The organism is Delftia acidovorans NBRC 14950 (genome assembly GCF_001598795.1).
Lineage (GTDB): Bacteria > Pseudomonadota > Gammaproteobacteria > Burkholderiales > Burkholderiaceae_C > Comamonas > Comamonas acidovorans.
Map to the genome: position 1 here is coordinate 1 of NZ_BCZP01000026.1, position 54,016 is coordinate 54,016.

Sequence of the window (54,016 nt, forward strand, 5' to 3'; positions counted from 1 at the left end):
GGTGTCGGGTTGACAGGTGTCGGGTTGACAGGCGTCGGACCCACAGGTGTCGGATTGACGGGTGCCGGATCTACAGGTGTCGGGCTGATAGGTCGCGGAGTGACAGGCTGCGGATCAGACTCTGCGCAGCTCAGATGAGCATTACATGTTCCTCCGCTCGGTATCAACATATTGGATTTACAGGCTCCAGGATCCGCACCCTCTACAACAATTTCAGTAATACGCACGGACTTGCCACTCGTGTTGCGAACCTCAACAAATGGCAGCGGTGTAGTGACATCAATCGGAGGCACAGAAATACTCAACACACCACCAGAATCGGAGGAAAGCTCTAACGCGCTGGACTTCGCCTGTACTGCCAGACCTCCCAGTCCCAGAGAGCCGAGAAGACAAAATGCCAGTAGCCCATAGAGCCCCCCTACCTGCTGCCGGCGCCAATAATACGTCCCTGCAATAGCCATCAGAACGACCAGTACACCGATACCGGTAGCGGACAAGGAGGGAATTGAGGAAACGTCTGCAGGCACTCCTAACGTAGCAGCCATCTGATACGTTATCGTGTTTTCGCACACGTCGTACCTTGATGCGGGCTCCGCCAACGCGGTTAGCGGAAGGACAACAAGTGTCAAGAGTCCCCTTTTTTTGGAAGGAGTAATGTTAATTTTCCGAAGAGACATAAAACGAATCCAATCCTATGAAGATAAGTTCACTGAAACCAACAAATTCATCGTGAAGCTCCTCACTAAAACAGTGAGGTCCTTCCCTCTGTTGTATTCATGCGGATGGACTCGTTGCACGCATATGAGAAGACATTCTCATCATGAAGCAAAACTATCGAAAATGACAAATCCAAGAAAATTTAACAATGTTGTCTCCAGGCCGCGTGGGTCTCATCGCCAAATCAGCGGGATAGCGTCCAGCTTGATGGCCACGCACCGTGAATCAATCGAACATCATCTGCGTGCCCTGCAGCCGTCGCTGCCATGTCTCCATACGCTGCGCGGCAGTCGTCGTATACGGCGTTGACGGCAGTGGCGTACTCAAGGACGGCAGCGGGGGGAGCGTCGGCAAGTCGGCGGGCTGCATCTGCGGATTGCTCGCGCAGGCCGTCAGAGACAGCGCGCAGCTGGTCAAGATCACGGCGCAGCAGCACCTCGCGGGTTCGGGCAGCATTCAGCGCCTCCTGGTATTTGGTGTTGATGGCCTTCTCGGCCTGGCGCACGCGGGCGTCGGCCGCGCGCTGGGCTGTGCTGACAGCCAGCTTTTCGCCCACAGCTGCAGCGCGGGCCTCGGCCAGGTCGGCGCCCAGGCGCGCGCCCTGGTAGCTCCAGGCCAAGAACGCGGCCAGGCCGGCGGCGGCCAGATGGGTGATGGCGCGCACGCTCATTGCTGCACACTCATGCACGCCGCGTGCCGCGCCTGCTGGCGGGTCCAGACACCACGGCAAACCTTGTTGCCCGGCGCCGAGCAGTCGAAGCGCCACCGGGTGGGCTGACCGCCCACGCCCCACTGGTAGGCAGCGTAGCCCTGCAGGGGCTGAGTGCTGGTCATGAAGCGATAGGCCAGGTAGGCCTGGCAGGCGCCGGCATAGTCGCCGGCTCGCGTGCGCGACAGCATCGAGGAGCCGCGCCAGGCGCCGCAGCCGTACTGGCCCGCGAAGTCCACGGCCTGGGCGAACTCGGCCGGGTGCACCAGCGTGTCGCCCAGCGAGGCCCTCACGCAGGCGCCGTACTCCTGGTCCAGCAGGTTGGCAGCCAGGTCGCGCGCCCGTTCGCGTGTGATGGGCGGATCTGCCATGGTCACGCGCGTGCCGTCTTCATAGCGCGTGGCGCCATGGCCGATTGTTGGCACGTCGCCGCGCACCGGGATGATGGGGCCGGAACTGAAGCCCTCGGCAAGCATCCAGCCGGCCAGGATGGCCGCACCCACGCGCAGGCCTGCAGCAGGCACACGGCCGGTCATTGCTCGTCTCCTTCGCGGCCACCCGCCATACGTACGATGCGCGCGCGGTCCGTCTGGTGCTCCTGGTCCATGCGGTAGTCGCGGCGCCACTTCCAGGCAAGATGCGCCACCTGTAGGGCGATGAGGATCAGCGTGGCCACGATCACCCAAGCATTGCCCGTGAGTCCCAACAACGTGGCCTCCGTCTGCTGGGTGGCGACGGCGCCCGCGCTGGCGCCCACGGCAGGCGCGGACTTCACGCCGGCCAGAATCAGGTCGTTCTTGTGCTCGGCGGTCAGGCCGTTGGCCAGGCCGAGCACTTCCTTGAGGGTGTCGATATTCATTGTTCGGCGGCCGGCTGGCTGTCGGTGGTTGGGGAAGGAAAGCGGTTCAGTTGGGCGCCCACGGCGTCGAGCCGTTCGCGGCTGGCGGCCTGGATCTGGGCCACGCGCTCGCGCGAATCGGCCTCGATGTGGGCCACCTGCAGACGCACGTCCTGGTCGCCTTTGATCTGCAGCGTCTTGTTGGCCAAGTCGGCCTGAGCCTTGGCCAGCTTGCGGCGCGTCTCCTCTAGCTCCAGGTCTGCGTCGCGGCGCACCGTGGCTGCCACGCCTTCCATTTGCTGGGCCAGTGCCTGGTTGCCGCCGGCGGCGCGCAGCTGCTCGGCCTCGGCTTCCAGCTTCTCGGCGCGGGCATTGATCTCCCGGACCTTGGCCTGCTGCTCGGCCAGCGCCTGGCGCGCGCTCTCCTGCTGCATCTGCAGGGCCTCGGCCTGGGCCTGCATTTGCTGCTGCATCTGCTGCTGTTCCTCGGGCGTGAGCGGCTTGTTGGGATCGCGCTCACCGGTCAGCTTGCGCATCTCGTCCGCCATCTGCTCATGGTTCGGCAGGTCGGAGTAGTCCATGGCCAGGGTCATCAGGCGCATGGCCGTGCTGGGCTCCATGCGGCCCGCCAGCTGCGTCATGGCATCGAACATCACCTGCCGCAGCGTGCCGGCATAGTCCTGCTCGGACACGATGAAGTCGGCCATGCTGGACGTGATGTCGTTCAGGTAGCGCACGCTGCCGTCTGGCTGGACCTCGGGCTGGTTGACCTTCACCCAGTCCAGTTGCCCCTTGTGGCCCGTCAGGCGGATCACCTTCTCGTCCGTGTACCACTGCTCGACCAGGCTCAGTTGCTTCTCGCCCTGGATCTGGACGGACAGGCGCAGGTTGTCGAAGGGCTGCGTGGTCACGACCGAGCCCTGCAGCTGGCGGGCCTCGATGGCCTTGCCGCTGGTGGCATTGGTTCGCCGGCCCAGGTTCTCGTCGCTGATGCCCGCGGACTTCTGGATGGCCTGGCCGTCCAGCGTCATCATCTGCACTTGGCCAGCGGCCATCTCGCTATCTCGGTGGACCTCGAACTTCTTGCCGGCCCTGTAGATCACCACGCCGTCCGGCTGATTGACCTCATCGCGCGCTTCGTTGATGTCATCGAAGGCGCCCTTCTCCGCGAAGATCTGGTTCGTGGACAGCAGGAACAGCGCCTTGCTGGCCCGCTTGTTCAGGTCCATCTGCAGATCGCGCACGCGGCGCACCACGCCATAGGGCATGCGGTCGCGGCCGCGGCGGTAGCACCAGATCGGTGTCAGGCTGAAACTGTTGTGCCGCATGGGCATGGGCCCCAGGGCCAGCAGGTGGCCCTCGGTGAAGACCGCGACGTGCATGCGCATGGCCACGCGGTCCACGATGGAGCCGCCAGCACGGCCAATGGCGTCCAGCAGCACCTGGTCCCAAGCCTCCACGAAGGCGCCCTTGAACGGCCCATCCGTCACGACCTTGACGGACACGGGCATGCGGAACTGACACTCGATCAGGCGCACGCGGCTGCGGGCCTCGCTGTCGATGTTGCCCCGGCCGCCCGTGATGTAGCTGCCGCTGGTGCCGCTGGTGTGGCGCTCGCTGGTGTAGCCCTGGTGATAGAACTCGTCCTCGGCCCACTGCTGTGCGCTGAACTCCTGCTCACGCAGCACCGCGCGCTCCAGCACGTCGCGCCGGCCCGGGTACATAGTGATGGCCACGTCCTCGTCCACCCAGCGCGTGCGGAAGATGTAGCGCGCGTCGCTCAGGTCGTTTTCCATGGCCATCGAGTCCCAGAGCACGCTGCGCCAGTCCTCGTATTTGGAATAGATCACGTCCTTGGTGGGGTCGTTGCACACGCCGTCGTCCAGCCAGCCCACGCCCACCTTGATGGCGTCCTCGAAAGCGCGCGAGCGGTTGAAGGTGGTCCGGTTCACGTCGCTGACGTACTTGAGCACCTTGGTCTTCACGTCGGCCAGTTGCACATCGTCCTCGGTGCGTGGCAGCACGCTCCAGTCCACGCGCGCGCGCCGTTCGGTGCCGATCAGCCAGTCGCACATCACGGCCACCTCGTTGAACACCAGAGGCACCTGACCGCGCCCCTCCAGCGTGGCCGCGTCGGCCGGGTCCCACTGGTCGCCGTCGTAGTAGTCGGCGTCGATGGACATCTGCAGGCGGTTCTCGGCCTGGATCTCGCGCTCGCGGTAGTACCAGCTCAGGAGCTTGCGCAGGGTCTTGCGGGCCTCGGGCTGGTCCAGCGGGTGCGGCGGCGTCTCCTCGTCGGCGTCGAACTCCAGCGGCACGTCGTTCAGGATGCGCTCGCCCACGCCCGCGCGACGGTTGAAGCGGGCCTCAAGCTGGGACATATTCGGCCCCCGCGTCCGGGATGGTCAGGGCCTCGGCCGCGATCTCCCGGCCTTCGGACTTGACCACCAGGCTGCCGAACTCGCGGCCCGGGCGCTGCCACGCGGGCTCGCTGGGCATGCTCACCAGGTCGGGCAGGCCCTCGTTGACGATGGTGGCCACGCGCACCCAGTTGGGCCGGTTGGGCTCGATGCCCAGCACCTCGCAGGCCTTGACGCAGGCCTTGGCCAGGTAGGCCGGGTCATCGTAGAGATAGGCGGCGCTCTCCATCACCACGTACCAGGGTGATTTCGGGCGGTAGGCCGGGATCAGGACCAGCGCGCGTTCGGCGTTGATCCAGGTGTAGACGGCCAGCAAGTCCCCATGCTGGCGGTGAAGGTGCGCTTTGCGCAGGTCGATACATGCAGGCATGCCCGCGAAAGTGGCAGGCTTGGTACGGGATCAACGCGCCATGCCGCCTCCGCGCGGCTTCCTGGGCTTCGCACCTTGGGTGTCGTTGTCCATCAGCGGCAGGGCCATGTTGATGTAGCGCCACACGTCGGCGCCGTGGCTGGCCTCGTCGTGCAGCGGTGCCCCGGGCTCGTTCGTGCGCGGGTCGATCTGACGCCGGTACCGGCTCAGGCACTCCAGCAGCGCGGCGCAGCGCTTCCCATCGATATAAGCGGTGGCGAAGATGCCGCGCGCCAGGCGGATGCCCGACTCCAGGCCCGCGCGCTCCAGCACCTCCACCTCGCGGCCCATGTCCTCCAGGATCTGCTGGGCCGTCTGCCCGGTCTTGAAGTCGCCGTGGGCACCGTCGTGCGGCAGGAAGTCCGTGCCCCAGCGGTACGGCAGCTTCTCCATCTGCTCCACGTACCACTCCAGCGTCTTCTGGTTGTCCTGCATGAAGTTGATGACGCGGAAATCCATGGCTGTGCGCTGCACGAATGCGATGGCCATGTTGTCGGCCCAGCCCAGGTCCCAGACCGTGTGCACGGGAAGCTTTGGGTTGTAGGGCACCAGGCACACGCGGTCGTCGTTGTACAGGCGCTCCACCTCCTTCGCGTAGATCGCGCCGGCCAGCGTGCGCTTGGGGCGGCCCTCCCAGACGTTCCAGTAGGTATCCGGGTCGCGCTTGAAGTGCCGGCGGCGCTCTTTCTCCAGCACCTCGGGGAACCAGGGGTTGTCCCGCCAGTTGATTTCGCACAACCAGGTGTCGCTGTCGGCGGCCTCGATGAACCGCGCATAGGTGGCGTCGGTGGCCAGGTCCGGATTGAGCGTGAGCCAGATTTCCGAGCCGGGCCGGCGGATGGTCGGCACCAACACCTCCCAGCTGCGCGCGCTGACGCTCTGGGCCTCTTCCACCCATACGATGTCAATGGCCTCATAGGACTTGATCGAGTCCACCGTGTGGCTCTGCAGGCCCGCGAACAGGATCAGCGTGCCGTTGGCCCCGCGAATCTCCGTGTCCAGCACCTCGTAGAAGCCACCCAGGCCCAGGGCCGCGATCTGGTCGGACAGCAGGCGGTGCACCGAGTCCCGCATGGACTTCTGGATCTCGCGCGCGCACAGGATGCGCAATGGCCGGTTGCTGCCCATCACCAGCAGGGCCATGGCCACAGACCAGGACTTGGCGCCGCCGCGCCCGCCGTACATGACCTTGAAGCGCTTCGGCTGGAACAGGCCGCGCAGCTTCGAGGGGAACTCGACCCGGACGCGCGAGCGGTCTACCTCGTAGTCCTCGGCAAAGTCCGGCTCCTCATCGGCAAGGCGCGCGGCCTGCAGGCTGGCGGACAGCAGGTTCATGCGCCCTCCCCGTCCCGTGGATCGTGCTCACGCGCGGGCGCGTCCACGAAGTGCAGCTCGAAGTGGCCCACGTTGCCGCCACCGTTCGGCCCCTTGCCTGCGTCCTTGTCGTTCATGCCGAAGGCCTGGCGCTCCATGTCCACCACGATGCGCAGGCTCTCGGCCAGCACCTTCATGGTCTTGGAGCGCTCCGGCAGGCTGATGACCTTCTGGTAGAGGTCGTTCAGCTTGTCCATGCCGTTGTCGTCGGGCGAGCGCAGCATCTCACCCAGCTCCTGCAGGTAGGCCACCGTGTCCGCGTCAGCCATTTGCTCCAGCTCGTCCAGCAGCGCGTTGGTGATCTTGCGTGCCCGCTGGATGTCCCGCCTGTGCGCCAGCCTGATGGTGGCCACAGCCTGCGCATTCGCGTCCACTACCTCACGTTCGGACGCAGTACGCTCCGCGCGTACCTCGCTGCGTACCGCCTCCTTGCGTACCAGCTGCTCAGCCTTCTCCTGGATGCGCTCCGACAGGTCTCGGCTCCAGTCGTCACGCTTCGCGCGCTTGCGGATCGCTCCCTCGCTGATGCCCTGCTCTGCTGCGATCTGCCGAAGGCTCTTGATGCCCGCCCTGTAGTCCAGCTCGATGCGCTCCCACTGCGGGCTCTGCTTCTGTTCCTTGCTCATGCTGCCGAAGCTGGCAGGCTTGGAACGATGCAAACGAGAAGAAAAGGCTTATGTTCAGAGCAAACGAATGAGCATCAAAAGCATTGAGAGCGCCGCGCAAGACTCATTCCCGGTCTTCTACAGTTCGTAGAACGGGCGGTTGGCCTCAATGCGCGCCTGCTCGCTGACTGGGTAGCGGCGCTCGGCCAGCAACTGCTGCAGCGCGGCGCGGCCCAGGTCGCGCAGCGGGGTGTAGAAGGCGCTGACGGCCAGTTCGTCCAGCGCGCGCCAGTCATAGACCTGGGAATCGATGAACAGGATGTCTTCGGCCGGACGCGGCAGTGCGGCGGCCTGGCGTGCGAAGAGGCAGGCCAGGGCGAACTCGGAGCGTTCGCGGTGGTAGCGCGCCAGTTCGCACAAAGGCTCGGCCCGTTGCGGGCGCGCCGCATAGGCCGTGAGATAGGCCTCGCGCACGGCAGCGGGTTCGGCGCCGGATCGCTCCAGCAGCACGCCAATCTGGAACAGCGCAAACCACTGCTCCTCGGCCCAGCCGCCCATGGCGGCGCGCTGCCGGTACCAGTGCAGGCTGGGCTCGATCTGGCCCGCATCGCGGTGGCTTTGCGCCAGATAGAACACGTTGCGCGTGTTGCCGGGCTGCTCGCGCACGGCCTTTTCGAGCACGGCGATGTCGCGCAGATAGGTCTGCGGGTCCCGGGCCCGAGCGCCGTCGTGCGAGACATCGATGAAGGGGCCCTCCAGCATCTGCCAAGGCTGGTGCGCCGGAGCTGTCAGGTATTCGTGCAGCACGCCTTCCCAGCGCCAGTCCACGTGCGTGGCGATCAGGGCGTTGCGCTGGTATTCGGTGCCCGCCATGTGGCAGGACAGCATGCAGCCGTCCGCCTCCAGTGCAGGCCAGGCAAAGCCATCGGGCACGCGCAGTTGCTCATCGGCATCGATGAACAGCAGGTAGTCGCCGTGCGGGCGTGCCAGCTGCAGCGCCTCGTTGCGGTTGTGGGCGAAGTCCAACCAGAGCCGCTCATGCAGGCTGCCGGGCACGCCCTCCATGCACTCGCGCACCAGGGCCTGCGTGCCGTCGCTGGAGCCCGTGTCCACGATGACCCAGTGGTCCACCCAGGGCTTGACCGAGGCCAGGCAGCGTGCGATCACCGGGGCCTCGTTCTTGACAATCATGTTCAGGCAGATGCGAGGCCGAACGTTCAACATGACCATAGCGCAGACACGAGACTCATTGGCAGGAGCACGACACCATCACCGCGATGCCAGACCAGCTAACTCGAGCATCACTATTGACACATAGCCGACGCTTCGACTGCCAAGTCCTGGAATACCGAGTATTGGCAAGTCCACTTATCCGAAGCAGACCAATACCCTCCCTCGAAGTAGCTTCCCCCTCGTCCCGCCGTGACGCGGCATCCTCCGCTGACAACCGTCTTGCCGGCTGAGCAGGTTGCAGTCACTTCGACAGCGGCGTTCGGGAAGGCCGACAACGTCCAAGATCCGGTGTTGGTCACTTTGGTCAACGTCACCGTACCGGTCCCAGATGGACCTTGCACACCTTGGGGTCCATCGGCGCCGGTCGGTCCTGTCGCCCCGGTTGCCCCGGTGTTACCTGCCGGACCCTGCGGTCCCTGCAGACCCGTGGAGCCCGCCGTACCGGCCGTGCCCGTCGCCCCTGTTGCTCCCGTCGGGCCTGTGGCGCCAGTAGAACCCGTCGCGCCAATGCCAGTGGCTCCCGTGGCCCCGGTCATGCCCGTAGAACCTGTAGCACCTGTGGGCCCTGTCACACCCGTGGCGCCCTGGACGCCAATTGCGCCTTGAACCCCTGTCGCACCCGTCGCACCCGTTGCGCCCGTCGGTCCTGTAGGACCCGTTGCACCTGTTGCACCCGTGCCATTGGCTCCCGTCACACCGGTAACCCCCGTAGCCCCCGTGGCGCCAGTCGCACCTGCGGGCCCGGTGGCACCCGTAGCGCCCGTGGCTCCGGCGCCCACACCCGCCGCACAGTGGACCAGTTGACCAGTAGCACCGGCTACACACAGCAACTGGGAGCCTGTGGCTGTATCGGCCGGAAGTGCCGGCACCAATACCTCACCAGTGCGCTGAACCCGCAGGCGCTCAGCGCCCACAGAGTTCTTGATCACGAAATCGCCGTTCGCAGGCAGCGTGATGGAGACATCAGCCGCAAAGGCGGTAGGCGCATGCAGTCCGGCGCACGCGAGCACGGCCAGCAGCAGAGCGGGAGCGGGGCGATGATTTTGATTCATAGGTTTGTTCAGGAGCGGGTCGAATTGCGCTGACGATGCAGGGCCATGCCGCCGAGCAGTAGGCTCATCAACATCAGGCCATAGGTGTTGAGCGTGGGAATGCTGGCGGGCGATGTCACTACGGGAGCACCGATCTGCACGTTGCCGGGAACGGCACTGCCGCTGGGGTTGGATACCGTGGCTCCGGGGCCCAGAGTGACTACGGCCGTGCCGGGGCCCGACGAGGTCAGCACCACCGGCTTGCCGGGGGCGCCCAGCGTCAGCGTGCCCAGCACCGTGAGATTGGTGCCGGCGGGAAGCACGATGGTCGGGGGCGTCGGGCCGGTGCTGATCAGCGTCAGGTCCTTGACGACGATGTTGCCGCTGAGCGTCAGGGTCGTACCGGGTGCGCAGGTGTCTGAAAGCACCACGCTGCTGGTGCTCAGGTTCAGTGCCGATGCGCTGGTCAGGTCGCCGCCGACGTTGAGCACGCCGCCCGTGCCCGTCACCGAGGAGCCCGCATCGAAGCTCAAGGAGCCCGAGTCGAATGAGCCCGTACCCAGGGCCAGTTCCCCTCCCATCGAGACGGGGACGCAAAACGAAGTGAACGAGCCGCCGGCCAGATCGATGCTGGAGCCTGGAGGAAAAACGATCTGCCCCCACGCCGAGCCGCACAGCGCGGTGCCCAGGGCCAACGACGCAGCCCAACGTTTTCCAAAACCTGCCATGTGTATCCGCCCCTAAGTACAGGCGTTGCACGCCCAATGTAATTTGTGATTCCAGGCACACCCAAGCGGACAAGCTCGGCTTGCCGAAGCCGGCCAAATGATGAGTTAGAAAGTAATTCTCATGTAATAAAAATTAACAATTGATTAAGAAGTCTCACATCAAAAAAACTATCAATCATTGAAATTTCATGAACCTCTCAATCGCACAACCGCCCAAAGAAGGCGCGAACCAGAGAAAGCAACTCACGAGCGCCTTTGCTCGTGATGCTGGCTGCTTTCCTTGACGTCATTGAACCTGTAACGCAGTATCGGCTTGCGCTCCGGCAGCTCGGTGAGCCGGCTTTCCACCTGGCCCTCGCGCACGAGGTACTGCAGCGCCCAATCGAGCTCCCCCTTGCTGCGGCCCAAGGTCAGGATCAGTTCGGAATGGAAGAACCAGCGCCCAGGGGCCTGGCGTAGAAACTGCAGCAGCACGTCAGTGCCACTGCCCGGGCGGATGACTCCCGCAGGGCCGGTATGTGCGGTACCGCACAGCGCCGCTGGGCACGGCCCGTAAGATGAAATGGCGTCATTCCTATTGTCTTCACACTCTCTTGAAGAGGCGGGATGACTGCCCTGGGGTTTCCTTTATGTCCACTACCGCCGCATCCACGGGCAATTATTTGCTCGCCTCCTTGTCGCCTGGGCCATGGCAGCGGTGGGAGCCTGCGCTGGAGCCCGTGGAGCTCGCGCTAGGCCAAGTGCTTTATGAAGCAGACCGGGTCATGAGCCACGTGTACTTTCCCACGACCGCGATCGTCTCACTACTGTACGTGATGGAGAACGGTGCGTCGGCAGAGATCGCGGTGGTGGGCAACGAAGGGATTGTGGGCGTTTCCCTCTTCATAGGCGGAGGGTCCACTACCAGCAGGGCGGTCGTGCAAAGTGCCGGCAGGGCCTACCGGTTGAACGTGGGCGCCATGCATGCAGAGTTCGAGCGCGGCAGTCCCGTGCTTCACCCGCTGCTGCGCTACACGCAGGCGTTGATCACCCAGATGGCCCAGACTGCCGTCTGCAACTGCCACCATTCACTTGACCAGCAACTCTGCCGCTGGCTGCTGCTGAGCCTGGATAGGCTTCAGGGCGCGGACCTGGTTATGACGCAGGAGCTCATATCCAACATGCTGGGCGTGCGCCCCGATGGCGTGACCGAGGCCGCGCTGAAGCTTCAGCGCGCCGAGATCATCCACTATTCGCGTGGCCGCATCAGTGTGCTGGACCGTACGGGCCTGGAGCAGCGCTCCTGCGAGTGCTATGCGGTGGTGAGAAAAGAGTACGACCGCTTGCTGCCGGAAATCACGGCTTGCTAGGACGTGTCATCGCGATTTCCTCTATCGGGATTACAAAGCGGTTGTGTGCTGACAGTCTTAGACAGTGCAGTCGCCGCGTTACTGAGTTGGCAAATCACTAGGGATATTCTGGAATCCGGGGGCTATCTCACCATCACCGTTGTCTTGAAATTCCTGGAGTCTCCTGCATCATGTAGCGCAGCACCGGCTTACGCGCCGGCAGCTCCGTGAGCCGGCTCTGCACCAGGCCCTCGCGCACCAGATAGCCCAGCGCCCAATCGATTTCCCCCTTGCTGCGCCCCAGGGCAAGAATCAGCTCGGCGTGAAAGAACCACCGTCCCGGGGCCTGGCGTAGAAACCGCAACAGTACGTCAGTGCCACTCCCCGGGCGTATGACGCCTTGAGGACGCGGGTTGTTGCGGCGCGTGCCCTCCTCCTCCTGCCGGCCCTCCAGTTGACCAGCCATCCAGTCCATACAGTTCAATCGGGGCCACCTTCTTGTTTTCGTTCGTCGTCGCGGTTCATCTTCGCGGCCTTGGTTTCCAAGATGGTCCTCTTTCAAAAATCCAGAATCGGCGTGGCGTTCAGCAGGCCCAGCGCCCACAGCACAGCGGCGCGGTCGCGGGCATCGGTGTTGGGAGCGCCGGCCAGCGCACGCCATTCCAGGACCTGGCGCAGGTGCGCGGCCATGAACGCGGCTTCCTTGCGCGCGGCCGGCGCAGGCCCCTGGTCCAGCCAGGTATGGCACGCGGCGCAGCCCCAGGCGCTGTAGTGGTCGTCGGCCTTCCTGCGCTCCCCCTTCCCGTGGATGGACAAATTGCTGTGGCAGCAGACGACCGTGGTGCTGTCGTTTGTGCAGATCCCGGGGACCAGCAACAGGCACTGCTGACCCTTGGCCAGCGCACGCAGGCGCGGGTTGCGCCGGGGCACGGTCTTCGGCGCGGGCACGACCTGGTGCTGGTCGATGAGGGCCACTGTGGCGGCGCGCGGCCGGGCTTCCGCCATGGCGCGGGCGGCGCGGGCCTCCAGGCGCTGCTCGCGCGCCAGCTCGTGGGCGCCCTGGGACGCAGGAGCGGCCCGCCGGCGAAACCCTGCCCCGCCGGACTTGATGGCAGTGCGGCGCATCAGGACTGCAGCTCCATGAACAGGCCCAGCTGGTGGCCGCCCTGCTCCACCAGCCCACGGCGGGCCAGCGCACCGGCACGCCAGCGGGCGCGCATGGCCTCGGCCTGGAGTCCGGTGATTTCGGTCCTGCGGTCGCCGCTGTCGTGGCCTGGGCAGTAGTCGATGCTCTCTGCCCAAGAGCCATGGCCGCGCATCCGGAAGAACATCGTCCCAGCGCTGTGGACACAGGCCTGGCACAACGGCGCATCGCAGGTATGGACTGCGCGGTACCGGATGGGGATCGCGTGCGACGGCGCCGCCAAAAGGTGCGGCGCCTTCTTCTCCAGCTCGCCCCGCTTGCGCTCCCAGCCCAGCCAGGTATCGCACAGCAATTCGGCCTTGCCGCCACAGAACAGGCATTTGCGCGCGGTCATGGGCACACCCCGCCAATCACCTCGCCCGTGTCCGGGTGGGTCTGCTCGCGCTCCCACTCCTCAAACGTGGCCGGGAACTCGACCTTCAAGTCATCGATGGCGTGCGCCATCACGCGGTCGATCAGGTCGCCGTACTCGCGCACGCACAGGCTCTCCGTGCTGATGCGCTCCTGCGTGGTGGTCGTGGCGCCGCTGATCGGGTCATGGTGCGTCACCGCGCGGCTGCCAAGGTACTCGGCGCGGAAGTGTTCCTTCCAAGTGGCCTTTGAATGCCGGCGGCCGTCGATGACCACCTGGCGCGCGATCTCTGCCAGCACGAAGTCGTGATAGAAGGTCCGCTGCCGGTCGGTCTTGGCGTCCTCGTGCAGACGCACGAACACCTCCAGCCGGCGGCCAGCCTCCCACTGCTGCATGCACCAGGGCGCCACGCGCTGCAGGAAGTTGGCCCGGGCCTGCTCAGGGCCATCCCAGCGGGCGTGCAGGGCAATTTCAGCCATGGCGGCCTCCTCGAAGATCCGCAGCGCGACGGAATGGCCAGGCCACCATGGCCGCATCGCGGCTGTGCTCGTTGCTCGGGCCCGTCCAGCCCGTGATCGCGGCGAAGCGCTTCGCATCCAGCTTGCTGCCCTTCCCTGCCGGGCTGATGCCGTGGGCGGGGATGCCAAGGTCTGCACAGTGCGCCGTGATGTCCGCACAGCGCGCGTCCACCTGCCCCACGTTGCGCGCCATCTTGGCGCTGGCGGCGCCGGTCTTGCCGCGCGTCCAGGTGTGCGACTGCAGCCTGCTGTCCTCGAAGACCACGCGCGACGGCATGTGCGCGGCCAGCGTGCGCTCGATGTGGTGCGGGGGGATCGTCAGTAGCTCAACCAGCTGGCCATCCACGTAGACGGCCACGCCCGTGTTTGCGCCAGGGTCCATGCCCAGCACCACAGTGCCTTGTTGCTCTGTTGCCATGGAACCCTCAGACGACGATGAAATCATGGGTGTCGCGGCCGTAGCCGTTCACCAGCAACTCGCGCAGGCGGCGCTCGGTCGCCCGATGCGCGCGGATGTAGGTTCGGGCCGGGGTCTGCTGCAGCATCTGCGCATAGGCCTCGCCGAACTCCTGCAGGTGCTCCAGCTGCTCGGGGCGCAGCTGCATGCGCTCATCGCTGCCGTGCTGGCGGCCCAGCGTCACCACAGCGGCCACGCCGTCGCGGAACAGGTTGCCCGGGTCATCGAACACACGCATGTCCAGCAGCGTTTCAGCCAGGTTCGCCGCGTCGGCCAGCACGCGCCAGTGCTCCACGTCGGCGGCACCAGCGGCCACGGCCTGCACAGCAGCTGCGCACGCGGCGGTGATGGGTGCCAGCTTGCGCTGGTGCAGCGGGCGCACCTCGCTGGCGGAAAGCTCCTCGGCCACGCTGTAGCCGTAGCTCATCTGCAGGTAGGCGCGGGTAGCGGTGGGTTGCAAATTCGGTTGCATGGTCATTTCGTGGAAAGGGCCAGGTGGTACACGCCGAAGCGGTCAGGCTCGGGGCTTTGAGGGCGGACGTGGCCAGCGCGGAATGCGGCTTCGGCCTCGACCTGGTTTACGGAGATCTCCCGGCCGCGCTGGACCGCATAGAAGCGGAACCCGGGCCGGTAGCGCAGCACGGCGCCTGTCTTGAGCAGCTGCAGCAAAGTCATCGCGGCCAGCCCTCCATGCCCAGGGCCTGCATAGCGGCGCGGATGGCGGTGCGCGTCAGCGTCTGGTCACCGGCCTGCACGCGCGCCACGATGCGGCGGGACCAGTCCTTGCCATCGCCCTGCGGCTCGATCTGGACATGCACAGGCGCTGCGTTGGGTGCAGGCAGGGCCAGCCAACCATGCTCCTCGGCGTGCGTCTTGCGGGGCGTGGCGGCCCTGCACATGGCCTCGAACTGCGGCAGATGTGGCGGGTAGTCCGGGTGCTCTGCCGTGAGGCGCGCCACAGCGGACTCGATCACGTCGGGCGTGTACTTGGCCAGCGTCGTGCGCCAGACGCGCATCGCAGCGCGCACGCCCAGGTCGCGGCCTTGGTCGTCCAACACGCCCGTGGCGAACTTGCTCAGGAACAACGACCCGTAGCAGCCCTGCATCACGAGGAACAGGTTCTTCACGGCCGGGTTCGCGGCGGCCTGGTCCGCAGGCTCTCGCGCACCATCGCGCAGCGCTGCCGGTGCCAGCGCAGAAATTTTTTGCATTGCTCAGTCCCCCACGATGGCCGCATAGGCGGCGCTGTGCTTGTTGTTGCCCCGGGTGGCGCGCTCGCCCTTCTCCCGCATGCAAGTCGCCTTCAGGTATTCCACGGGGTCCACCGGCCGCGCCACGACCGCAGCACGCACGGCATCGACCACGATCTGGTCGCCGTAGTCCTTGACCAGCTTTCCCACGAACGAGCCGCACTGAGCCGGCGGCAGGCCTGCCTGAGCCAGCAGCGACTTGCCCGCACGCCACAGCTCGTCCTTCGTCATCTCGCCCGGCGGCTTGGCGGCGACGCCGCCCGTAGCGTTAGCTACGGAATAAAGAGTTCCCTCTCCCTCTCCTTCTCCCTCTCTGTTCCCTCTAAGAGCGTTTTCCGCTGGAACTTGGCCGGAAGTCGCACCGTTTTCCGGGCGATTTCCGGCGGAAATCGCTTGGGGCTCCGGTGGAATTCCGTGGGGGTAGGCGCCGGAATTCCACTGCTCCGGCGTTGGAATTCCGAACAGGGGCTTGCCGGATTTCTCCCGCGCCTTGTTCTCTTTCCGCAGGCGGTCCAGGAACTTTCCGTAGGCGTGCCGCCGCTTCGCCGCGCCCGCAGCCACGGCCTTCTCCGCGATCACGGGGTGGTACAGACGGCCATCGCTGCACTTCACGAAGCCAGACAGTGCTTCGGCTCGCACCTTCTTCCATTCGCGCACGCTGATCGGCATGCGGCCGTAGCCGGCCAGGTTGGCCAGCTCCACGTCGTCATCGGGCAGCGAGGCAGCGGGAATCTGGTGCCAGGCCGCGCACCACAGCAGCACCCCAGCGCGGAACGCATCACCGTTGGGCGTCGATGCAAAACGCGAGTCGCGCAGGCGCCGAACATCCAGCTCCATGTACGGGAAGTCGCTCAAGTCGCAGTCCGCGGGCACAAGTGGGTCAGGAAGCTGTTGCTCGGGCATTCCCCACCTCTTCCTCGGCCGCAGGCAGACCAAAGGTCTCCGGCGGGGCTCCAAGCGCTTCCACCAGCAGCGGATTGCCCCGCAGTTGGCGCACGATCAGACTTGCCTCATGCAACGCTTCTTTCGCATGCTCTTCCAGCAGCGCTTCGATATAGGTCGGGCGCTCCATGCCCTTGGCCCGGGCCAGCGCGTCGAGAACGCGCAGGGTGTTGGCGTCGCACTGTTGACGCAGCTCCATGGTGTCGGAGCAGCTGGTGCGACCGGCGCCGCGGGCGAAAGCAACTATCCGTTGCGATGCACGGCGAAGCACTGACTGCGGTGAGCTGGAACGGACTTCAAGCATTGAGTCCTGCTCCTTCCACAGCGTTGCGCAAGGCCGGCCGATCAGCAAGCAGCCGCCCTTCGGTAGCCAACTGAATTTGGTACTGGCGACCGTCAGGTATGTGGCCTTGCTCGACCCATCCCGAGATCGAGGATTGCGCACATCCCAGAGCACGGGCGGCAAGCGCCTGGGTCTTGAAGTAGGTGATGAGTTCGGAGGGTGTCATGCCACCGATTATTCGGTATTCCGATAAATCGGTCAACGAAAAAACATCGATTTTCCGAATTTTTAAGGATGGATGATTGTTCTTATGACGCCCCCTCCAGACTTCGCTACCTTCGGCGACCGCCTACAGTGGTGGATGGCACATCGTGGCTACAAACAGAAGGAACTCGCGGAGTTGGCTGGGATGGGCCAGCCCGCCCTAAACGAATTGTTGAAAGGGAAAACCAAGGAGCCGCGCGCGTCGCACTTCCTTGGTTTGTGTCATGCCCTTGCACTTCGTCCTGAGTACCTACTAGACGGCGAGGGCCCTCCAGAAGTCACTAACTTTGCGCAGCTCACCGGCTTGGAAGCCCAGCTTGTGATGCTCTTTCGCGGCCTCCCTGACGATGCAAAGCGCGACGCAATGCTCATCGACCTGAATCATGAGTTCAACAGTTATCAGGCCGCCAAATCTCCTCCCGCACCATCTGTTCGGCTCACAGCAGCAGCTGGACCGCGCTCGCCAGCGGTGAAGAAGCCAGCCAAAAAGCTCGTAGACCAGGGCCTTTGATCAGCGGAAACGGCACTTGGCTTGCGGATGCGCTTGGCTTCGATCTTCCGCACCATCAGAGCCCTGATGCCGCTTTTCGCAAAACTATCGCCGAACAGCAGCTCGTGAGCACAGACACAAAATAGCTCCGACAGCTCTGCAAGTTGGATTGCGGAAGGCGAAGCTATCCCTCTTTCCCAAGCCGACACCGCTTGCCTCGTCCCACCGAGGGAACTGGCCACATAGTCCTGGCTCATCCCTAGCGCCACGCGCGCACTCTTGATCCGGGCACCCAACCCCTGCATCCGCTCCGACTTCATTCAGTTTTCCGTACTGTGTTTTTTAACAGTATGGCAGACAGTTACATCCCTGTCACCCGCAATCGTGGTTTGCGCAATCCTAGATTGCGGAGCGCAACGCACAGTTGCGCAACCCAGGGTTGCGTCTCTTCGGAGCACCGAACATTTCCCCAGGATGGCCATCCATGATCGCGGAAGAATTCTAAAAATAATTCGGAATTCCGATTGACAAGCAAATTCGGTGTTCCGATAATTCATCCCGTCAGCAGCAATCTCGCTGCCGGCGGGCTCCACGGCATTGGCCGGGCTTGCCCCGGTCTTTCAAAAATTGCAGCCGACGTTTGCCTCACCTGCGAGGCATTCCGGCACACGCACCAGTGGGCATGGGCCACTGCTCTGCTCTGGCAGTCCTGCCAGGCCCAGTCGGCCAAGCGCCGTAGACGGGCAATGAGGTGAGGCAAACAGGGTTGCCAAGAACAGAAAAGCCCTGCGCGCAAGCGCTGACAGCCCGGAAAGCACGGGCGACAAACCCCAACTTTGCGAGCAGAGTTGAGGTTTGCCAAGCTGCGAAAAAGAGTAATCCAGCGGCCCCCGGGCCATGGCTTCCATGGCATAACGGTAGTGCCCTCTCGATATGTGTTGCATACTGCAACAAGGGGCATCTTTGCCGCTTGGCCCCTAGTCTCGGAAGCTAAACTGCTTCTGGGCCACTCTCTTTCCCTAGCGACCCATCCCCCTGCTCCGTCTGGCATCCCTGCCACTTTCGGGCAGGTTTGTAGAAAGAGATACAGTGGTCGTAGCACAGCTCATCCTCAATCCAGCCGAATCGTCGGCGGTCTACTGCGCCATGCGCGCAACGCACTCGGTAGTTGGCCGAGTCGATCTCACGTTGGACAGAGGAACGATATGTACGAGGGTGTTTGAGTACCCCAACGGCAGAATCCGCGTGTGGCGCTCAGAGGGCGACAGAAGCGACTGCGAAAACTACGCGGGCCATCTGGACTACGCGGCTGCCTATGGGCTAGATCCCACCTTCCCCTTCCAGGTACTGCCGCTTTTTCCTCCGCAGCCCAGCGTTACGCACGAACACAGCGAAGTGCTTGAGTGCAGCCGTTCTTAGAAGGCGTGCAGCTCCGCGCTCGCGAGCTTTTTCATTGCGGACCATCAGGCTCAGGACGCCGCCAACAAAGCGTGGAGACTGGCTCACGGTACTTGATCCAAGTCATGTAAGCCAAAAAGGCAGTCTTAGAATGAAGGGCCATCCAAGAAGAGCGCCCTCTGTGACCAAGGAACTAAATGAATTGAAGGGACAGGTTCTCGCGTTGTCTCTGACGCTGAATGCTGTCATCTCGGCCCTGCCGCGCACGAGCGCTGCGCATGCGGCCGTTGGCTTGCAGATCCAACGCGAAGCTCTACAGGTCCCAGATGGGGTCTCGCTCGAGGAGGCTCACTCACTCGACGCGACCTTGGATGAGTACATCAAAAAACTGACAGCGGCTGCGAAGTCTTCCCCAAACTAGAGCACGCCGCAGAGCTCCGTATTTTTGTTCAGGCCCGCAGCTTCACAAGTTGCGGGCCTTTTCTTTTGGTCGCCTCTGCAGCCGACTTTGAGCGTGCACCCATCACGCAAGCGCCTTCCCATGAGGGCGTTGCCGCGATGGAGCCGGAGCCATCCGGCAATCTCAACCTTTGGAGTGGGTTCTGACCTGGCTCCATCGACCCACCCACAAGGGCCTGCACACGCAGGCCCTTTTTCATTTCCGGAGGCCCACATGAATGCACGACTCCCCTCTATCTGCTGGGCCTCAGTGGCCGCGGCAGAGAACGCGGCGCGCTACGACCGCGCCGAGGCAGAAGACGCCGAACTCGACGCCTATGTCCGCGACTACTACGGCCCGCCATTCGCGGCCGAGTTCGTGCAGGAAGCCCTGCAGGCCGCGCAGTACGAGCTGGCCCAGCAGATCGCCACCGCCAGCGAGCGCATGGGCCAGAGCCTGAACCCCGAACACCCGCAGCTGGCCGTCATGGGCAACTCCATGGACGAGTGGCTGCGGGCCTATGCCCGCCAACGTGCCCGCGAAGACATCGCAGACCTTCAACGAAACCGCCACTGATCGAGGAGCCACCATGCACCAACGTGACGAAATTCCGGACCCGCCGCCGCTGGCATGGCTGATTGCCGTGCTGCTGGGCATCAGCCTGCTGTGCCTGCAGGCAACGCTGGACGATGAGCCCGGCAAGGCGCCGCCTGCCACCGTCAGCGCCCTGGCATGCCCCGGAATGCACGCCGAATGGGTGAGCGAGAGCGTAGTGGAATGCCACCGCGAAAAGCCATGAAGCTGTCCGAACTCACCGACGCCGAGAAGGTGCCGCTGCTGATGGAGTGGCTTGAGGAAACCGCACAGAAGCTGGACAGGGCCTGGCCCGCTGGCGGCGCCCGCTACCTGGCATTCGTCAGGGAAATGCGCGGCGATCCGGAAGACCCGGAATGAACGCCCCACCCACCAAGCGCCACGCCGGCGCCGACCATCGCCCGCTGCTGCGGGCGTTTCTTTTTTGACAACCCGCGAGGATCCTATGAACGCTGTTTCCAAGACTGAAGCGGCAGCAATCGACATGGTGCCAGCGGCAATCATGGCGCCCCCTGCCCCGGTCATGTCTCCTGCTGCGCACTTTCTGCTGACGCTCCAAGAGCGCGGCGTGCCCCCCGAGCAGATCGAAAAATTGATGGATCTGTGGGAACGGGGTGAGCGCCGAGAAGCCGAAAAGGCCTACAACGATGCGCTGGCGGCTTTCCAGGCCAAGGGGATCAGGATCGTGAAGCGCAAGGCCGTGGACTTCACCACCATGAAGGGCCGCACCAGCTACATGCACGCCGAACTGGACGACGTGGTGCAGGCCGTGGGCCCGGAGCTGTCCGCCCACGGCTTCTCGCGGTCCTGGGAAACCAGCCAGGCCGGCCGCGACATCACCGTGACCTGCAAGCTGCGGCATCGTCTGGGGCACAGCGAGAAGATATCGCTCACGGCCCAGCCCGACGAGACGGGCGGCAAGAACGCCATCCAGGCGATCATTTCCACCACGACCTACTTGCAGCGGCACACGCTCAAGCAGATCACGGGCGTGGCCGAGGCCGGCGAGGATGACGACGGCCAGGGCGGCGCGGCCGCGCCTCTCTCCGATCTGGCTCAGGGCTGGATGGACTACATCATCAGCGTGCGCGGTACCGACAAGTTCGCCGAGGCCTGCCGCGAAGGCCGTGCCGCCCTCACCGAAGACCGCGCCGGCCTCATCGCCTTCAACGCTGCCGCCACAAGAGGCGCGCCATGAGGGCCATCCTGTTTCGCTGCTCGAGCATCGGCAGGTTGATGACCGCGCCCGCGAGCATCGACCACGCGCTGATCACGCCCGAGGTCGAGGCCATCCAGGCCAAGAAGGAGCGCACAGACGAGGAAAAGGCCCTGCTCGAAGACCTCAAGCTACGCACGCTCAGCGAAGGCGCCAAGACCTATATCCGCGAGCTGGTGCGGCAGGAAATCTGGGGCGTGGACTTCAGCTTTTCGAGCAAGTACACCGAAAAGGGCAAGGCCGTGGAAGCGGAGGGCCTGGCACTGCTGAACCGCGTGCGCGGACTGAACCTGGCCAAGAACACGGAGCGGCGCAGCGACGGCCAGATCACGGGTGAAGCCGACACCGTGGACCTGGTGCGCCGCTGCGGCCACGATCTGAAGTGCTCATGGAGCCTGCAGACCTTCCCGGCCTTTGTGCGTGACTGCGAGGACGCCCTGTATGCCTGGCAGATGCGAGGCTACATGCGGCTGTGGGACCTGGAGCGCTGGGAGGTCAATTACGTCATGGTCAACACCCCTGAGGATCTGCTGGGCCAGCATGAGCCGCAACACATCCATCTGGTCGAGCACATTCCCGAGCATATGCGCCTGACCACCTGGGCCATTGAGCGCGACCGCGCGCTGGAGGCTCAGATGGACGTGAAGCTGGAACTGGCCCGGGCCTACTACGCGCAGTGCATCGCAGAATTCACGGCCACGCATCTCATCCCTGGCCTGCCCGCCACTTCGCTAGCTGCGCCCTGGCAGCCGCCGCTGGAGCTGATCGATATCCAAGAGCCGCCCCGCGTGCTGGGCCATGTGCAGGAAGATGGCCGCGCCCTCTTGCTGGTCGAGGAGCCCGCACCGGACCCAGCGCCACCAGAGACGGTGCCCACGCTGAACATCGGGCAGATCAACAAGCGCCTGGGCATCTTCGACGTAAAAGCCACCACGGCCGCGGCCCTGGGCATTCCCACGCTCAAGGACCGCAGCGCCGTGCATCTACCGGCCAGCAGCTTTACGGACTTCTGCAATGGGCTCATCGCCCATATCGCCGACGTGCGCGACAGCTTCCAAGCCCAGCCATGAGTCTTCGCAGCGTTTTCCTTGGCCTCGCAGGCATGAGCCTGCTGGCCGACAGCATTGGCTTTGCCGGTGCATTCCTCCTGGCGGCCGCAATTGCGGCATGACCAGAACTTTTAATCCATGGCCCTACCAAAAGAAGGGCCCTACTTTTCTAAACCCTACCGGAGAAAAACCAATGAACGACTACAAGACCCTGCTGCAGCAAAAGGCAGAACTGGATGCACGCATCGCAGAAGCGATGAAGACTGAAAAAGCCGGCGCTGTGGCAGAGGTCCGCACACTGGTTCAGCAGTACCAGCTGACTGAGCAAGATGTCTTTCCTTCCCGCAGCGCCAAGCCGAAGGGCTCTGTGGGCGAGCCCAAGTACCGCGATCCGGCCACCGGCGCGACCTGGACCGGCCGGGGCAAGCCGCCTAACTGGATTCAAGGGAAAGACAGATCTTCCTTTCAACTCTGAATCCGGACTTCACAATCCTTTTTTATCGAGTAATTCATTTCCCCGGTGCTTGAACCGAGTTTTGACCCATCGTTGGCAATAAGTGAATTTGTGGCACTGGGGGTTCATGAAAAACACCTGCAATCGCTATCACTGCCGTTACAATTGCCCCTAGCGCCGTAGCAATCGCAGCCCATTTAGCCCAATTAGCGGCCCTTTCTGCTGCAACTGCTGCGCGTTCAGCAACCAAATACTCCGCGCGCACCATTTCATCTCGACGCTTACGCTCCTCTGCTTCAAGCCAGAGTTGCGCAAAGCGCCGTGACGTCTCATCGACTTCAGCGTTTACAGCCAATGCCACCCGGAGAAATGCCTCTCCGTCCGGATTGAAACCATCAACCCAATTTTGCACTGAACTAACAGAAAGGAATTTCACACGCAAGTGCTGAGACGCCAAAGCCCTCTCTGGATTTTTAAAATAGAAATTGAACCATCCTTTTTTGCTCTCAGCAACGTCATCTATTTTATCCATAGCTACTATCATGATAGTCAACCGTTAGAAAACTAGCAAATTTTCAGAATTTAAATCTTATACATAGTTACTCCGGGATGTTTTACTCTAACCATCTGAATAAAATCCTCAAGAGCTTCTTGCAACAATTTCGCAGTAGAAATAATTTCTGTGTTTTTCTCAGGAGATTGAATCAATATCTCACATAATACCTTCGTCTGCGCCGATATAGATCTTGTCCCTTCGAGTGCAGCTGACCAACTTATATGCAAATATTCTGCCTGAATTGTCGCAGCTATAGCTAATTGCTCGCATACGACCGCGTGTAGAAGCTTAACATCCGCTGTCGACAGGACCGAAACTGCCACAAGTCTTTCCAGATGGGAAGAGGTAGTTGCAACAAAAGTCCTTATCTTACTTATAGCTGATATTTTTTGCAAATGTACTTGCTTTGCGTACTGCAGCTTAACCACCAAAAACGCACCGAGCAACGCAAGCACAGAGCCGACGGCCTGGACCCACCCAGCCCACTCTGACTTTGTCATACAAACCGCCCACCAATCAATCCATAAAAAACAATATTCAATTGGCTGGTTTACTATCTGACCATCGGTATTAGCACTAACCGCTTGACTCCATTCCATGGATTCATCCTTTAATACTCAGGAAAATGAACGCACACAGTCCTTCTTGTGCAGTCACCAGAGTTCATACGACCGATCACCAAGATGTTGCCACAAAATATGAGTGCCAAAAAACAAAAACGAGCCATATGGAATGATCAGTTAACAAGTCAGCTTTACATCCTTTACCCGGACATGCCAACCGAGCAAGTAGCACAAATACTGGGGTGCAGCATGTCTGCAATCTACCGACAGGCTGTTGCCCTGGGGATCAAGAAATCCCAGGCCTTCAACGAAAGCGAGCACAGCGGACGAATTCAGCGCGGCAGGAATGACCCTCGGATGGTGGCCACGCAATTTCAACCTGGACTCACGCCCTGGAACAAAGGCGTGCCTGGGTCGACGGGTCACCATGAAAACACCCGAGCAACGCAGTTCAAGACGCGCCGGCCGGAAGAGGCCAGGAACTACTTGCCCATCGGCAGCCTGCGCGTGACGCGCGACGGGCTTCTGGAACGCAAGATGACCGACGACCGGGCAATCGTCCCTGCACGGCGCTGGACAGGAGTGCACCGACTCGTCTGGGAAGCTGCGAACGGTCCAGTGCCAGAGGGTCACATCGTCGTGTTCCGGCCTGGCCAGCGGACTACCCAGGAGGCCGAAATCACTATCGATCGCCTCGAATGCATCAGCCGCGCCGAGAACGCGCGCCGAAACCATCCCGCCCGCAAGTCTCCCGAGCTGGCCAAGCTGGTCCAGCTCAAGGGCGCCATCACTCGCCAGGTCAACCGCATTGCAAAAGAGAGCCAACCGAAATGAGCACCCCGCACATCACCCTCGTTCGCCAGCAGTTGTTGGACACGCTGACAGATCTTCGCAACCGCGAGCAGCCCATGGACGTAGACCGCGCCCGTGCAGTGGCTCAGGTGGCCTCTGTTCTCGTTGACACGGCTAAGGTCGAAGTGGAGTACTTGAAGGTCACGCACTCGGACCGGAGCGACTTCCTCGAAGCACCGCCCACGGCGCCGCAGTTGCCTGCCCCCAGCAGCACGCCTACCCCACACAACCCCTTTCCTACGTCGGTTCGGCACACCCTGGCCGGCTGATCAACCGCATCCACCATGCTCCGGCCCGCCTTGCGCGGGCCGCTTCGTTTCTGCATCCACATGTCCAAGACCACACCCCAGAAGCCCTACACCCCTCCCAGCAACTGCTACCAGGGCACGGAGCTGAAACCGCATCCAGGCCTGCCGGCCTCGCGCTTCTATGCCTTCACGCTGCCCAGCCGAGTAGGCGGGCATCTGTACTACCCGGAACCCGCGCGCCGCGTCCAACCTTTCCCTGCCTGATCTGGAGCCTCTGATGACGATGATCAACACACCTCTGGTGCTGCTGGCACAGCAGTGCGGCGGCACCTTTCACACGCCAGGCCCGACGCGCGCCATCCGCGGTATGTGCTTCACCTTCGAGCAGTTGGAAGCGCTGGCTGAACGGCTGCGTGAAAGCACGGCCGTAGGGGCTGTCGGGGAGCCAGTCTCGCCGAAAAAGCCTCTGCCTCATGTATCGCGGCATCGGTCTGGCATTGGAACGCCAGATGGTGCTGCGCAGGAGATAGCGAAGGCATTTCTACAAGATGGCCTGACTGTTCTGGTCGTAACGCACGACGGCAAGGCCGCGCCGCCTGGAGCTCGAGCATGTGGGCCTGAAGACCTTGAGCATTCACTCGGTCTGACGTTGCTGGACGAGATGGACAGCGACCGTCAGGAGAAGGTAGTTGTGGTGATTGATGCACAGCCAATTTTTCATGAGGGACGCGTTTTCCACCCAATTAAGCCTGAGACAGTGACCAACATGATCAATTCGATGCTCTCGGAGTATCCAAACGATGACCTGGCTGTGATCTACGTCCAGGAGTGATTCAGAAAAATCCAGAAAACATGAACACCTTTTTTGCACTCATGGCGGAATATGGGACTGCCCACATTCCAGTAGAGAAATGCGCCGATATCTTCGGCCTTTCGCCAAGAAAGGCTTGCGAGGCGGCCGGCCGCCAACGGCTTCCGGTCCCCGCCTTTCGGTTGGGATCACAAAAAAGTCCGTGGTTGGTGGACGCACACAAGTTGGCCGAGTACCTCGACCGCCTCAAACAAGAAGCGGACGCCGATTGGCAGAGGCTGCAGTAGGCGCAGCTCCAAAGCCCATCAACGCTCTTTGACGTTCTCAGGGCGCAGATGGGTATACCGTTTCAACGTGGCCCAGCTTTCATGCAACGTGAACTGGGCAACCTCCTGGATGCTGTATCCCCTCTCGAAAAGCCTGCTTGTCGCCTCATGTCGCAAGTCGTGGAAGTGAAGATCCTCGATACCAAGGACATGGCAGGCACGCGTGAATGCGGCTCCGACTGATCTGTTGTTGTAAGGGAAGACGAATTCCGCCCCCTCTTCTCTCGACTGACTTTTGATGATCTCGGCTGCCGCCTTGAGCACCCGGAAGCACCGCCGGTTGCCCTTCTTCATGCGGGGGTGCTTCACGTCATCCAGCCACGCCACCCCCTTCTCAAAATCCACATCGTCCCAACGCAGGCGGCATATCTCCTCCTGGCGCCGCGCCGTGAGCAGCGCGAACTGCATGATGTCGCGCATGGGAATGGACGCCCTGCCGTCGCGGCTGGAGAAGTGCTCCAGTAGCTTGGCCTCTTCCTCGGGCAGCAGCCGGCGCGAGCGCTGGGCCGGCTTGGCGATCACCCGCGTGCGCAGCAGCTCGGACTTGGCACGGTCCAGCACCTGCAGCGGCGCATCAATGCCGCGCGCGGCCGAAGCATGCAGGAACACCTGGCGCAGCCACACCATGTCATTGAGCACGGTGGCCGGGCCGGCCTCGTCTTCCGTGCGCCGCTTCTTGGCGTAGCCCATCAGATCCTGCACCGTGAGCTTGGTGGCCTGGAGGTCGGCCAGGCCAGAGGCCTGCAGGCGCGCGATGTCGGCTTTTTTACTACGGCCCCACTCAGTCACGTTTTCGGCCGCGCTGACATAATCCCGTAGTAGCTCCCCCACTGAAACTTTCTTGTGTAGAGCCTGGCCAGAAGCGCGCTCCTGCTCCAGCTCGTACTCCCGCCGGCGCAGCCATTCGCTGGCCAGAACCTTCCGGCTGAACGTCTGTGCTTCGCTGTAGATGACCTGGCCGCCTTCCTTGAGCCGGATCTGCGCGGTGTATGACTGCGAGCCGTCTGCTCGCTTGCGTGTGGTGATGGTTCCCATTGAGTGCTACAAGCCAATTTTGTAGCACTCAATGTAGCACTCAGAGCTGAAAAAACAGGAAAAACGGGGTCCAACGGTGCAAAATCAGGAGCAGTCACCGGAGCAAGAAACCCAATCAAATCAATGACAAACGTAGAAAATCAAGCACCTGCAAGCATGTGGCGCATGTCCGTTGCACCCATGATGGACTGGACCGACAAGCACTGCCGCTACCTGCACCGGCTTCTGAGCCGCCACACCTTGCTCTACACAGAGATGGTGACGACGGGCGCTCTGCTGCACGGTGATGTGCCGCGGCATCTGCGTTTCGAGGCCGAGGAGCATCCGGTGGCGCTGCAGCTCGGCGGCAGCGAGCCTTCCGATCTGGCGCAGGCTGCGCGGCTGGGGGCGCAGTGGGGGTATGACGAGATCAACCTCAATTGCGGCTGCCCCAGCGAGCGTGTGCAACGCGGCGCATTTGGCGCATGCCTGATGAATGAGGCGCCGTTGGTGGCCGATTGCGTGAAGGCGATGGTGGATGTGGTGGATGTGCCCGTCACGGTGAAGCACCGCATCGGCATCGACAAGGATGAGAGCTACCAGTTCGTGCGCGATTTCGTGGGCACGGTGGCCGATGCGGGATGCCGCGTGTTCATCGTTCACGCGCGTAATGCCTGGCTCAAGGGCCTGTCTCCCAAGGAAAACCGCGAGATCCCGCCGCTGCGCTACGAGATCGTGGCCCGGCTCAAGCAGGATTTTCCGGAACTGACCATTGCCATCAATGGCGGCATCAAGGCCGATGCCACGGTGCAGGAACTGCTGCAGCAGGTCGATGGCGTGATGGTGGGCCGCGAGGCCTATCACAACCCCTGGTGGCTGGCCTCGTGGGATGCGCTGTACTACGGCGATGCGAGCGTGGAGCACACGCGCGAGTCCATCGAGGAGCAGATGGTGGCGTATATGGAGCGCGAGGCGCGCACGCATGGCACGCACTGGTACTCCATCGCGCGGCATATGTTGGGGTTGCGCAACGGGCTGGCGGGGGCGCGCCGCTGGCGCCAGGTGTGGAGCAATCACCAGTTCAAGCAATTGCCGCCTTCAGAGGTGATGCGGCTTGCGCGCACCAAACCGGCCGAGGCGGCGCTTGCCGCCTAGCGCTGGGGACTGCATTGCAGGATGGCCAGGGCTAAGTCGACCGCCCGCCCAGGCCTATCGGTAAAAACTATCACTTACGCGACAGCATCAAAGGGGTTTTACTACCAATTTTCTTAGCTTGCTGCTGATATATTGCACTGCAACATATCCAAACAACCCCTTGTATCCATGCTCTATCAGCTCTACGAAATCCAGCGCGCCATGGTCGAGCCCTTTGCCGATTTCGCGCAAGCTGCAGCCAAGCTCTACAGCAACCCCCACTCGTTGCTGAGCCAAGGTCCGATGTCCCAGCGCATGGCCGCCGGGTTCGATCTGTTCTACCGCCTTGGCAAGGATTACGAGAAGCCCGAATTCAACCTGCACAGTGTGGATGTGGGCGGCGTTGACGTGACCATCCGCGAGCGCGTCGAAGTGGACAAGCCGTTTTGCGAGCTGCGCCGCTTCAAGCGCTTCTCCGACGACACCGATACGCTGCAGACCATGCTGAGCCAGCCCGTGGTGCTGATCGTGGCGCCGCTGTCGGGCCACTACGCCACGCTGCTGCGCGATACGGTGCAAAGCATGCTGGGCGGCCACAAGGTCTACATCACCGACTGGAAGAACGCCCGCCTGGTGCCCCTGGCCGATGGCGAGTTCCACCTCGACGACTACGTGAACTATGTGCAGGAGTTCATCCGCTACCTGCAGGGCAAATACGGCCAGTGCCACGTGGTCAGCGTCTGCCAGCCCACGGTGCCGGTGCTGGCTGCCGTGTCGCTGATGGCCAGCCGTGGCGAGACGCCCCCGCTGTCCATGACCATGATGGGCGGCCCCATCGACGCGCGCCGCTCGCCGACCTCGGTGAACAACCTGGCGCAGAACCGCAGCTTCGAGTGGTTCGAGAACAACGTGATCTACCGCGTGCCCGAAGGCTATCCGGGCGTAGGCCGCCGCGTGTACCCGGGCTTCCTGCAGTACTCGGGCTTCGTGGCCATGAATCCGGACCGCCACGCCAATAGCCACTACGACTACTTCAAGGACCTGATCAAGGGTGACGACGCCAGCGCCGAGCATCACCGCAAGTTCTATGACGAGTACAACGCCGTGCTCGACATGGATGCCGACTACTACCTCGAGACCATCGCCACGGTGTTCCAGGACTACAAGCTGGTCCATGGCACCTGGGAAGTGCGTTCGCCCGAAGGCCAGGCCGAGCTGGTGCGCCCGCAGGACATCAAGGGCAGCGCCCTGCTGACCGTCGAAGGCGAGCTGGACGACATCTCCGGCTCGGGCCAGACGCGTGCAGCGCACGATCTGTGCACGGGCATCGCGGCCGATCAGCGCAAGCACCTTGAAGTGCCGGGCGCCGGACACTACGGGATTTTCAGCGGCAGGCGCTGGAGAGAGATCGTCTACCCGCAGGTGCGCGAGTTCATCAGTGCCCACCAGCCCGAAAGCGCCACGGCCGCCAGCGCGGCAGGTCACACCAGCAGCCTGAGCGATGACGCGCCCTCGGCCACCGAGCAGCCGCGCAAGCGCGGTGCCAAGGTGCAGGCAGGCTGAGCACCGAGCAAGCCAGGCCCGCCATGTCCGCCTTCGCAATCCTTGCCCGCGACGATCTGGCAGCACGCATAGACGCGGCGCTGCCGCAGACGCAGTGCACGCGTTGCGGCTACCCCGACTGCGCCAGCTATGCCCAGGCCGTGGCCTCGGGCGAGGCCGGCATCAACCAGTGCCCCCCCGGGGGCGCTGCGGGAGTGGAGAGGCTGGCTGCACTGACGGGCCGGCCCGCTGTCCCACTGAGCGCCGAGCACGGCACGGAAGCCCCGCGCACCGTGGCCGTGATCGACGAGGCATGGTGCATCGGTTGCACCCTGTGCATCAAGGCCTGCCCCACGGATGCCATCCTGGGCGCCAACAAGTTCATGCATACGGTGATCGCAGCCCACTGCACGGGCTGCGAGCTGTGCATCCCCGTCTGTCCCGTGGACTGTATCGAGCTGCACAACGCCAGCGGCCCGGCCACAGGCTGGTCTGCCTGGAGCCCCCAGCAGGCCGAGCATGCGCGCCAGCGCTATGTGCTGCGCCGAGAGCGTGAACAGGAGCGCGAGCGCCTGGGTGCCTCCCGGGCGCAGATGCCTCTTGCATTGGGTGAGCAGGAAATGGCCGACGACGCCAGCCCTTCCACGCCCTGCCCGGCGCCCCCGCTGGCGACCGACAGCAAGCAAGCCACCATCGCAGCCATCCTGGCCCGCGCACGCGCCCAGCGTGCGGGTGGTGCCTCAACGCCCAACGGGCATTGAGTGGATGTGGGCGGGCAGCGAGACCCGCCTACGCCCGCCAGTACAAGCCTATGGATGCCCATAGATGGTCATAGACCGCCATAGGCACCCACGCAGGCCGTGGCAGGCCTACGCAGCCAGCGCCAGGCTCTTGTAGACCCCGCAACCCCAGTACAGCCCGCCATGCTTGCAGACGAAGGACATCTTGGTCTGTACCTGTTGCGTGGCAGGGTTTCTGAAGTCGTACTCCACCCAGCCTGGGCCGCGCTCGGCCTGGGCAATGATGTCGGCCAACAGTTGCTCACCCCGCACGCCTGGCAGCTCCTGCACGCGCACGCCCACACGCGCAGGGTTGCCGCCGAAGGCGCGGTAGCTGCCGTCGGCGGCCAGGGCGAACACGTACATATCGCGGTCATGGAAGGGCTGGCCGGGGTCGTTCACGGCGGCCAGCAATGCCTCGGTGGCCACGCCGCGCCGCGCCAGGCCCAGGGCCGACTCGACCAGGGCCACGGCTTCCTCCGCCGTGCCCTGCTGCAGGCGAAAGCGCGACACCGCCCCTGACAGCATCTGCGCGCGCTGCTGCAGCGCGCGTGCCTGGTCCAGCGCGTGGCCCACCATCTGCGCGTTGTGCTGGGTGATCTCGTCGATCTGGTGCACGGCGCGGCTGATCTCGGCCAGGCCCGTGCTCTGGCTGCCGGTCGATTGCGAGAGCTCGCCCATGTGCTCGGCCACCTGGCGGATGCCTTCGGTCACGCGCTCCATGCCACGCCCGGCCGTGCGGATCAACTCGGTGCTGTGCTCCACCTGGGTCAGCGCATCGCCAATCAGGTGGCGAATCTCGCGCGCCGCCTCCGCCGAGCGGCCGGCCAGAGAGCGCACCTCGCTGGCCACCACGGCAAAGCCCCGGCCCTGCTCGCCAGCCCGTGCGGCCTCCACGGCGGCATTGAGCGCGAGGATATTGGTCTGGAAAGCAATGCCGTCGATCACGCCGATGATCTCCCGCATGCGCCCGGCGCTGTTCTCAATGGTCTCCACCGATTCCACGGCGCGGCCCATGGCCACCACGCCTTCATCGGCGGCGCCGCGCACGGCGCTGGCCTGGTGGTGGACCACGCCCACCACATCGGCGTTGTGCTGCACGGCGCTGCTCAACTGCTCCACGCTGACCACGGTCTGGGCCAGGTTGGTGGCCTGCAGCTCGGTGCGATCGGACAGCGCCTGGTGCTCGTTCACCAATTGCTGCCCGGCCTGCGCCACCAGGGCCGCGTTGCTGCGCACATCGGCCACCATGCCCGACAGCGAGGTGACCATGCCTCCCAGCAGCGCCTTGGGCGTCTGGACAGCACCAACGCCCTCCTGCGAGGCGGCCGCCTCCACGGTCACGCGCTGGCTCAGGTCGCCCTGGGCGATGCCCTGCATGGCCTGCTGCAGCAATTCGCGCTCGCCGATCACCCGCGACCAGAGCCTGTGCATGCCGCCCAGCAGCAGTCCGGCCCACAGCAGCAAGGCTCCCCAAACCCAGGGCCCCATGCCCGCCGAGCCGGCCACCAGCGCCAGCGGCGGCCCCGCCAATGCCCACACGGCGCATACAAGGAAGCCGGCCCCGGGGCCGGATGTATGCTTACGATGCCTGTTTCCCACTTTTTCCATGCCAGCGCCTGCCTGCATAGCTGATTGCCTCTCTAGTCATTGATATCTGGAATTCACCGTTCACGAGGCCCCGCCACACGAGATGGCATGGCCCCAGTCGAGACCATGCCAGAATAGGTAACAGAATGCAAAAAAGCCAGCGTGCAGACCCGCAGCCCCCTGTGACAACGGCATGCCGAAAGCGCATCAATCCATAATGCGAGCCCATGAATCCCCTGCTCTCCCGACTCCAGCCCTACCCGTTTGAGCGTCTTCGCAAACTGTTCGCCGGGGTCCAGCCACCGGCGGGCGTGCGCCCCATCAGCCTTGGCATCGGAGAGCCCCGCCATGCCACGCCAGCGTTCATCGAACAGGCACTGAGCGCCGACCTCGGCGGCCTGGCCAAGTACCCGGCCACGGCCGGCGAGCCCGCGCTGCGCGAGGCCTGCGCCCAGTGGGCACGCCAGCGCTATGGCATTGCCCTGGACGCCGCCACCCAGGTGCTGCCCGTCAACGGCTCGCGCGAGGCACTGTTTGCCTTCACCCAGGTGGTGGTGGATGCCAGCCAGGACGGCGCGCGCGTGATCTGCCCCAACCCGTTCTATCAAATCTACGAAGGCGCCACCCTGCTGGCCGGTGCCCAGCCGTACTACGCGCCCAGCGACGCCGCGCGCAACTTCGCGGTGGACTGGGACAGCGTGCCCGCCGACGTGTGGGAAAAGACCCAGCTGATCTTCGTTTGCTCGCCCGGCAACCCCACGGGCGCGGTGATGCCGCTGGCCGAATGGGAAAAGCTGTTTGCCCTGTCCGACCGCTACGGCTTCGTGATCGCCAGCGACGAGTGCTACAGCGAGATCTATTTCGACGGCACCGCCCCCCTGGGCGGCCTGGAAGCCGCACAGCGCCTGGGCCGCACGGACTACAAAAACCTGCTGATGTTCACCAGCCTGTCCAAGCGCAGCAATGTGCCCGGCCTGCGCAGCGGTTTCGTGGCGGGCGATGCGGCCCTGATCAAGGCCTTTTTGCTGTACCGCACCTACCACGGCGGTGCCATGAGCCCCGTGGTGCAGACGGCCAGCATCGCGGCCTGGGCCGACGAGGCCCATGTCGAGGAAAACCGCCGCCTGTACCGCGAGAAGTTCAACCAGGTCACGCCCGTGCTGGCGCGCGTGATGGATGTGCGCCTGCCCGACGCAAGCTTCTACCTGTGGGCCGGCATTCCCGAATCGCTGGGCCTGGACGACGCCGACTTTGCACGCGAGCTGTATGCCGCCACCGGCGTGACCGTGCTGCCCGGCAGCTACCTGGCGCGCGAGGCCAATGGCCGCAACCCCGGCGCCGGGCGCGTGCGCATGGCCCTGGTGGCCGAGACCGCAGAATGCCTGGAAGCCGCCCAGCGCATTGCACAGTTCATAGAATCGCGCCAGCGCTGAGACAGCCCTGCGCTCCCCTTTCCTCACAAACCCTTTGATCACCAAAGCCATATGACGCAACAGCTGCAATCCATCATCGACACCGCCTGGGACAACCGTGCCAGCCTCTCCCCCGCTGCCGCCCCCAAGGAAGTGACCGAGGCCGTGGACCACGTGATCGAAGCCCTGAACAACGGCCAGCTGCGCGTGGCCACGCGCGAAGGCGTGGGCCAGTGGACCGTGCACCAGTGGATCAAGAAGGCCGTGCTGCTGTCCTTCCGCCTCAAGGACAACGTGCTGATGCAGTCCGGCGACCTGAACTTCTTCGACAAGGTCCCCACCAAGTTCGCCGGCATGACCGAGGCCGAGATCGCCGCCACCGGCGTGCGCGTGGTGCCTCCGGCCGTGGCCCGCCGCGGCAGCTTCGTTGCCAAGGGCGCGATCCTGATGCCTTCCTACGTGAACATCGGCGCCTATGTGGACGAAGGCACCATGGTCGACACCTGGGCCACCGTGGGCTCCTGCGCCCAGGTCGGCAAGAACGTGCACCTGTCCGGCGGCGTGGGCCTGGGCGGCGTGCTGGAGCCGCTGCAGGCCAACCCGACCATCATCGAGGACAACTGCTTCATCGGCGCGCGTTCCGAGATCGTCGAAGGCGTGATCGTGGAAGAGAACTCCGTGATCTCCATGGGCGTGTACATCGGCCAGTCCACCCCCATCTATGACCGTGCGACCGGCGAGACCAGCTATGGCCGCGTGCCTGCCGGCTCGGTGGTGGTGTCGGGCAACCTGCCCAAGGACAACGGCCGCTACAGCATGTACGCCGCCATCATCGTCAAGAAGGTCGATGCCAAGACACGCTCCACCACGAGCCTGAACGACCTGCTGCGCGATTGATCCGCATCCGCACCGCGCCAAAGGCGTGGTTGCGGCGCCAAAACATCCCCTGTTCAGGGGATGGAGCAAGGCATACTCTCGAGGGCGTCCCCGGCCACCAGGCAGCGGACGCCCGTTTCACGTCACAAGAGCGTGCAGACGATCCAAGAACAGCGGCAGTACACGAATTTGGGGGAAAACATGGGCACGATGGAGAGGATTTTGCGCCTGATGGGCGAGAAGCAGGCGTCCGACGTCTACCTGGCGGTCAACGCGCCGGCGCTGATCAAGATCAACGGCGAATGCGTGCCCATCAACAACCAGCTGCTGCCGCCCGACGCGCCGCGCAGCCTGCTGGCCGAGATCGTGCCGGCCGAACGCCTGCAGGAACTGGACGAAACGGGCGAGCTCAACATGGGCGTGCCGCTGCGCGGCGTGGGGCGTTTTCGCGTCAGCGCCATGCACCAGCGCGGCAGCTGCGCCGTGGTGATCCGCTTCATCGCCCAGCACATTCCGGCCATGGACACGCTGAACCTGCCGCCCGTGCTGGGCGAGCTGATCATGCAAAAGCGCGGCCTGCTGCTGGTCGTGGGCTCCACGGGCTCGGGCAAGAGCACGACGCTGGCCTCGATGATCGATGCGCGCAACGAAAAGCTCACGGGCCACATCCTCACCATCGAGGACCCCATCGAATACCAGTTCCGCAACAAGCGCTCCATCGTCAACCAGCGCGAAGTGGGCTCGGACACGGCATCGCTGCAGATCGCGCTCAAGAACGCGCTGCGCCAGGCCCCTGACGTGATCCTGATCGGCGAAATCCGCGACCGCGAGACCATGTCCTCGGCCATGGGCTTTGCGCAGTCGGGCCACCTGTGCCTGGCCACGCTGCACGCCAACAACAGCTACCACGCGCTCAACCGCATCCTGTCCTTCTTCCCCGAGGAAATCCGCCCCACCATGCTGGGCGAGCTGTCGGCTGCACTCAAGGGCGTGATCTCCCAGCGCCTGGTTCGCACCGTGGACGGCGGCCGCATGCCGGCCGTCGAGGTCATGCTCAACACCAAGCTGATCGCCGACCTGATCGAGCGCGGCAACTTCTCGGGCGTCAAGGAGGCCATGGAAAAATCCATGGCCGAAGGCTCGCAGACCTTTGAAGAGGCGCTGGCGCAGCTGGTCCGCTCCGGCCGCATCGACCGCGCCGAAGCCCTGGCCTTCGCCGATTCGCCCACCAACCTGATGTGGCGCCTGGAAAACGACGTGGTCAAGGCCAGCCATGCAGCGCAGTCCAGCCAGTTCGCCGAACTGGCCACGCCCGGCGAGGACGACATGCCCTCGTTCACGGAAATCATGCTGGAAGTCAAGCCGAACTGATCGGCCAGCCCCGCAGCGTTCACAATGTCGGAGCACGCTGGCGGCAGCCGGCCCTCCGACTTTTTTGTTTTTTGATTCCACCCACCATGTCCCGCACCCTGCAACTGACCGAGCAGCTGATCAGCCTGCCCTCCGTCACTCCCGAAGACGCCGGCTGCCTTGAACTACTGGCCGATGCCCTGCAGCCCATGGGCTTTGCCTGCGAGCGCATCGACAGCGGCCCCGACAGCTTTCGCGTGCGCAACCTCTGGGCCCGGCGCTCCGGGACAGGCGCCGACCGGCCCGTGCTGGTCTTTGCCGGCCATACCGACGTGGTGCCCACCGGCCCGCTGGAACAGTGGAGCAGCCCGCCCTTCGTGCCCACGCACCGCGACGGCAAGCTGTACGGCCGCGGCGCCAGCGACATGAAGACCTCCATCGCCGCCTTCGTCGTGGCGCTGGAAGAATTCCTGGCCGAGACACCGGCTCCCTCCTTCGACATTGCCCTGCTGCTGACCAGCGACGAGGAAGGCCCCTCGGTGGACGGCACCAAGGTCGTGGTCGAGCTGCTGCGCGAGCGCGGCGAGCGCCTGGACTGGTGCATCGTGGGCGAGCCCACTTCGGTGGAGCGCACGGGCGACATGATCAAGAACGGCCGCCGGGGCACCATGAGCGGGCGCCTCACGGTCAAGGGCATCCAGGGCCACATCGCCTACCCGCAGCTGGCGCGCAACCCCATCCACCAGGCCCTGCCGGCCCTGGCCGAACTAGCCGCCACGCGCTGGGACGAGGGCAATGCCTTCTTCCCGCCCACCAGCTGGCAGATCAGCAACATGCATGGCGGCACGGGCGCATCCAACGTCATTCCCGGCCATGTGACCATCGACTTCAACTTCCGCTTCTGCACCGAGTCCACGGCCGAATCGCTGCAGCAGCGCGTGCACGCCGTGCTGGACCGCCACGGGCTGGAGTACGAGCTGGCCTGGACCATTGGCGGCCAGCCCTTCCTGACCACGCCGGGCACGCTGGTGAACGCCGTGCAGGCGGCCATCCGCGCCGAGACCGGCCTGGAGACCGAGCTGTCCACCACGGGCGGCACCAGCGACGGCCGCTTCATCGCCCAGATCTGCAGCCAGGTCGTGGAGGTGGGCCCGCCCAACGCCAGCATCCACAAGATCGACGAGCACATCGTGGTGGCCGACATCGAGCCCATCAAGAACATTTACCGCCGCACGCTCCAGGAGCTGCAGCGACAGCAGGCCGTCTGAACGCGACCAAGGAGCCGACGATGACATCCGCCCCCACCCCTGCCAATATTCCCGCCATCTCGGGCAGCACCATCGCCGACCTCGTGGCCTCGGGCGCCGCAGCGCTCACGGCGGCCGGCGTGGCCTTTGGCCACGGCACGGCCACGGCCGAAGACGAAGCGGCCTGGCTCACGCTGTGGAAGCTGGGCCTGCCGCTGGACAGCGAACTGGCGCCTGGCGCGCCCGAATCCCTGGCCGACCAGGCCGTCAGCGCCCAGCAGCAGGCCGAAGTGGCCGAGCTGTTCGCAGAGCGCATCCGAACGCGCAAGCCCGCCGCCTACCTCACGCGCGAGGCCTGGCTGCAGGGCGTGCCCTTCTACGTGGACGAGCGCGCCATCGTGCCGCGCAGCTTCATTGCCGAGCTGCTGGCCGACGGCAGCATCGACGGCTGGCTGTCCGACCGCACGCGCCGCGTGCTGGACCTGTGCACCGGCAACGGCAGCCTGGCCTGCCTGGCGGCCATGGCCTGGCCCGAGGTCGAGGTCACGGGCGCCGACATCTCGGCCGACGCGCTGGCCGTGGCGCGCATCAACGTGGACCGCCATGAACTCGCCGAGCGCGTGCAGCTGCTGGAAAGCGATGGCCTGGCCGCCCTGCCCGGCCCCTGGGACCTGGTGCTGTGCAACCCGCCCTATGTGAACGCCGACAGCATGTCGCGCCTGCCCGCCGAATACCAGGCCGAGCCCGAACTGGCGCTGGCCGGCGGCGCCGACGGCATGGACTTCATCCGCCGCCTGCTGCTGGACCTGCCATCGCGACTGGCCAAGGAAGGCGTGGTCGTGCTGGAAATCGGCAATGAAAAGGACTTCTTCGAAGCCGCCTTCCCCGACCTGCCCGTGTTCTGGCTGGACACCAGCTCGGGCGACGAGCAGGTGCTGCTGATCACCCAGGAGGCACTTCGCGCCTGGACCGAAGGCGACATCGAGGCCCTGCGCCCCACCTACCGCCCCCTGGGCTGAGATGGACCTGCGGGCGCTGCGCTACTTCATCGCGGTGCTGGAGGCGGGCAGCCTCTCGCGCGCCGCGCACTCGCTGTACGTGGCCCAGCCCGCGCTCACGGCGCAGATCAAGAAGCTGGAAGGCGAGCTGGGCGCCCAGTTGCTGGAGCGCAGCCACGCCGGCGTGACCCCCACGCCGGCCGGCGCCCAGCTGTACGAGGACGCACGCCGGCTGCTGTCCGACGCCGATGCCATGCGCGAGCGCATACAGCGCCTGCCGCAGGGCCCCGAAGGCTCGGTCACCATCGCCCTGCCCTTTTTGCTGACCAGCCTGCTGGCCGGCCCCGTGATCGCCAGCCTGCGCAACAGCCACCCGCGCATACGCATCTTTGTGCTCGACGACCTCAGCCTCATGGTGCAAAAGGCCATGCTGGACCGGCGCGCAGACCTGGCCATTCTTGTGGACACGGCCAGCCTGCACGACATGCAGGTGCAGCCCATGGCCGAGGAATCCATCTACATCTGCGGCCAGGATGTCGATGGCAGCGTGGCCCCGCTGCTGCGCCCCGCGCCGGACGGCGGCCTGCCGCACATGGACTTTGCCCACGCCTGCCAGCTGCCGCTGGTGCTGCAATCACGCCGCTTTTCCATCCGCCAGACCGTGGAGGCCGCGGCCGACGCACGGGACCTGCGACTGAACATCGTCCACGAACACGATTCCGCCCGCGTCATCCGCTCGCTCTACCACTGCGGCGCAGGCTTCACCTTCACGCCCGCCTGCTCGCTGAGCGATGCACCCGCCTGGCTGCGCGAGGAAGCCAAGGCTGCGCCCACGGCCATCCAGCACGGCTGGATCGTGGCCCAGGTCACGGCGCCCGCGCTGCTGCGCCGCTACTTCCTGGCCGTGCAGGCCAACCGCGGCGGCGACCCGGCACTGCAGGTGGTCCAGCAGGCGCTGATGGCACAGGCCCGGCAACTGATCACGGCCGGCATCTGGCAGGCGCGCTGGCAGCAGGCATGACGGCAGGACCGCAGGGGTCTGGGCACGGGGTCATCAGCAAATACCGCAAGGGTTGATCTGGACATCAATTTTTCTGATGCGCCTGAATCACTAAACGGTATTTCCCCGCTCCAGGCCTCTTCTGGAACAGTGCATGGCACGCCGCGCAAAACGCGCGGCTTCAGCCAAGGAATGCCATGCACGAGACATCCCGGCCCACCGCAGGCCACCCCAATTCCCACTCCCACTCCCTTCCCATCCCCAATGTCGGCGAACTGGTCGCGCGCAGTTGCAAGGCCCACGGCGCGCAGCCGGCCGTGACCAGCGCCGCGCGCAGCATCAGCTATGCCGAGCTGGAACAGCGCTCCAACCGGCTGGCCAATGCGTTGGCGGCGCTGGGCCTGTCCCGTGGCGACCGCGTGGGCATCTACCTGCCCAACTGCGTGGAAATCGTGGAGATCGAAATCGCCTGCTACAAGGCCGGGCTCATCAAGGCGCCCTTCAACGCACGCCTTTCGCCGCGCGAAGTGGGCGATATCGCGGCCAACAGCGATGCCGCCGTCATCGTGACCACCGCAGCGCGCGCCGAGGCCTTCAAGCCGCACCTGCAGTCTGCCGACGTGCGCCTGCTGCTGCTGGACGGCCCCGCCGGCGAAAGCTACGAGGCCCTGCTCGCCCGCGCCAGCGACCGCTTCCAGCCCGTGGCCGTGCAGGAGCACGAGGTGGCCGTGCTGCACTACACCTCGGGCTCCTCGGGCGTGCTCAAGGCCGCCATGCAGACCTTCGGCAACCGCCTGGCCCAGCTGCGCAAATTCCTGATGCGCGGCGAGGGCATGCAGGCCGGCCATGTACTGGGCCTGGTGGGTCCGGTCACGCACGCCTCGGGCATGCAGATGGTGCCGGCGCTGTGCACGGGCGCGACCATCCACCTGTTCTCGGGCTTCGAGCCGGGCGCCTTCATGGCCGAGATGCAGGCGCGGCGCGTGACCCACACCTTCATGGTGCCCACCATGATCAACATGCTGCTGGCCGAGATCGGCGGCCGCTACCGCCCCCTGCCCGACCTGCTGCGCCTGGGTTACGGCGCAGCGCCCATGGCGCCGGCGCGCATCCTGCAGGCCATGGACGTTTTCGGCCCCATCCTGTCCCAGGGCTACGGCGCGGGCGAGACCACCTCCGGTGTCTGCGGCCTGACGGTGCAGGACCACCTGCAGGCGCGCGCGTCGCGGCCCGAGCGGCTGGCTTCCTGCGGCCGGCCCTTCCTGGAATCCCTGGTCGAGGTGCTGGACGACGAGGGCCGCCCGGCGCCCGAGGGCGAGATCGGCGAAATCGTGGTCAGCGGCGCCGACATCTTCGCGGGCTACTGGCGCGCACCGGAGCTGACGGCCGAGGTGCTCAAGAACGGCCGCTACCACACGGGCGATCTGGCCCGCATGGACGAGCAGGGCTTTGTCTACATCGTGGACCGCAAGAAAGACATGGTCATCAGCGGCGGCTTCAACGTCTATCCGTCCGAGGTGGAGTCCGTGCTCTACGAACATGCATCGGTGGCCGATGCCTGCGTGTTCGCCATCCCCGACGACAAATGGGGCGAGGCCGTGGCCGCCCACATCGTGCTCAAGCCCGGCCTGGCCGGCGACAGCGCCGCGCTGGACAGCTTCTGCGCCGAGCGCCTGGGCGGCTTCAAGCGCCCGCGCCACATCGAATTCGTGCAGCAGCTGCCCAAGAACCCCAACGGCAAGGTCATGCGCCGCGCCGTGCAGGCGCCCTACTGGGCCAACCACGCCCGCAAGGTGAACTGAAATGAACGCCAAAGACACACTCCCCGCCGCCAACGCTGCCCTGCTGGAAATGCCCTTTGAAGGCTCGGAGCGCGCAGCCGGCCTGATCGACGCGCTCAACGCCTTCATCCACGGCGAATTGGCCGACCTCGCCCGCGCGCATGGCGTGGACCATGAAAACAGCGCCTCCACCGAACTGCTGCGCCAGGTCTGGAAGCTGTCGCATGCGCGCGGCTTCTACGGCATGACCCTGCCCGAGGCCATGGGCGGCGCCGGCCTGCCCGTGCTCGACCAGGTGCTGGTCAAGGAGGCCATCTACGCCACGGGCTCGCCCTTCGCGCCCCATGTACTGGGCGAACTCAGCGGCCCGCCGCGCATAGGTGCGCTGATCCGCAAGGCCACGCCGCTGCAGATGGAGCAGTTCATCCTGCCCGTGGCGCGCGCCGAGAAATCCATCTGCTTTGCGCTGACCGAGGCGGCGGCCGGCTCGGACGCGGGCGCGCTGGAGACGCGCGCCGTGCTCGAAGGCGACCACTACCTGCTCCACGGCCGCAAGCGCTTCATCTCGGGCTCGCCGTTCGCCGACTTCGCCGTGCTCATGGCCTCGACCGCGCCCGAGGGCAGCCCGCAGCGCGAGATCAGCGCCTTCTTCGTGGACCTGCATGCCCCGGGCGTGCAGGTGGTCAGCGGCTACAAGACCATGGCCGGGCAGTCCAGCACGGGGGACATCGTGCTCGACGGCTGCCGCGTGCCCGCTGCCCAATTGATCGGCGAGCCGGGCCGGGGCCTGGCCCTGGCGCTGGGCCGCATCACCGTCAACCGCCTGCTGCACTGCCCGGCCATGCTGGGGCTGGCCCAGGTGGCGCTGCGCGATGCGCGCGACTATGCGCTGGGGCGCCAGCAATTCGGCCGCAGCATTGCCCAGTTCCAATCCATACAGCACATGCTGGCCGACATGGCCACCGAATGGATGGCGGCGCGCGCACTGATGGTGCAGACGGCCCGCGCCATCGACGCCGGCATCGATGCGCGCGCCCAGGCCTCGATGAGCAAGCTGTTCTGCTCGGAGACGGCGTTCCGCATTGCCGACCGCGCCGTGCAGATCCATGGCGGCGAAGGCATCGTCCAGGGCCGGCGCGTGGAATTCCTGTTCCGCATGCTGCGCATGTACCGCGTGCTCACGGGCACCAGCGAGATACAGCGCAACACCATCGCCAAGGAACTGCTGGAGCGGGCCGGCGCCTGAGGCTGGCCGGCATGAAAGCGAAAAGACAAGGAGACAACGCCATGCAAGACAATCCATCCCAAAGGCCGGACCGACGCCGATTCCTGCGCGCTGCGGGCGCGGCATCGCTTGCCGCAGGCCTGCCCTGGGCCACCACAGCCGCCACAGCCACCACACACGACAGCGCCTGGCCCACGCGCCCCATCAAATGGGTGGTGCCCTACCTGGCCGGCACCAGCCCCGACACGGCCGCGCGCATCGTGGCCGAGGCGCTGTCGGCCCAGCTGGGCCAGCCCGTGGTGATAGACAACCGCGCCGGCGCGGGCGGCAACATCGGCGCACGCCAGGTAGCCAAGGCGCCGGCGGACGGCTACACCCTGCTGTACTCGGGCTCGCCCATGGCCGCCGCCATGCGCATGTACAAAAGTCCGGGTTACGACGTGTTCAAGGACTTCCGCCATGTGCTGGGCATGTCGCGCTCGGACATCCTGGTCGTCGTGCATGCCGACTCGGGCATGCGCACGCTGGACGACCTGGCAGCGCGGGCGAGGGCCAGGCCAGGGGCGCTGGACTATGCCTCGGGCGGCGTGGGCACGCCATCGCACCTGGGCGTGGAGATGCTGGCCTCCAGCATGGGCCTGCAGGTCAACCATGTGCCCTACAAGGGCGCGTCGGAGCTGGTCAATGCCGTGCTGGGCCAGCAGGTGGCCTTCGGCGCGCCGCTGTTTTCCGTCGCCTATCCCCAGGTGCTGGCGGGCAAGCTGGTGCCGCTGGCCATTGCCGGTCCCCAGCGCAACGCCAAGCTGCCCCAGGTGCAGACCCTGGCCGAGCTGGGCGTGCCCGATGTCAACCTCACATCCTGGGGCGGCGTGTCCGTGCCGGCCGCCACGCCCGAGCCCATCGTCCAGCGGCTGCGCACGGCGCTGGAGGAGGTGCTCAGGCAGCCCAGGGTCATCGCCTTGCTGGAGCAGGAAGGCGGCAAGGTCGCCATCACCAGCGCCGACGCCTATGCCAAGGGCTTCGAGCGCGAGATCCAGTTCACCCAGTCCATGATGCAGCGCGTGGGCATACAGCCGATCTAGGGCCTGGTACCAGGGCTTTGCACCGTGGCCGGGCACGGGCATGGCGGGCGGCAATCCTGCCCTGGCGCAATCGCTGGGATAATCCTGCCCATTCATGATCAGCCTTCGCAACATTACCCTGCGCCGCGGCACCCGCGTGCTGCTGGACAGCACCTCCGTCTCCATCAACCCCGGTGAAAAAGTCGGCCTTGTCGGACGCAATGGCGCCGGCAAGTCCAGCCTGTTCGCCCTGCTCAACGGCAGCCTGGCCGAGGACGGTGGAGAGTTCTCCATCCCTTCGCAATGGCGCCTGGGCCAGGTCGCGCAGAACATGCCCGAGACCTCGGAGACGGCCACCCAGTTCGTGCTGGACGGCGACACCCGCCTGAGCGAGCTCAACGCCCAGCTCGCGGCCGCCGAGGCCAGCGAGGACGGCATGGCCATCGCCCACGCCCACGTGGACCTGGCCGACGCCGGCGCGCACGACGCCGTGCCGCGCGCCCAGGCCCTGATCCTGGGCCTGGGCTTCAAGGTCTCCGAGCTGGAGCACCCCGTCAACAGCTTCTCCGGCGGCTGGCGCATGCGCCTGCAGCTGGCGCGCGCACTGATGTGCCCCTCCGACCTGCTCCTGCTGGACGAGCCCACCAACCACTTGGACCTGGACGCCCTGGTCTGGCTGGAAGCCTGGCTCAAGCGCTACCCCGGCACCCTGGTCGTGATCAGCCATGACCGCGAATTCCTGGACGCCATCACCAACACCACGCTGCACATCGAAAACGCGCAGGTCACGCGCTATGGCGGCAACTACAGCAAGTTCGAGGAACTGCGCGCCCAGCAGATCCTGCTGCAGCAGGCCTCGTTCGAGCGCCAGCAGGACAAGATCGCCCACCTGCAGAAGTTCATCGACCGCTTCAAGGCCAAGGCCTCCAAGGCCAAGCAGGCGCAAAGCCGCGTCAAGCAGATCGAGCGCATGGAAAAGGTCGCACCCATGCTGGCCAGCGCCGATTTCACCTTCGAGTTCAAGCCGCCGGCCAACCTGCCCAACCCCATGCTGGCGATCACGGACGCCGCATTCGGCTACCTGGACGACGAAGGCCAGGCGACCACCATCCTGCGCGGCGTCAACCGCTCGGTGCTGGCGGGCCAGCGCATCGGCATCCTGGGCGCCAACGGCCAGGGCAAGTCCACCCTGGTCAAGACCATTGCGCGCGAGATGAAGGCCCTGGCCGGCACCGTGACCGAAGGCAAGGGCCTGAACATCGGCTACTTCGCCCAGCAGGAACTGGACGTGCTGCGCCCCGGCGAGAACCCCATGGAGCACATGATCCGCCTGGCACGGGACACCGGCGCCACCGGCCCGCAGGCCCGCGAGCAGGACCTGCGCAGCTACCTGGGCACGTTCAACTTCAGCGGCGACATGGTCAAGCAGGCCGTGGGCAGCATGAGCGGCGGCGAAAAGGCCCGCCTGGTGCTGGCCATGATCGTCTGGCAGCGCCCCAACCTGCTGCTGCTGGACGAGCCCACCAACCACCTGGACCTGGCCACGCGCGAGGCCCTGGCCATGGCCATCAACGACTTCGACGGCACCGTCATGCTGGTCAGCCACGACCGCGCGCTGCTGCGCTCGGTCTGCGAGGACTTCTGGCTGGTCGGCCGTGGCGTGGTCGGCCCCTTCGACGGCGACCTGGACGACTACCAGCGCTACCTGCTGGAAGAATCCCGCCGCCTGCGCGAGGAGGCCCGCAAGGCCGAACAGGCGGCTGCGGCCACCAGCAAGGCGGCAGCGCAGGTGGAGCCTGCAGCACATGCAGCACCTGCAGTGCAGGCCCCCGCGACTGCTGCGCTGGCCCCGGCCCCCGCTGCCCCGTCCACGCCGCCGGCCGCCAGTGCCGGAGACCAGCGCGAGCAACGGCGCCTGGCGGCCCTGGCCCGCCAGCAGATGGCCGAGAAGACCCGGCCGTTCAAGAAGGAACTGGAACAGCTGGACAAGCGCCTGCCCCAGCTGCAGGCCGAGCGCACGCGGCTCGAAGGCCTGCTGAGCCAGCCCATCTCGCCCGCCGACATGGCCGAGACGGGCCGCAGCCTCAAGGCCTGCAACGACGAGATCGACAGCCTGGAAGAGCGCTGGCTGGAACTGAGCGAGCAGATCGAGCAGCTGTCGGCCGCGATCTCCGACTGATTCCAGTCGTTCTCGAAAATCAGGCGGTCCCATGGGACCGCCTGCCACAAGCGTCGTCCCGCGTGAAGACGGCGCTCCACTTCGGCTCAGCCGAAGTGCGCCCCTGAGGCCCCCCCCACTCCCCTCACGCCCCCAACTCCCCCACAGCCAGCGGAACGCATAGATCGTTTGATTCAGGGTTTCTCCTGAATGAAAGATTTCATTCTTAAAAAATAATGAATGAAAGAGACCATTCACTTTCATTCATTCATGGAACTCCACCCCCACCCCGCCGTACAGGAACTGCTGCGCGCCAGCGTCGATGGCTCGCCCGCTGTCGCCCGGGTCGGCCGCTGGATGGCCGCGCATCCGGTGCTGGCCGTCACGCTGAGCGCCGAGGAAGTGGCCAATGCCTGCGGCGGCTCCCTGGCTGCCGTCAACCGCTTCGCCAAGCATGCCGGCTACGAAGGCTTTGCCGATTTGCGCCTGCACCTGGGCCGCCAGCTGCAGCAGGCCCTGGAACCCGTGAACAAGCTGCGCGCGGCGCATGGGCCCGAAGCCGCCACGGCAGGCGCTGCGGGCGCCGTGGGCACCATGGGCGCGCAGGCCTTCGGGCATACGCAGCGCAACCTGCAGGCTGCTGCGCAGGCCTGCGACCCCGGCCTGCTCGACCAACTGGCCCAGCGCATCTGCCGCGCACGCCGTGTGCTCTTCATGGGGTTTGGCAGCTCCCACCATGTGGCGGCCTTTGGCGCCGACGTGCTGCAACCCTATCTGCAGCAGGTGGTGGAAGTGACCTCCGCAGGCGGATCGGAACAGGCGGTACGCCGCATGACAGGGCTGACGGAGCAGGACGTGCTGATCGCCATTTCACTGCCGCGCTACTCGCGCGAAGCCGTCGCGCTGACGGCGCACGCACGCCAGCGGGGCGCCCTGACCATCGCCATCACCGACGAGTCCACGAGTCCGCTGGCCCGCGAGGCCGACTACACGCTGCTGGCGCCCGCCTCGCATCCCCTGCTGCCTTCATCGCCAATGGCGGCCATGGCCATGGTCGAGGCACTGGCCACCCAGGTCATCCGCGCCACACCCCAGGCCGTGCGCAGCCTGGTCGAATTGTCCGAGTCGGTACTTCCCTACCTGACTCCGGACGCCGATACCGCTTCGCCGGCGGCAGGCAAGCCGCAACCCCAGGCCCCTCATCCCGCTGGAAAGGATTCACCATGAACGCCCCTGCCCGTCTGCGCCTTGCGCTTGCATCGATGGCCGCCCTCTTCACACTCGCTGCCGCGCCCGCCCACGCTGGCAAGACGCTGGACGGCATCAAGCAGCGCGGCGCCGTGGCCTGCGGCGTGCACACGGGACGCGCAGGCTTTGCGCTCGCCGACGGCAGCGGCAACTGGTCCGGGCTGGACGTGGATCTGTGCCGTGCCGTGGCTGCAGCCACCCTGGGTGACGCCAGCAAGGTCAAGTTCATTCCCACCAGTGGCCAGACACGCATCACGGCGCTGCAGTCCGGCGAGATCGATCTGCTGGCACGCAACACCACCTGGACCTTCACGCGCGACAACGGCCTGGGCCTGATGTGGGCGGGCATCAATTTCCACGACGGCCAGGGCTTCATGGCCAGGAAGAAGCCCGGCCTGAACAGCGTCAAGCAGCTCTCTGGCGCCACCATCTGCGTGATCAGCGGATCCACCACGGAAAAGACCCTGTCGGAGTACTTTCGCGCCCACAAGCTCAACTACAAGGCGGTGGTGTTCGACAACCCCGAAGCCGCCCTGCAGGCCTTCAGCAGCGGACGCTGCCAGGCCTATACAGGCGACCTTGGCGCCCTGGCCGTGCTGCGCGGCAAGGAACTGGCCAACCCCGACGACTACGTGATCCTGCCCGAAGTCATCTCCAAGGAGCCAGCCGGCCCGGCCGTGCGACGCGGTGACGACGAATGGTTCGCCGTCGTGCGCTGGACACTCAACGCCATGATCGAGGCCGAGGAACTGGGCATCACCCAGGCCAATGCCGACGAGCTCAAGACCCGCTCCGACAGCATCCAGGTCAAGCGTTTCCTGGGCCAGAGCGACGACCTGGGCAAGCAGCTGGGGCTGGACAAGGAATGGGCCCTGCGCATCGTCAAGGCCGTGGGCAACTATGGCGAGAGCTATGAGCGCAACCTGGGCGCCAGGTCGGGCCTGAACGTGCCGCGCGGCAAGAACGCGCTGTTCACCAAGGGCGGCCTGATGATGTCGCCGCCGATGAACTGACGCGCCGAAGGCACCCTGCCATGAACGCCGCGAACGCCGTGAATGCTGCGAAAGCCGTGAATGCCATCGACGCCGGGGCACGGCAGCCGCCGGCCCCCACCCGGCCACGCTGGGGCAGGCTGGCCTTGCAGCTCGCCATCGGCTGGCTGCTGATATTGCTGCTGGGCTGGCTGGCGCACAACGCCAGCCGCAACATGGCCGCGCGCGGCATTGCCGGGGGCTTCGGCTTTCTGGAGCAGACGGCCGGCTTTTCCATCTCCGAAGGGCTGCTGCCCTACGAGCCCGGCGACAGCTACCTGCGTGCAGTCGCGGCCGGCGTGACCAACACGGTTCGCGCCGCCGTGCCCGCGCTCGCGCTGGCCACCGTGCTGGGCCTGCTGCTGGGCGTGGCCGCCGTGGCAAGGCATCCGCTGCTGCGCGGCGCCGTGCGCCTCTATGTCGATGTGGCGCGCAACATCCCGCTGCTGGTGCAGGTGCTGCTGTGGTATTTCGCGCTGACTTCGCTGCTGCCCGACGTGGACCGCCCTCTGGCCATCGGGCGCCTGGGCTTTCTGAGCAAGGCGGGGCTGGCCCTGCCCGGCCCGGTGTACGACAGCGCGGCTGGCTGGCACTGGAGCTCTCCGCAACCGGGCATGTTCGGCATCGACGGAGGACTGGCGCTGACGCCTGAATTCCTGGCCCTGGTGGGAGCCCTAGGCCTGTATGCCGCCGCCTATTGCGCGGAAATCGTGCGCGCCGGTCTGCAGGCCGTGCCGCGCGGGCAATGGAATGCCGCCTCGGCCCTGGGCATGCGCCGTGGCCAGCAGCTGCGCCTGGTCGTGCTGCCGCAGGCCCTGCGGGTGATCATTCCGCCCTATACCAACCTGGCGCTCAGCACCATCAAGAACTCCTCGCTGGCCGTGGCCATCGGCTACCCCGACGTGGTGATGGTCGCCAACACCGCCATGAGCCAGACCGGCCAGGCCATCGAGTGCGTGACCATCATCGCGGTGGTCTACCTGGCCATCAACCTGCTGACCTCGCTGGCATTGAATGCCTTCAACCAGCGCAGTGCCTTCATCACAGGCTAGCCGGGAAAGACCTGCCCATGAGTGCCGTACTCCGCGCACCGGCCCTGCCGGTGGCCCCGCCCCGGGTTCCGCTGGCACAGCGCCTGCGCGCCAGCCTGTTTCCGGATGCGCTCTCCGGGCTCATCACCGCCACGCTGCTGCTGGCCGCGCTGTGGGCGGGCTGGAAGCTGCTGGCCTGGGGCCTGCTCGACGCCGAAACCGCAGCCAACCCCGACACATGCCGCGCTGCGGCCGGCGCCTGCTGGGGCGTGGTGCGCGACAAGTACCGTCTGGTGTTCCTGGGGCGCTACCCCATGGCCGAACAGTGGCGCCCCGTCGCCGCCAGCCTGCTGCTGCTGGGCAGCGTGGGGGTGGCGGCACTGCCGCGCTTCTTCGGCCGCGCCGGCATGGCAATGCTGCTGGCCGGGTTGACCGGCTTTGGCGTGCTGATGGCGGGCGGTGTGGCCGGCCTGGCACCCGTGCCCAGCGATCTGTGGGGCGGCCTGCCGCTGACCCTGTTCCTTGCCGTGATCGCCTGCCTGGCCGGCGTTCCGCTGGGCATTCTGCTGGCGCTGGGCCGGCGCTCCAGCCTGCCTTTGCTGCGCGTGCTCTGCACGTTGTTCATCGAAGCGGTGCGCGGCGTGCCCCTGATCACGCTGCTGTTCTTCGGGGCCTTCGTGCTGCCCATGCTGGTGCCCGCGCAATGGCGGGTGGACCCCATGGTCCGCATCGCCGTCTGCCTGGCGGCCTTCAGCGCCGCCTATCTTGCCGAGGTGTTTCGCGGCGGGCTGCAGGCCGTGCCCCAGGGCCAGGTCATGGCGGCCCAGGCCATGGGCTTCACCAGGGTGCAGGTGTTGCGCCACGTGGTCCTGCCGCAGGCACTGCGCGTGACCATCGCGCCCACGGTGAGCAACTTCATCGGCGCGGTGAAGGACACCTCCCTGGTGGCGATCGTGAACATCTACGACATCACCGGCTCCCTGAAGATGGCCATGAGCGACCCCCACTGGATTGCGTACTTCGTGGAGATGTACATGGTGGTCTGTGCCGTCTACCTGCTCATCGGCCTGGGCATCGCCCGCTATGGCCGCTTCCTGGAATCGCGCTACGCACTCCAATGAACATGTCCCAGAACTTCCGCAAATTTTCCATTGCCGTGCACGGCGGCGCAGGCACCGTCATCCAGGGCCAGGCCGACGAGGCCCCCTACCACGCCGCGCTGGCCCAGGCGCTGGATGCGGGCGCCGCCCTGCTGCGGCGCGGCGCCAGCGCGCTGGACGCAGTCCAGGCTGCGTGCCAGTCCCTGGAAGACTGCCCGCTGTTCAATGCCGGGCGCGGCTCCGTCTACACGCGCGACGCGCGCCACGAGATGGACGCCGGCCTGATGGACGGCAGCAACCTGCGGGCCGGCGCAGTCGCTTCCGTCAGCCAGGTGCGCAACCCGATTGCGCTGGCACGGCATGTTCTTGACGACGGCCAGTGCGTCCTCCTGGTCGGCGAAGGGGCGCAGAGGTTTGCCGATGAGCGCGGGCTGGCGCGGATGGATGCAGGCTACTTCGACTCTGCCGAGCGCCTGGCACAGCTGCGCCGGGTGCAGGCGCAATCCGGCCAGACCGCGCTGCTGGACCACGACGCAAGCGGACTGGCGGCGCACCCTGCTCCGCTGAACGAGAACGGCAAGATGGGCACGGTCGGCGCCGTGGCGCGCGATGTGCATGGCAACCTGGCCGCCGCGGCATCCACCGGCGGGCTGACCAACAAGCGCCCCGGGCGCGTGGGCGACACGCCCGTGGTGGGCGCAGGTTTCTACGCCGACAGCACCACCTGCGCCGTGTCGGCCACCGGAACCGGCGAGCATTTCCTGCGCGCAGCCATCGCGCACGACATCCATGCGCGCATGCGCTACCTGGGGCAAAACCTGGAACTCGCAGCCGACGCCGCAGTGCGGGGCACGCTGACACACATCGGTGGCCAGGGCGGCGTGGTGGCCGTGGACAGCCACGGACGCGTGCACTGCCCCTTCAACAGCGCCGGCATGTACCGCGGCTACATCGTGGACGACGCGCCTGCCGTGACCCTGATTTTTGCCTGATGGACGTTTTCGCCCCGGGTTGACCTGTGCCCACGCATTGCGGGCAACGAGGCGTAACAGCATCGGCATTGGCCCGCTACGCCCGTAAGCCTCTGTCAGGAAACGGATTTTTTCTCACCGCGCCAGAAATCTGTCTTCAAACTGACAGATCACCACCTCCGGGCTTGCAATTGCTTGCGTCCTGGGGCAATCCCTGAGTCAACCTGCAGCCACTTGCCCGCGTTGAACACGCAACAAAGGAGTGATTGCACATGACCGACATCTTTTCCCACACCGCCCTGCAGACCCGCTTTGCAGCCGCTGCGCTGGCCCAAGCTGTCTGGCCATGGGATGACCGTGACCGCAAGCGCGCACCCCGCAACGCCTGAAAACCGGGTCACAAAAAAGTTTCGACTTCCTTCGAAAATTTTTTAAAAACCTGTCAACCAGCTGAATCTGGCCCGCGTTAAGAGAGCAATACAGGAGAAAGTTTCCATGCAAACGACTGCCATCATGTCCATCTGGCCCGAAGACGAACGCGATCGCAAGCGCTGAGGCGCTGGCTGGCGCACACGGTGCCCCAGTCTCTGACACCACCGGTCTGACGGCCTTCCGTGCAGACCACCCTCTTCCACAGAACCCGCTTCAGCGGGTTTTGTCATTTCTGGGACATTTGCCGCGGGGCTGCCCAACAAAAAAGGAGCCCGAAGGCTCCTTTGCAGCGCGAACCCTTGCAGGCTCAATGCATGTGCAGGCCACCGTTGACCGAAAAATCGGCGCCGGTGGAATAGCCGCCTTCCTCCGAGGCCAGCCAGGCGATGATCGAAGCGATCTCGCTGGGCTCGCCCAGGCGCTTGACGGGGATGGTACCCACGATCTTCTCCAGCACGTCGGGACGGATGGCCTTGACCATGTCGGTGCCGATGTAGCCGGGGCTCACGGTGTTCACGGTCACGCCCTTGGTGGCCATCTCCTGCGCCAGCGCCATGGTGAAGCCGTGCATGCCCGCCTTGGCGGCCGAGTAATTGGTCTGCCCGGCCTGGCCCTTGGCGCCATTGACCGAGCTGATGTTGATGATGCGGCCCCAGCCCTTTTCCACCATGTCGCCCACGACCTGCTTGGTCACGTTGAACATGGAGTTGAGGTTGGTCTCGATGACGGCCTGCCAGTCTTCCGGCGTCATCTTGATGAACATGCGGTCACGCGTGATGCCGGCATTGTTGACCAGCACATCGATGCTGCCGTGCTCGGCCTTGGTCTTGCTGAAGGCCTCGACGGTGGAAGCCCAGTCGCCCACATTGCCGACCGATGCATGGAAGTTGTATCCCAGCGCCTTTTGCTCGTCCAGCCACTTCTGGAAGTCGCGCGACGGACCGCAACCTGCGATGACCTTGAAGCCTTCCTTGTGCAGACGCTGGCAGATAGCCGTTCCGATGCCTCCCATTCCCCCTGTGACATACGCTACTTTTTGAGCCATTCTTCTCTCCTGTCAATCAATGGTTGCTTCAGATCAATCTATCCACGACAACCGGGGCATTGACTCCGGTTATCACCAAGGGTGCCTGAACCTCTGGGTCCGGCACCCCCGTATGGCTAGTATGCAGCGCGTGCGCTGCGCCTCTCTTCGGGCAGGCCCTAGGCAGGCCTAGGATCTACCCTGAAAGCTTGCTAACGTTTTCCCGGAGCCCTTCAGACGCGCTCCACCGCCATGGCCACGCCCATGCCGCCGCCGATGCACAGGCCGGCCAGGCCCTTCTTGGCGCCGCTGCGCTGCATCTCGTGCAGCAGGGTGACCAGGATGCGGGCGCCCGATGCGCCGATGGGGTGGCCGATGGCAATGGCGCCGCCGTTGACGTTGACCTTGGCGGGGTCGATGCCCAGCTCCTGGTTCACCGCACAGGCCTGGGCCGCGAAGGCTTCGTTCAGCTCGAACAGGTCCACGTCCTGCGCTGTCCAGCCCGCACGCTCCAGCGCCTTGCGCGAGGCGAACACCGGGCCCAGGCCCATGGTGGCAGGGTCCAGGCCGCTGGTGGCGTAGGAGACGATGCGTGCCAGCGGCTTCAGGCCCAGGGCCTTGGCCTTGGAGGCGCTCATCACCACCACGGCGGCCGCGCCGTCGTTCAGGCCGGAGGCGTTGCCGGCCGTCACCGAGCCGGCCTTGTCGAAGGCCGGGCGCAGGCCTGCCAGGGCGTCGGCATTGGTCTTGCGGTTGATGTACTCATCGGCCGCGAACACCACGGGATCGCCCTTGCGCTGGGGAATGCTGACGGGAACGATTTCGTCCACGAACTTGCCTGCGTCCTGTGCGGCCGTGGCCTTTTGCTGGCTGGCCAGGGCCAGGGCATCCTGCTGCTCGCGGCTGACGCTCTTTTCCTTGGCCACGTTCTCGGCCGTGATGCCCATGTGGTACTGGTTGTAGACGTCCCACAGGCCGTCCACGATCATGGTGTCGGCCATCTTCCAGTCACCCATGCGCTGGCCGTCGCGCGAGCCCGGCAGCACGTGGGGCGACAGGCTCATGTTCTCCTGGCCGCCGGCCACGACGATCTCGCTGTCGCCCGTGGCCACGGCCTGGGCTGCCAGCATCACGGCCTTCAGGCCCGAGCCGCAGACGGCGTTGATGGTGAGGGCCGGGGTTTCCTTGGCAACGCCGGCCTTCATCATGGCCTGGCGTGCAGGGTTCTGGCCTGCGCCAGCGGCCAGCACCTGGCCCATGATGACTTCACCGACCTGGTCGGTGCCGACCTTGGCGCGGTTCAGTGCCTCGCGGATCACGATGGAGCCCAGTTCGGTGGCGGGGATCTTGGCAAGGGTGCCGCCAAACTTGCCAACGGCAGTACGGACAGCGGAAACGATGACGATGTCTTCCATGATGACGGACCTTTCTTTGGACTCTTGAAGGGATGCCTGGGCGCACATTGCCGCAGTCGCGGCAGCGGCACCCTGCATTCAAGCCGCAGCGTTATTGCGCTGCAGCATCGAAACGATTGTGCCTCAGGCCTTGACCAGTACGTAGCGGCCTGGGGCCGGCTCGATGGCCGTGTATTCCCTGCCTTTGCCATACTGCTTTGGCGCTGCGACCAGCTTGCCGCCGTGCTCGGCCAGCCAGGGGCTCCAGTCGGCCCACCAGCTGCCCGGGTACTCGTCGGCGCCGGCCTGCCACTCCTTGAGGGTGGGCGGCAGTTGGCCGTCCTCGCGCAGCCAGTAGCTGCGCTTTTTCTTGGCCGGCGGATTGATCACGCCCGCGATGTGGCCCGACGCGCCCATCACAAAACGCTTGTCGCCGCCCAGCACCTGGGTGGACGCATAGGAGCCGCCCACGGGCACGATGTGGTCCTCGCGCGAGCCATAGATATAGGCCGGCAGGCGCAGCTGGTGCATGTCGATGCGCTCGCCGCAGACGGTCAGCGCGCCGGGCTGGGCCAGCTTGTTTTCCAGGTAGAGGTTGCGCAGATACCAGGCGTAGTAGGGGCCGGGCAGGTTGGTGGAGTCGCTGTTCCAGTACAGCAGGTCGAACGGCGGGGGCGTCTCGCCCTTGAGGTAGTTGCCCACCACGTAGTTCCAGACCAGGTCGTTGGGCCGCAGAAAGCTGAAGGTGGACGCCAGGTCCTGGCCCTTCATGAGACCGCCCTCGCCCATCTGCATCTCACGGAAGCGCACCACGGATTCGTCGATGAAGACATCGAGGATGCCGGTGTCGCTGAAGTCGATGAAGGTAGTCAGCAGCGTGACGCTGGCCACGGGAAATGGCACGCCAGCTGGCGCCGTGGCGCGGGCTGTGGATGTGCGGGCGGCGCTGCGGCTGCCAGC

Annotated in this window: 61 protein-coding genes (1 of these 61 cut by a window edge); 31 read left to right on the forward strand and 30 right to left on the reverse strand. The window is 65.1% G+C overall.

The window, feature by feature from the left end:
* The 11 genes from DA1_RS30700 to DA1_RS24225 all read right to left on the reverse strand — a co-directional run.
* Nucleotides 1-677, reverse strand: a 677-nt coding sequence (locus tag DA1_RS30700) for a midcut-by-XrtH protein (RefSeq protein ID WP_155737665.1), incomplete at its 3' end; no start/stop codon positions are given.
* 224 nt (nt 678-901) lie between these two features.
* A complete protein-coding gene (locus DA1_RS24180) occupies nt 902-1,387 on the reverse strand; it encodes a hypothetical protein (protein ID WP_034393285.1) in 486 nt (161 codons plus the stop codon).
* Complete coding sequence (locus tag DA1_RS24185) at nt 1,384-1,962, reverse strand: glycoside hydrolase family protein (RefSeq protein ID WP_034393283.1); 579 nt, start codon at nt 1,960-1,962, stop codon at nt 1,384-1,386. Before DA1_RS24185 ends, DA1_RS24180 begins: the two co-directional genes overlap by 4 nt.
* A complete protein-coding gene (locus DA1_RS24190; RefSeq protein WP_051940719.1) occupies nt 1,959-2,285 on the reverse strand; it encodes a hypothetical protein in 327 nt (108 codons plus the stop codon). The genes DA1_RS24185 and DA1_RS24190 overlap by 4 nt, the downstream gene beginning before the upstream one ends.
* Nucleotides 2,282-4,645, reverse strand: coding sequence for a portal protein (locus DA1_RS24195; protein ID WP_034393280.1), 2,364 nt, complete (start codon nt 4,643-4,645; stop codon nt 2,282-2,284). Before DA1_RS24195 ends, DA1_RS24190 begins: the two co-directional genes overlap by 4 nt.
* Nucleotides 4,632-5,000 carry a hypothetical protein gene (locus DA1_RS24200; protein WP_230590787.1) on the reverse strand — a complete coding sequence of 123 codons (369 nt, stop codon included), beginning with the start codon at nt 4,998-5,000 and terminating at the stop codon, nt 4,632-4,634. Before DA1_RS24200 ends, DA1_RS24195 begins: the two co-directional genes overlap by 14 nt.
* An 84-nt stretch (nt 5,001-5,084) precedes the next feature.
* The gene (locus DA1_RS24205) at nt 5,085-6,428 is read right to left on the reverse strand and encodes a PBSX family phage terminase large subunit (RefSeq protein WP_034393274.1); all 1,344 of its coding nucleotides are present in this window, start codon (nt 6,426-6,428) and stop codon (nt 5,085-5,087) included.
* The gene (locus DA1_RS24210) at nt 6,425-7,093 is read right to left on the reverse strand and encodes a hypothetical protein (protein WP_034398494.1); all 669 of its coding nucleotides are present in this window, start codon (nt 7,091-7,093) and stop codon (nt 6,425-6,427) included. The genes DA1_RS24205 and DA1_RS24210 overlap by 4 nt, the downstream gene beginning before the upstream one ends.
* A gap of 117 nt (nt 7,094-7,210) precedes the next feature.
* Nucleotides 7,211-8,263 (reverse strand): glycosyltransferase, encoded by a 1,053-nt coding sequence (locus tag DA1_RS24215; protein WP_230590786.1) that lies wholly within the window; start codon nt 8,261-8,263, stop codon nt 7,211-7,213.
* Between the two features lie 1,102 nt (nt 8,264-9,365).
* A complete protein-coding gene (locus DA1_RS24220) occupies nt 9,366-10,064 on the reverse strand; it encodes an IPTL-CTERM sorting domain-containing protein (protein WP_034393271.1) in 699 nt (232 codons plus the stop codon).
* Between the two features lie 243 nt (nt 10,065-10,307).
* Complete coding sequence (locus DA1_RS24225) at nt 10,308-10,538, reverse strand: hypothetical protein (protein WP_230590785.1); 231 nt, start codon at nt 10,536-10,538, stop codon at nt 10,308-10,310.
* A gap of 155 nt (nt 10,539-10,693) precedes the next feature.
* On the opposite strand from DA1_RS24225, the gene DA1_RS24230 reads away from it, so the two are divergent.
* Nucleotides 10,694-11,413: a Crp/Fnr family transcriptional regulator gene (locus DA1_RS24230; protein WP_034393268.1), complete on the forward strand. Its 720-nt coding sequence runs from the start codon at nt 10,694-10,696 to the stop codon at nt 11,411-11,413.
* A 133-nt stretch (nt 11,414-11,546) separates the two neighbouring features.
* Here the strand turns inward: DA1_RS24230 and DA1_RS24235 are convergent, their stop codons facing one another.
* The 11 genes from DA1_RS24235 to DA1_RS30045 form a co-directional block, all read right to left on the reverse strand.
* Complete coding sequence (locus DA1_RS24235) at nt 11,547-11,867, reverse strand: hypothetical protein (RefSeq protein ID WP_034393266.1); 321 nt, start codon at nt 11,865-11,867, stop codon at nt 11,547-11,549.
* Nucleotides 11,868-11,950: 83 nt separating this feature from the next.
* On the reverse strand, nt 11,951-12,517 hold the full coding sequence (locus DA1_RS24240; RefSeq protein ID WP_034393264.1) for a nuclease domain-containing protein: 567 nt from the start codon (nt 12,515-12,517) through the stop codon (nt 11,951-11,953).
* Entirely contained in the window at nt 12,517-12,930 is a 414-nt protein-coding gene (locus tag DA1_RS24245; RefSeq protein WP_034393262.1) for a hypothetical protein, read from the reverse strand. The genes DA1_RS24240 and DA1_RS24245 overlap by 1 nt, the downstream gene beginning before the upstream one ends.
* A complete protein-coding gene (locus DA1_RS24250; protein ID WP_034393260.1) occupies nt 12,927-13,427 on the reverse strand; it encodes a recombination protein NinB in 501 nt (166 codons plus the stop codon). Before DA1_RS24250 ends, DA1_RS24245 begins: the two co-directional genes overlap by 4 nt.
* Nucleotides 13,420-13,884, reverse strand: a complete 465-nt coding sequence (locus tag DA1_RS24255) for a RuvC family protein (protein ID WP_198488083.1) — start codon at nt 13,882-13,884, stop codon at nt 13,420-13,422. The genes DA1_RS24250 and DA1_RS24255 overlap by 8 nt, the downstream gene beginning before the upstream one ends.
* Nucleotides 13,885-13,891: 7 nt before the next feature.
* The gene (locus DA1_RS24260) at nt 13,892-14,395 is read right to left on the reverse strand and encodes a hypothetical protein (protein WP_155294233.1); all 504 of its coding nucleotides are present in this window, start codon (nt 14,393-14,395) and stop codon (nt 13,892-13,894) included.
* A gap of 2 nt (nt 14,396-14,397) precedes the next feature.
* Nucleotides 14,398-14,598: a hypothetical protein gene (locus tag DA1_RS24265; RefSeq protein WP_034393256.1), complete on the reverse strand. Its 201-nt coding sequence runs from the start codon at nt 14,596-14,598 to the stop codon at nt 14,398-14,400.
* Nucleotides 14,595-15,134 carry a hypothetical protein gene (locus DA1_RS24270; protein WP_034393255.1) on the reverse strand — a complete coding sequence of 180 codons (540 nt, stop codon included), beginning with the start codon at nt 15,132-15,134 and terminating at the stop codon, nt 14,595-14,597. Before DA1_RS24270 ends, DA1_RS24265 begins: the two co-directional genes overlap by 4 nt.
* 3 nt (nt 15,135-15,137) lie before the next feature.
* Nucleotides 15,138-16,076: a DUF1376 domain-containing protein gene (locus tag DA1_RS24275; RefSeq protein WP_034393252.1), complete on the reverse strand. Its 939-nt coding sequence runs from the start codon at nt 16,074-16,076 to the stop codon at nt 15,138-15,140.
* Nucleotides 16,054-16,419 (reverse strand): hypothetical protein, encoded by a 366-nt coding sequence (locus DA1_RS30040; RefSeq protein WP_230590784.1) that lies wholly within the window; start codon nt 16,417-16,419, stop codon nt 16,054-16,056. Before DA1_RS30040 ends, DA1_RS24275 begins: the two co-directional genes overlap by 23 nt.
* A complete protein-coding gene (locus DA1_RS30045; RefSeq protein WP_080736860.1) occupies nt 16,412-16,624 on the reverse strand; it encodes a Cro/CI family transcriptional regulator in 213 nt (70 codons plus the stop codon). Before DA1_RS30045 ends, DA1_RS30040 begins: the two co-directional genes overlap by 8 nt.
* An 84-nt stretch (nt 16,625-16,708) precedes the next feature.
* Here DA1_RS30045 and DA1_RS30050 point away from each other — a divergent pair, with 84 nt between their 5' ends.
* Nucleotides 16,709-17,173: a helix-turn-helix domain-containing protein gene (locus DA1_RS30050; protein ID WP_162269887.1), complete on the forward strand. Its 465-nt coding sequence runs from the start codon at nt 16,709-16,711 to the stop codon at nt 17,171-17,173.
* Here the strand turns inward: DA1_RS30050 and DA1_RS31570 are convergent.
* Nucleotides 17,062-17,472: a helix-turn-helix transcriptional regulator gene (locus DA1_RS31570; RefSeq protein WP_062794169.1), complete on the reverse strand. Its 411-nt coding sequence runs from the start codon at nt 17,470-17,472 to the stop codon at nt 17,062-17,064. The two genes, DA1_RS30050 and DA1_RS31570, sit on opposite strands and share 112 nt — an antisense overlap.
* A gap of 1,751 nt (nt 17,473-19,223) precedes the next feature.
* Between DA1_RS31570 and DA1_RS24295 the strand changes: the two genes are divergently transcribed.
* The 6 genes from DA1_RS24295 to DA1_RS24315 all read left to right on the forward strand — a co-directional run bounded on the left by DA1_RS24295 (nt 19,224) and on the right by DA1_RS24315 (nt 22,323).
* Nucleotides 19,224-19,565, forward strand: a complete 342-nt coding sequence (locus DA1_RS24295; RefSeq protein ID WP_034393244.1) for a hypothetical protein — start codon at nt 19,224-19,226, stop codon at nt 19,563-19,565.
* A gap of 13 nt (nt 19,566-19,578) precedes the next feature.
* Nucleotides 19,579-19,788: a hypothetical protein gene (locus DA1_RS24300; protein ID WP_034393241.1), complete on the forward strand. Its 210-nt coding sequence runs from the start codon at nt 19,579-19,581 to the stop codon at nt 19,786-19,788.
* Nucleotides 19,785-19,943 carry a hypothetical protein gene (locus DA1_RS31080; protein ID WP_169807224.1) on the forward strand — a complete coding sequence of 53 codons (159 nt, stop codon included), beginning with the start codon at nt 19,785-19,787 and terminating at the stop codon, nt 19,941-19,943. The genes DA1_RS24300 and DA1_RS31080 overlap by 4 nt, the downstream gene beginning before the upstream one ends.
* A gap of 235 nt (nt 19,944-20,178) precedes the next feature.
* Nucleotides 20,179-20,781: an ERF family protein gene (locus DA1_RS24305; RefSeq protein WP_230590783.1), complete on the forward strand. Its 603-nt coding sequence runs from the start codon at nt 20,179-20,181 to the stop codon at nt 20,779-20,781.
* Nucleotides 20,778-21,869, forward strand: a complete 1,092-nt coding sequence (locus tag DA1_RS24310) for a hypothetical protein (RefSeq protein ID WP_034393235.1) — start codon at nt 20,778-20,780, stop codon at nt 21,867-21,869. The genes DA1_RS24305 and DA1_RS24310 overlap by 4 nt, the downstream gene beginning before the upstream one ends.
* Before the next feature lie 172 nt (nt 21,870-22,041).
* Nucleotides 22,042-22,323, forward strand: a complete 282-nt coding sequence (locus tag DA1_RS24315) for an H-NS histone family protein (RefSeq protein ID WP_034393232.1) — start codon at nt 22,042-22,044, stop codon at nt 22,321-22,323.
* Nucleotides 22,324-22,357: 34 nt separating this feature from the next.
* On the opposite strand, the gene DA1_RS30705 is transcribed toward DA1_RS24315, so the two are convergent.
* Both DA1_RS30705 and DA1_RS30710 read right to left on the reverse strand, forming a co-directional pair.
* A complete protein-coding gene (locus tag DA1_RS30705) occupies nt 22,358-22,834 on the reverse strand; it encodes a hypothetical protein (protein WP_155294232.1) in 477 nt (158 codons plus the stop codon).
* Between the two features lie 50 nt (nt 22,835-22,884).
* Complete coding sequence (locus DA1_RS30710; protein WP_155294231.1) at nt 22,885-23,457, reverse strand: hypothetical protein; 573 nt, start codon at nt 23,455-23,457, stop codon at nt 22,885-22,887.
* A 213-nt stretch (nt 23,458-23,670) separates the two neighbouring features.
* Between DA1_RS30710 and DA1_RS24320 the strand changes: the two genes are divergently transcribed.
* From DA1_RS24320 to DA1_RS24340, 5 genes are read left to right on the forward strand one after another with little or no spacing between them, the layout of a single operon-like run.
* Nucleotides 23,671-24,255 carry an HNH endonuclease signature motif containing protein gene (locus DA1_RS24320; protein WP_230590782.1) on the forward strand — a complete coding sequence of 195 codons (585 nt, stop codon included), beginning with the start codon at nt 23,671-23,673 and terminating at the stop codon, nt 24,253-24,255.
* Nucleotides 24,252-24,542 carry a hypothetical protein gene (locus DA1_RS24325; protein WP_034393229.1) on the forward strand — a complete coding sequence of 97 codons (291 nt, stop codon included), beginning with the start codon at nt 24,252-24,254 and terminating at the stop codon, nt 24,540-24,542. Before DA1_RS24320 ends, DA1_RS24325 begins: the two co-directional genes overlap by 4 nt.
* Nucleotides 24,543-24,602: 60 nt before the next feature.
* Nucleotides 24,603-24,785, forward strand: coding sequence for a hypothetical protein (locus DA1_RS24330; protein ID WP_034393227.1), 183 nt, complete (start codon nt 24,603-24,605; stop codon nt 24,783-24,785).
* 13 nt (nt 24,786-24,798) lie between these two features.
* A complete protein-coding gene (locus DA1_RS24335) occupies nt 24,799-25,353 on the forward strand; it encodes a hypothetical protein (RefSeq protein ID WP_062794171.1) in 555 nt (184 codons plus the stop codon).
* Between the two features lie 20 nt (nt 25,354-25,373).
* Nucleotides 25,374-25,619, forward strand: coding sequence for a pyocin activator PrtN family protein (locus DA1_RS24340; RefSeq protein ID WP_062794172.1), 246 nt, complete (start codon nt 25,374-25,376; stop codon nt 25,617-25,619).
* A gap of 18 nt (nt 25,620-25,637) precedes the next feature.
* Here the strand turns inward: DA1_RS24340 and DA1_RS24345 are convergent, their stop codons facing one another.
* The gene (locus DA1_RS24345) at nt 25,638-26,693 is read right to left on the reverse strand and encodes a site-specific integrase (RefSeq protein WP_034393221.1); all 1,056 of its coding nucleotides are present in this window, start codon (nt 26,691-26,693) and stop codon (nt 25,638-25,640) included.
* 123 nt (nt 26,694-26,816) lie between these two features.
* Between DA1_RS24345 and dusA the strand changes: the two genes are divergently transcribed.
* From dusA to rsxB, 3 genes are all read left to right on the forward strand, one after another.
* Nucleotides 26,817-27,827 (forward strand): tRNA dihydrouridine(20/20a) synthase DusA, encoded by a 1,011-nt coding sequence (dusA, locus tag DA1_RS24350; RefSeq protein WP_080736858.1) that lies wholly within the window; start codon nt 26,817-26,819, stop codon nt 27,825-27,827.
* Between the two features lie 168 nt (nt 27,828-27,995).
* On the forward strand, nt 27,996-29,369 hold the full coding sequence (locus DA1_RS24355; protein WP_034393218.1) for a polyhydroxyalkanoate depolymerase: 1,374 nt from the start codon (nt 27,996-27,998) through the stop codon (nt 29,367-29,369).
* Nucleotides 29,370-29,392: 23 nt separating this feature from the next.
* Nucleotides 29,393-30,109 (forward strand): electron transport complex subunit RsxB, encoded by a 717-nt coding sequence (gene rsxB / locus DA1_RS24360; RefSeq protein ID WP_034393215.1) that lies wholly within the window; start codon nt 29,393-29,395, stop codon nt 30,107-30,109.
* Nucleotides 30,110-30,217: 108 nt separating this feature from the next.
* On the opposite strand, the gene DA1_RS24365 is transcribed toward rsxB, so the two are convergent.
* Complete coding sequence (locus tag DA1_RS24365; protein ID WP_034393212.1) at nt 30,218-31,756, reverse strand: methyl-accepting chemotaxis protein; 1,539 nt, start codon at nt 31,754-31,756, stop codon at nt 30,218-30,220.
* A gap of 188 nt (nt 31,757-31,944) precedes the next feature.
* Between DA1_RS24365 and dapC the strand changes: the two genes are divergently transcribed.
* The 15 genes from dapC to DA1_RS24440 all read left to right on the forward strand — a co-directional run bounded on the left by dapC (nt 31,945) and on the right by DA1_RS24440 (nt 50,227).
* Nucleotides 31,945-33,150: a succinyldiaminopimelate transaminase gene (dapC, locus tag DA1_RS24370; protein ID WP_034393209.1), complete on the forward strand. Its 1,206-nt coding sequence runs from the start codon at nt 31,945-31,947 to the stop codon at nt 33,148-33,150.
* Nucleotides 33,151-33,201: 51 nt separating this feature from the next.
* Nucleotides 33,202-34,026 (forward strand): 2,3,4,5-tetrahydropyridine-2,6-dicarboxylate N-succinyltransferase, encoded by an 825-nt coding sequence (gene dapD / locus DA1_RS24375; protein WP_012205450.1) that lies wholly within the window; start codon nt 33,202-33,204, stop codon nt 34,024-34,026.
* Between the two features lie 180 nt (nt 34,027-34,206).
* Nucleotides 34,207-35,376 (forward strand): PilT/PilU family type 4a pilus ATPase, encoded by a 1,170-nt coding sequence (locus DA1_RS24380; protein WP_034393206.1) that lies wholly within the window; start codon nt 34,207-34,209, stop codon nt 35,374-35,376.
* 86 nt (nt 35,377-35,462) lie between these two features.
* Nucleotides 35,463-36,623: a succinyl-diaminopimelate desuccinylase gene (gene dapE / locus DA1_RS24385; RefSeq protein ID WP_034393204.1), complete on the forward strand. Its 1,161-nt coding sequence runs from the start codon at nt 35,463-35,465 to the stop codon at nt 36,621-36,623.
* Nucleotides 36,624-36,643: 20 nt separating this feature from the next.
* Complete coding sequence (gene prmB, locus DA1_RS24390) at nt 36,644-37,621, forward strand: 50S ribosomal protein L3 N(5)-glutamine methyltransferase (protein ID WP_013802545.1); 978 nt, start codon at nt 36,644-36,646, stop codon at nt 37,619-37,621.
* A gap of 1 nt (nt 37,622) precedes the next feature.
* Nucleotides 37,623-38,621: a LysR family transcriptional regulator gene (locus DA1_RS24395; protein ID WP_034393202.1), complete on the forward strand. Its 999-nt coding sequence runs from the start codon at nt 37,623-37,625 to the stop codon at nt 38,619-38,621.
* A 176-nt stretch (nt 38,622-38,797) separates the two neighbouring features.
* Nucleotides 38,798-40,402: an AMP-binding protein gene (locus tag DA1_RS24400; RefSeq protein ID WP_034393200.1), complete on the forward strand. Its 1,605-nt coding sequence runs from the start codon at nt 38,798-38,800 to the stop codon at nt 40,400-40,402.
* Between the two features lies 1 nt (nt 40,403).
* Nucleotides 40,404-41,627, forward strand: a complete 1,224-nt coding sequence (locus DA1_RS24405; RefSeq protein ID WP_034393198.1) for an acyl-CoA dehydrogenase family protein — start codon at nt 40,404-40,406, stop codon at nt 41,625-41,627.
* A gap of 41 nt (nt 41,628-41,668) precedes the next feature.
* Nucleotides 41,669-42,688, forward strand: coding sequence for a tripartite tricarboxylate transporter substrate binding protein (locus tag DA1_RS24410; protein ID WP_034393196.1), 1,020 nt, complete (start codon nt 41,669-41,671; stop codon nt 42,686-42,688).
* 94 nt (nt 42,689-42,782) lie between these two features.
* A complete protein-coding gene (locus tag DA1_RS24415; RefSeq protein WP_034393193.1) occupies nt 42,783-44,846 on the forward strand; it encodes an ABC-F family ATP-binding cassette domain-containing protein in 2,064 nt (687 codons plus the stop codon).
* Between the two features lie 249 nt (nt 44,847-45,095).
* Nucleotides 45,096-46,052, forward strand: a complete 957-nt coding sequence (locus DA1_RS24420) for a MurR/RpiR family transcriptional regulator (RefSeq protein WP_230590781.1) — start codon at nt 45,096-45,098, stop codon at nt 46,050-46,052.
* Nucleotides 46,049-47,086, forward strand: a complete 1,038-nt coding sequence (locus DA1_RS24425; protein WP_034393187.1) for an amino acid ABC transporter substrate-binding protein — start codon at nt 46,049-46,051, stop codon at nt 47,084-47,086. Before DA1_RS24420 ends, DA1_RS24425 begins: the two co-directional genes overlap by 4 nt.
* A gap of 20 nt (nt 47,087-47,106) precedes the next feature.
* Entirely contained in the window at nt 47,107-48,156 is a 1,050-nt protein-coding gene (locus DA1_RS24430) for an ABC transporter permease subunit (protein ID WP_034393184.1), read from the forward strand.
* Nucleotides 48,157-48,173: 17 nt separating this feature from the next.
* A complete protein-coding gene (locus tag DA1_RS24435) occupies nt 48,174-49,256 on the forward strand; it encodes an amino acid ABC transporter permease (RefSeq protein WP_034393182.1) in 1,083 nt (360 codons plus the stop codon).
* The gene (locus DA1_RS24440; protein WP_034393180.1) at nt 49,253-50,227 is read left to right on the forward strand and encodes an isoaspartyl peptidase/L-asparaginase family protein; all 975 of its coding nucleotides are present in this window, start codon (nt 49,253-49,255) and stop codon (nt 50,225-50,227) included. Before DA1_RS24435 ends, DA1_RS24440 begins: the two co-directional genes overlap by 4 nt.
* A 718-nt stretch (nt 50,228-50,945) precedes the next feature.
* Here DA1_RS24440 and phbB read toward each other — a convergent pair.
* The 3 genes from phbB to DA1_RS24455 all read right to left on the reverse strand — a co-directional run.
* Nucleotides 50,946-51,683 (reverse strand): acetoacetyl-CoA reductase, encoded by a 738-nt coding sequence (gene phbB, locus DA1_RS24445; protein WP_012205436.1) that lies wholly within the window; start codon nt 51,681-51,683, stop codon nt 50,946-50,948.
* A gap of 212 nt (nt 51,684-51,895) precedes the next feature.
* Entirely contained in the window at nt 51,896-53,077 is a 1,182-nt protein-coding gene (locus tag DA1_RS24450) for an acetyl-CoA C-acetyltransferase (protein WP_012205435.1), read from the reverse strand.
* 123 nt (nt 53,078-53,200) lie between these two features.
* A protein-coding gene (locus DA1_RS24455; RefSeq protein ID WP_034393177.1) for a PHA/PHB synthase family protein crosses the window boundary here: on the reverse strand, nt 53,201-54,016 show its final stretch. It continues 1,077 nt past the right edge of the window; the window shows 816 of its 1,893 coding nt (coding positions 1,078-1,893); its start codon lies off the right edge, out of view; its stop codon occupies nt 53,201-53,203.

What these genes read in the sequence shown, in the direction of transcription:
- DA1_RS24295 (WP_034393244.1), top strand. Translation starts at nt 19,224, where the DNA reads ATGAATGCACGACTCCCCTCTATCTGCTGGGCCTCAGTGGCCGCGGCA.
- DA1_RS24415 (WP_034393193.1), top strand. Translation starts at nt 42,783, where the DNA reads ATGATCAGCCTTCGCAACATTACCCTGCGCCGCGGCACCCGCGTGCTG.
- DA1_RS24260 (WP_155294233.1), bottom strand. Translation starts at nt 14,395, where the DNA reads ATGCAACCGAATTTGCAACCCACCGCTACCCGCGCCTACCTGCAGATG.
- DA1_RS24235 (WP_034393266.1), bottom strand. Translation starts at nt 11,867, where the DNA reads ATGGACTGGATGGCTGGTCAACTGGAGGGCCGGCAGGAGGAGGAGGGC.
- DA1_RS24405 (WP_034393198.1), top strand. Translation starts at nt 40,404, where the DNA reads ATGAACGCCAAAGACACACTCCCCGCCGCCAACGCTGCCCTGCTGGAA.
- prmB (WP_013802545.1), top strand. Translation starts at nt 36,644, where the DNA reads ATGACATCCGCCCCCACCCCTGCCAATATTCCCGCCATCTCGGGCAGC.
- dusA (WP_080736858.1), top strand. Translation starts at nt 26,817, where the DNA reads ATGACAAACGTAGAAAATCAAGCACCTGCAAGCATGTGGCGCATGTCC.
- DA1_RS30040 (WP_230590784.1), bottom strand. Translation starts at nt 16,419, where the DNA reads ATGCTTGAAGTCCGTTCCAGCTCACCGCAGTCAGTGCTTCGCCGTGCA.
- DA1_RS24180 (WP_034393285.1), bottom strand. Translation starts at nt 1,387, where the DNA reads ATGAGCGTGCGCGCCATCACCCATCTGGCCGCCGCCGGCCTGGCCGCG.
- DA1_RS24250 (WP_034393260.1), bottom strand. Translation starts at nt 13,427, where the DNA reads ATGGCTGAAATTGCCCTGCACGCCCGCTGGGATGGCCCTGAGCAGGCC.
- DA1_RS24210 (WP_034398494.1), bottom strand. Translation starts at nt 7,093, where the DNA reads ATGAGCAAGGAACAGAAGCAGAGCCCGCAGTGGGAGCGCATCGAGCTG.
- DA1_RS24380 (WP_034393206.1), top strand. Translation starts at nt 34,207, where the DNA reads ATGGGCACGATGGAGAGGATTTTGCGCCTGATGGGCGAGAAGCAGGCG.
- DA1_RS24315 (WP_034393232.1), top strand. Translation starts at nt 22,042, where the DNA reads ATGAACGACTACAAGACCCTGCTGCAGCAAAAGGCAGAACTGGATGCA.
- DA1_RS24330 (WP_034393227.1), top strand. Translation starts at nt 24,603, where the DNA reads ATGTCCAAGACCACACCCCAGAAGCCCTACACCCCTCCCAGCAACTGC.
- DA1_RS31080 (WP_169807224.1), top strand. Translation starts at nt 19,785, where the DNA reads ATGAAGCTGTCCGAACTCACCGACGCCGAGAAGGTGCCGCTGCTGATG.
- DA1_RS24185 (WP_034393283.1), bottom strand. Translation starts at nt 1,962, where the DNA reads ATGACCGGCCGTGTGCCTGCTGCAGGCCTGCGCGTGGGTGCGGCCATC.
- DA1_RS30045 (WP_080736860.1), bottom strand. Translation starts at nt 16,624, where the DNA reads ATGACACCCTCCGAACTCATCACCTACTTCAAGACCCAGGCGCTTGCC.
- DA1_RS24355 (WP_034393218.1), top strand. Translation starts at nt 27,996, where the DNA reads ATGCTCTATCAGCTCTACGAAATCCAGCGCGCCATGGTCGAGCCCTTT.
- DA1_RS24340 (WP_062794172.1), top strand. Translation starts at nt 25,374, where the DNA reads ATGAACACCTTTTTTGCACTCATGGCGGAATATGGGACTGCCCACATT.
- DA1_RS24410 (WP_034393196.1), top strand. Translation starts at nt 41,669, where the DNA reads ATGCAAGACAATCCATCCCAAAGGCCGGACCGACGCCGATTCCTGCGC.
- DA1_RS24275 (WP_034393252.1), bottom strand. Translation starts at nt 16,076, where the DNA reads ATGCCCGAGCAACAGCTTCCTGACCCACTTGTGCCCGCGGACTGCGAC.
- DA1_RS24325 (WP_034393229.1), top strand. Translation starts at nt 24,252, where the DNA reads ATGAGCACCCCGCACATCACCCTCGTTCGCCAGCAGTTGTTGGACACG.
- DA1_RS24310 (WP_034393235.1), top strand. Translation starts at nt 20,778, where the DNA reads ATGAGGGCCATCCTGTTTCGCTGCTCGAGCATCGGCAGGTTGATGACC.
- DA1_RS30705 (WP_155294232.1), bottom strand. Translation starts at nt 22,834, where the DNA reads ATGGATAAAATAGATGACGTTGCTGAGAGCAAAAAAGGATGGTTCAAT.
- dapD (WP_012205450.1), top strand. Translation starts at nt 33,202, where the DNA reads ATGACGCAACAGCTGCAATCCATCATCGACACCGCCTGGGACAACCGT.
- DA1_RS31570 (WP_062794169.1), bottom strand. Translation starts at nt 17,472, where the DNA reads ATGAAGTCGGAGCGGATGCAGGGGTTGGGTGCCCGGATCAAGAGTGCG.
- DA1_RS24245 (WP_034393262.1), bottom strand. Translation starts at nt 12,930, where the DNA reads ATGACCGCGCGCAAATGCCTGTTCTGTGGCGGCAAGGCCGAATTGCTG.
- DA1_RS30050 (WP_162269887.1), top strand. Translation starts at nt 16,709, where the DNA reads ATGACGCCCCCTCCAGACTTCGCTACCTTCGGCGACCGCCTACAGTGG.
- DA1_RS24205 (WP_034393274.1), bottom strand. Translation starts at nt 6,428, where the DNA reads ATGAACCTGCTGTCCGCCAGCCTGCAGGCCGCGCGCCTTGCCGATGAG.
- DA1_RS24230 (WP_034393268.1), top strand. Translation starts at nt 10,694, where the DNA reads ATGTCCACTACCGCCGCATCCACGGGCAATTATTTGCTCGCCTCCTTG.
- DA1_RS24345 (WP_034393221.1), bottom strand. Translation starts at nt 26,693, where the DNA reads ATGGGAACCATCACCACACGCAAGCGAGCAGACGGCTCGCAGTCATAC.
- DA1_RS24305 (WP_230590783.1), top strand. Translation starts at nt 20,179, where the DNA reads ATGGATCTGTGGGAACGGGGTGAGCGCCGAGAAGCCGAAAAGGCCTAC.
- DA1_RS24320 (WP_230590782.1), top strand. Translation starts at nt 23,671, where the DNA reads ATGTCTGCAATCTACCGACAGGCTGTTGCCCTGGGGATCAAGAAATCC.
- DA1_RS24255 (WP_198488083.1), bottom strand. Translation starts at nt 13,884, where the DNA reads ATGGCAACAGAGCAACAAGGCACTGTGGTGCTGGGCATGGACCCTGGC.
- DA1_RS24365 (WP_034393212.1), bottom strand. Translation starts at nt 31,756, where the DNA reads ATGCAGGCAGGCGCTGGCATGGAAAAAGTGGGAAACAGGCATCGTAAG.
- dapC (WP_034393209.1), top strand. Translation starts at nt 31,945, where the DNA reads ATGAATCCCCTGCTCTCCCGACTCCAGCCCTACCCGTTTGAGCGTCTT.
- DA1_RS24450 (WP_012205435.1), bottom strand. Translation starts at nt 53,077, where the DNA reads ATGGAAGACATCGTCATCGTTTCCGCTGTCCGTACTGCCGTTGGCAAG.
- DA1_RS30710 (WP_155294231.1), bottom strand. Translation starts at nt 23,457, where the DNA reads ATGGAATGGAGTCAAGCGGTTAGTGCTAATACCGATGGTCAGATAGTA.
- DA1_RS24215 (WP_230590786.1), bottom strand. Translation starts at nt 8,263, where the DNA reads ATGATTGTCAAGAACGAGGCCCCGGTGATCGCACGCTGCCTGGCCTCG.
- DA1_RS24420 (WP_230590781.1), top strand. Translation starts at nt 45,096, where the DNA reads ATGGAACTCCACCCCCACCCCGCCGTACAGGAACTGCTGCGCGCCAGC.
- DA1_RS24395 (WP_034393202.1), top strand. Translation starts at nt 37,623, where the DNA reads ATGGACCTGCGGGCGCTGCGCTACTTCATCGCGGTGCTGGAGGCGGGC.
- phbB (WP_012205436.1), bottom strand. Translation starts at nt 51,683, where the DNA reads ATGGCTCAAAAAGTAGCGTATGTCACAGGGGGAATGGGAGGCATCGGA.
- DA1_RS24270 (WP_034393255.1), bottom strand. Translation starts at nt 15,134, where the DNA reads ATGCAAAAAATTTCTGCGCTGGCACCGGCAGCGCTGCGCGATGGTGCG.
- DA1_RS24300 (WP_034393241.1), top strand. Translation starts at nt 19,579, where the DNA reads ATGCACCAACGTGACGAAATTCCGGACCCGCCGCCGCTGGCATGGCTG.
- DA1_RS24440 (WP_034393180.1), top strand. Translation starts at nt 49,253, where the DNA reads ATGAACATGTCCCAGAACTTCCGCAAATTTTCCATTGCCGTGCACGGC.
- rsxB (WP_034393215.1), top strand. Translation starts at nt 29,393, where the DNA reads ATGTCCGCCTTCGCAATCCTTGCCCGCGACGATCTGGCAGCACGCATA.
- DA1_RS24195 (WP_034393280.1), bottom strand. Translation starts at nt 4,645, where the DNA reads ATGTCCCAGCTTGAGGCCCGCTTCAACCGTCGCGCGGGCGTGGGCGAG.
- DA1_RS24400 (WP_034393200.1), top strand. Translation starts at nt 38,798, where the DNA reads ATGCACGAGACATCCCGGCCCACCGCAGGCCACCCCAATTCCCACTCC.
- DA1_RS24220 (WP_034393271.1), bottom strand. Translation starts at nt 10,064, where the DNA reads ATGGCAGGTTTTGGAAAACGTTGGGCTGCGTCGTTGGCCCTGGGCACC.
- DA1_RS24435 (WP_034393182.1), top strand. Translation starts at nt 48,174, where the DNA reads ATGAGTGCCGTACTCCGCGCACCGGCCCTGCCGGTGGCCCCGCCCCGG.
- DA1_RS24190 (WP_051940719.1), bottom strand. Translation starts at nt 2,285, where the DNA reads ATGAATATCGACACCCTCAAGGAAGTGCTCGGCCTGGCCAACGGCCTG.
- DA1_RS24430 (WP_034393184.1), top strand. Translation starts at nt 47,107, where the DNA reads ATGAACGCCGCGAACGCCGTGAATGCTGCGAAAGCCGTGAATGCCATC.
- dapE (WP_034393204.1), top strand. Translation starts at nt 35,463, where the DNA reads ATGTCCCGCACCCTGCAACTGACCGAGCAGCTGATCAGCCTGCCCTCC.
- DA1_RS24335 (WP_062794171.1), top strand. Translation starts at nt 24,799, where the DNA reads ATGACGATGATCAACACACCTCTGGTGCTGCTGGCACAGCAGTGCGGC.
- DA1_RS24240 (WP_034393264.1), bottom strand. Translation starts at nt 12,517, where the DNA reads ATGCGCCGCACTGCCATCAAGTCCGGCGGGGCAGGGTTTCGCCGGCGG.
- DA1_RS24265 (WP_034393256.1), bottom strand. Translation starts at nt 14,598, where the DNA reads ATGACTTTGCTGCAGCTGCTCAAGACAGGCGCCGTGCTGCGCTACCGG.
- DA1_RS24425 (WP_034393187.1), top strand. Translation starts at nt 46,049, where the DNA reads ATGAACGCCCCTGCCCGTCTGCGCCTTGCGCTTGCATCGATGGCCGCC.